Source organism: Oligoflexus sp., from assembly GCF_035638955.1.
Lineage (GTDB): Bacteria > Bdellovibrionota_B > Oligoflexia > Oligoflexales > Oligoflexaceae > Oligoflexus.
Genome location: NZ_DASQYZ010000223.1, coordinates 1 through 47,419, shown reverse-complemented (window position 1 = coordinate 47,419; position 47,419 = coordinate 1). Strand labels below are relative to the sequence as shown.

The window sequence follows — 47,419 nt, the reverse complement described above, 5'->3', positions numbered from 1 at the left end:
ATACCAATTATGATATTTTCCCACAGCTGAGAAGACGTAGCAGCTTCCATTAAGTCACCTTTTTCGTTGGCGAGATGGAAACTTAGTAGAGATATTTGAGAGTTATGGAAATTTATAAAAATTAACCGAATGACATTGCTGCTTGCAGCCCCTTTTTTTCGCAACATTTAATGCCAGGCACCGTCCTTCCTATAGGTTGAAATCCTATAACGCAGGACGTTTCATGAAAATTCTCAGAGTGATCTTGTGCCTGGCCCTGGTTGGCTGCGGCGATTCTTCGGATAAAAAATCCCCTTCTCCTGTGACAACTCCAGCGGTTCAACCGGTTGTACCGGAACCCATTCCAACGCCATCCCCTACTGGCACGCCTCTACCTACGCCACTTCCGACCAACGAGCCCAATCCTCTTCCGACGCCTACGCTCAATCCCCTGCCTCGGAATCCCGAGTATCTGGATATCATAGCCCTTGGGGATGCCGGATATTATATGGCAGTCGACGGCCTGCCTGAAGATCCTATCGTTGTCGTGGATCGGAATGAAAAACCCACCTTCGATCTTAAGATTGCGATCTATGACAAAAATCGCGCTCTTCTGGCGAATGATCTGTTTAAATTCAAGTTGATAAGCAGTGATGCCCAGGCGCAGGGGATGAACTTGACCTTCGGTAAGCTCGACCTTGTCCAGGCCCGGGTTCTTATCCAAACAAGTGACGGGACATCGATCGGGATGATTTCCTTCAAGCTGTTGAAAACCACCACCGATAAAGTGGAAATTGCTCGGGAATTTTATCAGTTCGTCAGTGAAGTCGTTATGAGTTCAAAAGACGCTCATGAGCTTCTGGAACTAGCGAACGCCAAAGGAAAAGGTTGGTTGCTGACGTATAAGAAAGCCTATTCCTATCATTACGGCGTCAGCTTCTCGGCGCAACAGGCTCATGAGTTTGCTCGGAAGGTTGGCGACAAAGCCCAACCTGAAGCTTGGTTAACAAGCTACCAGGCTGCCTATACCTTTTATTACAAGGTCAGCTTTTCAGGTTCGACGTCTCATGAATTTGCCGAAACAACAGCAGATAAAGACAATAGCGCCGCATGGCTCCGGTCTTATGAAAAAGCTTATACGTTTTTTTACAAAACGACATTTTCCCAGCAGGATTCCCACACATTTGCCGAGCTGGCGGCAGGGAAGGCAAATCCGGAAGCCTGGCTTGCTGTCTATGAAAGCGCTCACAGTTTTTTCTATGCGAAGACCTTTTCAAGCCGACCATCGCAGGAGTTTGCCCTTAAAGTTGCCAACAAAAGCCGGGCCGTTGCGTGGTTCGACAGTTACAAAACCGCCTATGAACAGGCGGTAAAGAACGGCTTATCGCATAATAAAGCTGATGAAGCGGCTACGCAAAAGGCTGATGCTGCTGTCCCTGAGTGAGACATCAGGTTCCTTGAGCCGAGCTGGATCGTTGACACGACGAGGACAGGCGGCCAGTCCCTGAGCGGGACTGGACATATCCTGGAGGCTGTTCAAGGTAACTTTGCCTGTGTATCAGCCAGTGCCTGGGTACAAGCTGCGCTGGTGAGTTTGGTTTCGAATTCCTGCTTTTGGTCATCGGTCAGTGGCGCGTGACGGACGGGACCATGACCCGATCCTTGCCCATCGGGACGCTGACCGCCTGGTCCGTGACCCGGCCCGCGATTAGCACCGGCAGCCCCACCCTTCCCGCCTTCAGGCCTTGGCAGCATACAGGCTTCATGAAGAGCCTTGCCAAGGTCCATCCAAATCGCGAGAGCCGATTCATTTTCCGTGTGGCATGTTTCCATGCGTGTGCGATCAGCCGTCAGCTGATATTTATATTGAGCGCGGACGGCTTCGACTGCGGCACGCTTGTCCTGCTCGGACTTGCTTGTATCCTGACGAATGGCGTCGATGGCTGTCTTGATCGTCTCACGCAGGGTTTGGTCAGGCGCACAGATTGCATCCACCTGGGATCGAATGCCGCCATGAAGCGTCTTCGCTTGAGCCAACGCAGCCTGGGCTGCTTCACTCAGGAAGCTGACATCAGGTTCTTTCGAACCCGTTGCCTTGGATCCATCATTGAGACCCGCACTCGCTGCACTGTCCGTGGCAGCGTTCGCCACACCCAGGTTGTTGAGTTGATCCGAGTTCAGATCACTCAAGGATCCGCATGATGTTACCAAAGTCAGGAGGCCAAGCACGACGAGAGAGGTACGGGTTTTCATGAATTTCTCCTTGTGAATCTTGATTCCCAATCTGCGTCAGGAACCTTCACCCTGTTTGACTCCGCTCGGGGTGGAGAAGTTCGATCGCTCCGCTGAATTTTATTTTGTTCCATGTTTTCATCAGTATATTCTGAATCATTGGATTTTTTCAGAGGCATCGATCCTCTTGAGCCTTTGCGGCGTCCAAGTCCTATGAGAACATACAAAGCCGGCCGAGGAGGCTGCCCCTATGAAACGTTATGCCATACTTTTATCTGTTATTACATTGGGTTACATCCTAGGATGGACCGCGAGCGTCCTGCGCTTTGGGCTGCCGCCGCTAGGTTTTGACCGGCGCCCTCCTCGGCATGAAGGTCCCCAGGGAATGTTCGAAGGCATCGGTTTGAAAGATGACCAAAAAGAGGCCATCCGTAAGATTCGTGCTGAGGAAGAGGACGAGAGACAAGTCCTGCGTGAGAGGACAGACAGGGCGCGGCGTGAATTTGAGAAACTGCTGGATTCGTCGCAGGACCGCGAACTTTTGCAGGACGCTTTCAATCGCATGCTTGAACAGAAGAATGCGATGGAGCAGGCTCACTTCAAGAGTATGATGAAAGTTCATCAGGTGCTGACCCTGGAGCAGATTAAAAAATTGGGCGAGCAAAGGCCGAAGCGTGGGCCGGGTGGTCGTGGGCCTGGGCGTGGTCCAGGAGGCCCTGGGCGTGACCATGGGCCGCCGCCTCATCATGATGGTGGCAGGCCTGATGGTCCGCCGCCACCTCGCGGAGAATAAACGCCAGGGGATGACTCATGGGAAAGCTAAATTCATGACAACGCCGCAACTGTCCTTCAAACAAATCCATACCGAGCACGCCGCAGGTGTTCGGCGGCTGCTGCATCGCATGGGCGTCGGCAACGATTTGGATGACCTGGTGCAGGACACGTTTGTTAAAATCTTTCATCATCTGGACGAGTTTGAAGCCAGGAGTTCGCTGAAGACCTGGATTTATTCCGTGGCTATGAATACAGCGCGGGACCATTATCGTAAAAATAAACGCCGGAGCTGGCTGAGTTTCTTTGGCGACGACACCCATGAAGTGAGCAGCCATGAACGCCCGGATCATCAGGTCAGTGATCGGGAACAGATTGAAGGTTTGTTAAAGGCGCTGTCGCCGAAATTGAGGGAGACCGTGGTGCTGCATAGTGTTCAGGAACTCGAGCTGCAGGAGATTGCCGAAATCCTGAAGATTCCGCTCGGCACTGTTAAGTCCAGGCTTCATGAGGCTCGCAGTAAACTTAAAGAATTCCAAGCAAAGGAGGCAGCCCATGGATAAGTGGCAGGAAAATCTGGATCGGGCTTTGGGTGAAGCACCTGCGGCACCGGCGGATGAATTCGCGCAGATCCTTCGCAGGACCAGGATGGAGCAACCGGGAGCATCCTTGCCCGCAAGGGGTCAGTTATGGCCCACACTGCTGTGTGCCGGCTCGCTGGCTTTCGCTGTTTTGGTGAGCGTTTTCATAAAACCTGAAACTGAATCAAGTGAAACAACATCTTCGTCCCTATCCATGCTCTCGATTGAAGCAACCACGCCCTTTGACGAAAGCCTGGAGCGGCTTGAGGATTTGGCCGATCAGATCCAATGATTCGTTGAAACGAGGAGACGTTCCATGCCGATGAAAAGCTACGCTACTTTTGATGAATGGGCTGCTGATCAATCGAAGGCCAACCAGAGTCTCATTCGGACTATGCGCGCCTTCATTCGCAAGGCAGCTCCTGATCTTCAGGAGACTGTTAAGTGGGGCAATGGATGTTTCGTCGGTGAAGTTCAGCCCGTTATCTATCTTTATGCTGACGAGGATCATTTGCAATTCGGCTTCTTTTTCGGTGCAGCTTTGAAAGATCCCGGCCAACGCCTTGAGGGTAAGGGAAAGTTTGTCAGAGCCGTGAAACTGCGGAAGCCGGCTGATATAGATAAAGCCTATTTTACGAAATTAATTCAGGATGCACTGCGCCTTGAATCCAAGGAAGGCCTGGCAAGTCTGAATAAATCCAAGGGCTCGGATGCTTTCCTCGAATCCTTGTCGAAGCCCGCGATTCGAGCGCTCAAGGCAGCAGGAATCACGAGTCTAAAAAAGCTTTCCCGGTACAGTGAAAAAGAGATACTTGCCCTTCATGGTATCGGCCCTGCTGCTATTCCTATATTGCGCGCGGCATTAAAAAAGGATGGCTTGTTGTTTAAATCTATTGAGAAGGCAACCAAAGTCGCTAAGCCTACTCGGGCCAAGAAAATACCAAAGTAGTCGTCGGACAAACATTTGCCTCAACGCACGACGTCTTGTAGATGCAGCTTCATCATGCCCTCTCATAGGCCTCCATAACTTGGGTTCGTGCATGGAACTGCGGTTCAGAAAACTCGCAGCGGATTCCAAAATTATCCTCGTCTTCACTTTGTTCATTTGTGAACAATCCACTAAGCTAGTGATATTCCGATCTACACTTGGCTCAAGGACTTCACTTTGTGAAAAACGCAAGTAGCCAGCTCTTTGCTTTGCTTTTTCTGCAGTTATGGATGCCAACTGCCAAAGGCGAGGTCGCTCTTAACAAGGTTTCAGACGCCACTGTCGATCTCCAAAACTGGAATCTGCAGAAACAACCCATTCTACAACTCGATGGCGATTGGCGATTTATACCCAATAGATTCCTGACGCCAACCGAAACCTTAGTCCTTTCACCAGATGAAGGCTATGCTGCGAAGGTGCCAGGAAATTGGAGCAACACTCAAGGCGGTGACGACATGCTCGGCTTGGGATGGATTTCGTCGTGTCATTAAGGAAAATGCCCAACTCCCGAAACACCAATGGGAAATCTGGGCTTTTTTGAGATCAAAGTGAATTCGGAGACAGTCCTTGCATATATTCATAATCAAAATCCTGCTGATCCCTATACTCGCCGTTTGCTTTGCATGCAAGTCAGCTGCAGCAGATACAGTCGTTGACCTTGCTGCGCTGGAGGAAAGTGCGCTGGATGAACCTGCCGCCACCATTCGATCCGCCGAGCTTTACCTGGCTGACATCGATCCTTCCAAGGATTCCGAAAAATGGATGCGGATCTACTCTATCATGCTGGATGCCAAATACAGCCGTGGCGAGACAGACAGCCTTCAGCCAATGATTGAGCAATTGCTCAATACGGCCCGGCGCGAGGGCAACGCGAAAGAAACAGTCCTGGCACTGGTCCTGAAAGCCAAGTCTCTGCATGAGAACTCTGACCGGAAGACTGTCATGGGCCTCTATGAAGAAAGCCTTTCGCTCTGCAACAGGTCACCAGAACGCGGCCTCTGCGCCATCCCAATGAGTAGTCTCGCCTATTATAATTACTTCATTGAAGACTATCCCAAAGCCTTGGAGAACATTCAAAAATCCCTGGCCATCATTGACAAAAACGATGTCAAGCAAGTCAATCAATGGTATCTGGCTCTTAACGTCATGGCAATCATCCTGGATAACCTCGGCGACTTTGACAAGTCGATCCCCCTCTATGAACAGGTTTATGCCCACGCAGTACAGAGGAAATGGCGTTTTTTTTCGTCGGTGCTGGCCTATAACCTTGGCAAGGCCTACCTCTTGAATGGGACGAAAGCGCCGCTCAAGAAGTCCTTGCAATACTTCGAAGAGTCAGCAGATCTCGCCGTCAGTATCGATGATGAACTTAGCGTTGGCTGGGCTCAAATGGGCATCGGTGAATATTATGGAAAGGCTCAAAAACACGATTTGGCATTACAACCCCTGCAAAAGGCTCAGCAGATATTCGTCAAGTTTGGAATGAAGCGCCAGTCCGGCGAGTGCTGGATATTGATCGCTCACGCCCACTTCCACCTAGGAAACATGACTGCCTCCGAACAAGCCATTGCCCATGGAAATTCGCTGATTCCAGTGGAATTTCAGGCTGAATCAGCCAATCTGAAGAGGCTTTCCTATGACATTGAGAAAAGGAAGGGCAAGCTCCAGACTGCCCTTGTTTTCCTGGAGGAGTATCTGCGCCTCTCCGAGGCACAAAGCCGAACAGAGCGGGAAAACCAGCTCAACAAGCTCAGAGTCCTGCTGGGCCTGGACGCAGCCGAGATGCGATCCGCTCTGCTGAAGCGCGAGGTGGAAATCAAGCAGCGTTTGCTGGTCAACTCCGAGAAGATAAAAATCCTTTTTCAAGCCCTCTTCCTGCTGTCGATCTTTACAGTGGCCAGTGCGGGCTTCGTCGTCTTCCAGATGAAGAAGCACCACAATCGTCGCCTCTGGATGGAACAGGTCATGAATGCTATGGAGGAAGGCATCATTACGATCAACCGCAATCTCACTGTGAAGCATGGGCAATCACGACAGGCGGCAGCGGCTCTCGGCTACACAGATATTCCCATCGAAGGATTGGATATCATTTCGATGGTTTTCGACCGTACACAGGACAGCTCTGATCAAAAAGCCATCTATAGGGAATCGCTGGCGGCGTGCTTCGGCCCCGATGACATCGGCTGGGAGCTGAATCAACACCACTTGCCACGAGAAATCATCCAGACAGATGACGTGCGCAAGGTGCTTTCCATTCATTGGCAACCGCTCCTGTCGGCCCAGGGTTCGCTTGATGAAATCATCCTGGTGATTCGCGATATCACCCAAAGCCGCCACTCAGAATTAGAGCTGGCGAGAAAACGCGCCCAACAGGACAAGGTCCATTCACTTCTCACTGAAATCACCAGCATCAAAGCCGGCAGGGCACTGGCTTTCCTACGCAGTTTCGACTTAAACCTGACAAGGGTTCATGATGCAGCATTGAACACCAAAGATCCCTATCCTTGTCTACGCGAGCTCCACACGATGAAAGGAGAAGCGCGGACCCTCGGGCTTCAGACTCTGGCCGACTCCATTCACAGTGTGGAAACCACAGTCCTTGGAGTGCATAATGAAACGCGGACCCAGACAGAAGGCGAACGTGATTGGGAGGATCTTCTCCTGGTCAGAAGCGAGCTTATGGAAATCGTCAAGGCCTTGCAAACAGACACAGCTACCTATCAATTCAGCAATCTGCTGGAGATCTCCGCGGAACTCAATAAGGAAGCTCAGCGGGAGCTAGGCAAACACGAATTCCCGTTCGATGGGATCGAGGTTCGCGACTCCTTTCAGAATTGGACACCGGGGATACTCAAACTGGTGCATCAGTCCTTGATCCATGCTCTGTCGAACAGCATCGATCACGGGTATATTCGCCCGAGGTCACGAGGACAAACGCCTCGCCATGCGAAATTTGAAATCGTAGCGCAGCGCGAAGGCCATGACCTGATCGTTGCCTTCTCAGATAACGGAGCAGGTTTTGAATTCCAAAAACTCAGAGCTCTCGCGGAAGCAAGACAATTCACTCCGAGCCCGCAAGAAACCATCGCCGATGTGTTGTTCCTTGAAGGCGTGTCAACGGCAGAGGCCGTCAGCCAAACGAGTGGCAGAGGGGTAGGCCTTGCAGCGATTAAAAATCTATGGATTGAAGCCGGAGGCCTGGTCCAATTGCGCGTCAGGGAGAGCGGAGGCACGGCCCTCACGATGAGGCTGCCATGTGATCCAGTTGAAAAACCATTTGCCGCTCCCCAACTCGAGGCCGAGGGAGCCTAAAAAGTCCCAAGCATCGGCTAAGGCGACCAGATGGATTGCTTGTTTAAGTGGAGGTTGTTGGACCTTGAGAACTACGTTGCCGACTTGACGGACATAAGGGAGAAGACGTTGACAACCCAAAACAAGGCAGCCCACCTCGGCGGGCAATGCTATCATGTGACATGACCTTCAAAACGCATCGAAAGACGAAGATGAAGAAAGCTGGAGTAAAGAACCTTTACTACGGTTTGCCCCTCCGATTGATTGCTGCTGCCGCGGTCATTCAGGACGACGAGTACGATATCGTCGAGCTTATCAGCTGGCCTAGGTCGGTCCAGAAAATGGATGCCTCGCGCATCGGCGGTTACAGCTTTTCCATCGGTGGTCGGGCCCTGGCCGCGTCTCGCGACCTGCATCTATCGCCTTTGGCTCTGGCAGGCACACCCAGCACACTCTCCTCTTTGGTCTGCGACGAACATCTGGTCTGGTGTTGGCTGGACGCTCCCCTCGTGCTCGAGACGGCATTAACGAGCCGAAGCAGGCTTTAGTTTTACCTGATCACGCACATGGGAACTTCTATGGCAACGATACCAATCTCTACGCCCAAACATTGCTGGAATTTTTCCAAACCAATTTGCACCTAAACCACCGCCCACAGAAAGGATGTCACTGATGCGAACAAGCAGAAAAGCCCTATTTTCCATGATCTCCCTGCTGGTCGTCGCCATGCCCGCTATGATTTGCAAACGTAAATCGAACAGCAAGGGAGCCGCGGATATGACCAGCGATGCTGGAGCAGATTCGCCCGGCTCGAAGTCGTCCAACCCGTCCAGCCCGTCCGATCCGAATTCCAATACTCCCATTGATCCAGTGGTCGAAAAAAACATGAATCCTGAAGTCGGCGAGGTCGTCACGGATCTCCCGACCAATCCAGGCACACGCATCAATGGAGGTGTCATCGCCCAGACACGTTGGACAGCTGCGGGCTCTCCCTATCATATTCTGGGCGATATCACTTTACCTGACGGAGCAACTCTGGCGATCGATCCGGGCGTCACCGTGATCTTTGACGGAGCTTATAAATTTTCCGTCATTGGCGGCAGTCTGCAACTCGCTGGCACTTTGGAACAACCGATTCGATTCACGGCAGCTCAAAAAAATCCAGGTTGGTATGGAATACTTTTTTGTCCCGACCCGACGTGCACATCTTCGGTGAACAAGGGCAGCATCGACGCTCGTTTTACCATATTCGAATACGCCCGCGCCAACGACAAGGAGGGCGATTTCCGATACTGGCGTCGCGGGGGCGCCCTGCTTCTGCTCCACACCAGCAGCGTCAAAATCAGTTCCAGTGTCTTTCGTTATAACTTTGCCTATGAGGTCGGCGGCGGGCTGGAACTTATTGCGATCGATAATAGTCAAACCGTGCAGCTGGACAATATCCTTTTCCTTGGGAACGAGGCGGGATCGGGCGGCGCCCTGCGGCTCTCGCATATTCACAATCGCAGCTGGTCGGGACTGATCTTTGAATCCAATCGCGTTCGCAACTGGCCTGATTCCTATGGGGGAGCGATTGAAGTCGAAGATGCTAGCAACATCACCATGACCAACACCATCGCCTCGGCCAACCTCGCGGAAGTCGGGGGCCGCAGCACCGGGATCGGTGGCGGGTTCTACTGCTATACACCCGGACTCATTCTTTCGCCACCGTATGAACTCAGCAATAATAGCCCGGAGCACAGCGTGGGCTGCGGGCAGGAAACCGAGTTCAATAATCAGCAAGGTAAAAGCGGTCAGGTGAATCGCATGGTCCCCGCCTATTGAAAAGCGTTGATGAGTCTCTTACCTCTTGGCAAGGTTCCACCCTCCACCCAGCTCCTTCGCTCTATAATAGATTAATTTCATTGAATTATTTATCGGATTCGGGACGCCATCATGAAGTCCCGATTCGAACCCTTCATTTATTTTTGCGTATTACGACAACCTCTTGAAATATCCTGCACTGTTTTCCGGCCGCAGACCGCGTTCAAAAACGGAGACTCTTCTCATGGCATCGAGCGTCAACTACATACCTTATGAAGGTGATCCGTTCAGCGGCGGAGGCGAACTCAGCCACGTCGTTCCCTCGACGGAACCACAGAGGGAAATCTGGGGTGCCCTGCTCTTGAACCCGGAAGCGACTCTCGCTTACAACGAATCCATCACCATGAGCTTAAATGGGCCCATGGATCACGATATCCTGAACCAGGCTGTCGCCAGCCTCTACGTTCGCTACGAAGCCTTGCGCGCGACCTTTACCGCAGATGGTTTGACCATGTGCTTTTATAAGGAACCGCGCATGGATTACCGGAGCCTGGACCTGCGTACTGTGGATCAAAAAGATCAGGTCGCCGCTTCGGAACAATTGCGTGAAACATCGCAGCCGTTTGACCTCCTGAACGGTCCACTCATCCGCTTTCGTTTGCTCATGCTCACGGATACCACGCACCGGCTTATCATCACCGGCCACCATATAATTTTGGATGGCTGGTCGCTCGCCGTCCTGGTGAAGGATATTTTTGATTGCTATCGTCAGCTGGTGCGGAAGCAGCCTTTCACCAAACCGAAAGCTCAGGAATTGAGCCAGTATGCTCTGGAACGCGCCGGCGAATCGCAGGAAGCCGACCTGCAATATTGGGTGCAAAAGTTTCGAAGCGTTCCCACTCTGGATTTACCGACTCGTGGTCAAAGGCCGCCCCAGAGAAGTTTCGGCGCGGGTGTGTATTTCAGGATCTTCGATCTCAATCTCATTCAGGATTTGAAAAAGGACGCACGGCGGCACAAGTCGTCATTTGTAAACTTTATTCTGTCCGCCTTCTCACTCACTTTGAGTCAGATCTCGGGACAGAAGGATCTCGTCATAGGCCTTCCAGCGGCTGGTCAGGCTATTTTCTCACAGCCTGACCTCGTGGGTCACTGCGTGCATCTCCTGCCTTTGCGTTACCAGGTGGATCCAACCCAGACCTGGCCCGAGTACCTGGATCAGTGTCGTCGGCAGTTTCTTCAGGACTGGGAACACAACCGAATCACCTTTGGATCCCTACTGCAAAAACTCAACCTTGGCCGTGACCCCAGTCGTATCCCGCTGGTTCCCGTCGTATTTAATATCGACACGAAAATTCCCAAAAAGGATCTCACCCTGGATCGGCTCGACGTCGACTATACCATCAACCCTCGACAATTCGAGTCCTTCGAACTCTTTATCAACTGCGTGGACAGCGAGGGGGTCTTTGAAGTCTGCTGCCAGTATAATGCCGAACTTTTCGCTCATGAACACATTGATCGCATTTTTTCGGGACTGGAACGAATGCTGCAGCAGATCGCCCGGAATCCATCCAGTCTTTTGAGTGAACTCAGCATCACGGATGAGGCCGCGATCGCCAAGGTCAACCAGTTACCGCAATCCTTTAGCGGACCCAAGACTTTTGTGGACTGCTTTCAGGCTTTGGCGAATCGGCAGCCGGATGCACCGGCTCTGGTGAATGATCAGGAACGCATCAGCTATCAGCAACTGGACCGCCGCAGTCAGTCCGTGGCCGGCCTGCTCCATCGGGAAGGCATAAGGGCTGGGGACCTGGTCGGCGTGTGCCTGCCGCGCGACCATGATTTGCTCATCACGCTCCTGGCCCTGATGAAAATCGGAGCTGCCTATGTACCCCTGGATCCGAGTTTTCCCCCTGTTCGCTTGAAAATGATCACCGAAGACGCGGCCCTTAAATTCGCCGTGATCGATGCCTCCACGCGCGACCTCATTCCGCAGCTTCATCATATGATCGACCGCAGTCAATTCCCTGGTAAAGGTTCTCATGAAGCCTCGACGGACCTGCCCGTTCTGGAGTTCAATCGCGAGCGCTTGGCCTATGTGATGTTCACATCCGGATCCACCGGTCGCCCCAAAGGCGTGATGATCACGCAAGCAGCCATGCTGAATTTTCTGCGAGGCATGGCCGAAACCATAGGCTTTAAGCCTCAGCACCGTATTTTAGCTGTCACCACAGCCAGCTTCGACATTTCGGTTCTGGAATTTTTCATGCCGCTCATGACCGGTGGATCCATCGTGCTGGCTTCGGCTCAGGATGTGAAAGATGGCTATCGCCTGGCGGAATTGATTCAGCGTTTTCAGGTCAACATCATGCAGGCGACACCATCCGGCTGGAAGATCCTCCTGATGGCGGGTTTCAAAGCCCCGTCGGGTTTTGTCGCGATTTGCGGTGGCGAGCCGTTTCCCCGCAGCCTCGCCGAAGATTTACTGCAGCAAAAAATGCTGGTGTGGAATGCCTATGGACCAACCGAAGCTACGGTGTGGGCGACGGTCCAGAACATTACCGATGCCAGGGCCCCTATACTCGTGGGCAGGGTTTTGCCCAACTATGAAGCCTGGGTGGTGGACGAGGAAGGCCGGGCCTTGCCTTTCGGCTGCAAAGGTGAATTGGCCCTCGGCGGCGAAGGTCTTGCTGTGGGTTACCTGTCCCGACCTGATCTAACCGCCGAACGTTTCTTCTTCGATGCGCAGGGACGTCGTCTCTATCGAACCGGTGATGTCGCACGACTGCTTCCGGATGGCAGCCTGGAACTCTATGGCCGCAACGATGCACAGGTGAAAGTCCGGGGATTCCGCATCGAATTGGATGAAATCAAACTGGCTTTGGAATCCCTGAGCGAAGTCCGTGAAGCTGTGGTCCTGGTCAAGGAACAAAACGGCGACAACGTCCTCGTGGCTTATGTGCGAACGCGCTCAGGCGACATTTCGGATCGCGAACTCCTGGAAAAACTGCGGCCACTCCTGCCGCTCTATATGCTACCGCAAACTTTGATTCTCCTGGAAGCCTTTCCGCTCCTGCCCAATGGCAAAATCGATCGCAAGTCTCTGCCCGATCCAATGAGTCAAAAGAAGACCGATCTCAGCATCGTCTTTGTTCCGAAAACCGATGCCGAGCAGCTGCTTCTCAAACATTGGATCGCCATCCTCAAACAGAACGAGCCGAAAGCGGATGATGACTTTTTCATACAGGGTGGCCACTCTCTATTGGCAATGCAATTCCTTGCTCTGCTCAACCAGGATCTGGGAACCGAAATTAGGATCCACCATCTGTTTCAAAAACCAAGTCTGGCTGGTCTCGCTCAGCTGCTGTCAACCATGAGAGTGGAAGGTCAGGGGAAAAGCGCTCCGATTTTGCATCGTGCTGCCCATGATCAAAGACTGTCTTTGTCGCAAAAACGCATGTGGTTTGTGGAAAGAGCCGAGGAAAAGACCAAGGTCCATAACCTACCGGGTTCCTGGAGGATGCGTGGCCGTTATGATCACGATCGTTTCCAGGCGGCCTTCGACCTTCTGATGCAAAGGCATGACGCACTGCGCATGACCATCATTACCGTGGGCAGCGAACCCAAGCAGGAGATACACGACAGCCGCTTTGCGCTCAATTTAATTGATCTCAGCACGGAACAGGATCCCTTCAGCGTGTGTCAGAGCATGATGGCGGTCGCTGCCGATACCCACATGCCGATCGATCAATTCCCTCTGTTCATTGCCCAGATTTATCGGCTTAACGCCGATGACCACGTGCTTTTCTTTATGCCCCATCACATGATCTGGGATGGATGGTGCTTTGATATCTTCCTGGATGAACTAAACAGCTGCTACACTCATCTGCAGGGCAAGGCTGATCTGCTGCCTGGACCGCCGATCACATACGGTGACTACTCCAGTTGGCAGGCTGAACGCCTGCAGTCTGCAGCCATGGCGGAACACTTTCAATACTGGCAAAAAGTTTTCAGCACCATTCCCGATCCTTTGGAATTGCCACAGGATGTGCCGCGTCCCCAAACATTCAACCAACAGGCTGGAGTGGTTTCGGTTTTCCTCGACACCCACTTGGTACAAACGCTGGATCAGTACTGTCTGAAGCATGGTGTGACACCCTATATGGTGATCCTTGCTGTCTATGCTTTGGCCCTGAGGCGTTTCGGTCATCAAGATGATCTCGTCATTGGCAGTCCAGTCCGGGGTCGTCCACGGGCTGAACTGGAACGTCTGCTGGGTGTCTTCATCAATGTCATCCCTTTGCGCATCCAGGTCGATGAAAAGGAAACGTTTACGGATTTTCTGGCCCGTGTTCGCCGCATATGTACCGAGGCCTTCGAACACGAAGAGATGCCTTTCGAAATGCTGGTTTCCAAGCTCTCTGTGAAGAGGGATCAGAGCCGCACCGCTCTTTACAGTGCGATTATTTCCTATCAGGATGTCAGCGCGCGGGTGACGGGTTTTGGTGATCTCCTGCTGCGTCAGGTCCTCGTGCACAGTCCGATAACGCCTACCGACCTTTTCTTCTGGGTGAAAAAAGGTCGGACTGCTTTGGAATTGGGTCTCGATTTTTACAAGGGTCTTTGGCATAAGGCTACCGCCGCTTCCTTTCTGGAAACGATTCGAATCATGCTGGAAGGTGCTTTGCAAAGCGATCGCGCGCCGATGCACAGTCTCTCGTCGGTCAGTCCCTCCGCCTGGAAACAGCATATCGCGGCTCAGGGTCCACTCACAAAGAATTTCCAAGTACCCGGCCTGGTTCACGAACTGCGGGCCGCGCATGCCAAACACGGATCGCGGGTGGCCCTGTCCTTCAAATCCAGGCAGGTAACCTATGATCAAATCTGGCAATCGGCAGCCGCTGTCGCTTCAGAACTGTCCGCGAAAGGTCTCCGCACCGGCGAATTTGTCGGCATTTGCATGGAGCGTTCCGAAAATTTGATTGCGGCGATGCTGGGCAGCCTTCTGGCTGGTGGAGCTTACCTTCCACTCGACCCCCAGTATCCTCTCAGCCGGCTTGCTTACATGATTCAGGATTCAGCCTGTCGTTTTGTGCTGCACGATGACGATTTGCTCGACACTCTACCCGTGCTCGATACTCTCCAATTGCTTGCTTTTGAAGCTATTCCCCAACAGTCGGCGCCTATCAAGCTGCCCCTGCTCAGCCTGGATGATCCCGCTTACATGATCTATACTTCGGGATCGACAGGCAATCCCAAAGGTGTTGTCATCAGCCAACGGGCCGTTCTCAACTTTCTTTGGGCTATCAAAGAAGCGGCTCAGTTCCCACCACATTTTTCGACCCTGGCTGTCACGACAATTTCCTTTGACATTTCCGTGCTCGAAATTTTTTCCACTCTCCTGGACGTTGGTACAATCTATCTGGCCACGAGCCGCGAAGCCATGGATGGACAGAGGCTCAAGCAGATGCTGCAGGAATCAAAAATTGATCTTATGCAAGCGACGCCGGTCACCTGGCGCCTGCTCCTCGACAGCGGCTGGGAAGGCCAGTCCAGTCTCTGTGCGTTGATCGGTGGTGAAGCGCTGCCGCATGATTTGGCGCAAAGACTAGTACCGAAAGTGGCTTCGCTCTACAACGTGTATGGCCCAACCGAAGCTACTGTCTGGGCTACAATCGCAAAAATCGCCGATTTGCAGCAACCCATCACCATTGGTCGCCCCTTGCCCCACTATCATGTCTATCTGCTCGATGAACAGAAAAAAGCCTGTTCACCGGGAATGCCCGGGGATCTTTACATCGCCGGACCTTCCCTGGCAACCGGTTATCACAATCGTCCGGATTTGACGGCTGAAAAATTTATCAAAGCGCCCTGGGATTCCACGCTTCGGCTCTATGATACAGGTGATCGGGCTCGATGGACAGATTCCGGTCAGCTGCAGTATCTGAGGAGGCGGGATACGCAAATCAAACTGCGTGGTTTCCGTATCGAATTGGAAGAGATCGAACGACGGCTGCTGGAAATTTCGGGTGTACAAAGAGCGGTAGTCATTGTTCGCGAGGACCGTCCCAATGATCAAAGACTCGCGGCTTATTTTGTGTCAGCCCGTGAAATCGGCAACGCACAACTCAACCAGGAACTTAGCCGGCATATGCCGCGCTATATGATACCCAACATCTATATGCGACTCGAGGCTTTGCCGCTGACAGCCAATGGCAAAATCGATCGCAAGCAGTTGCCCGCACCGGAGTTCAGTCTGGATTCCACGCGAACCAAAAAAGAACCTGAATCCGGGGAAGAAAAACTGATCGCCCAGATTTGGCAGGAACTTCTGACTCTGGAAAAAGTCTATCGTGAAGATAATTTCTTTGATTTGGGCGGGCACTCTCTGCTGGCTATCGAGGCGATTCAAAGAATTCGCGAAGGACTCGGCGCAGAAATCCTGGTGCGGGATATCCTGCTGCACACACTCGGTGAAATTGCGGCGGAAGCCGCCTTGCGAAAAGTGGTCTAAGCGCATAGGAGCGGAGCGATGGCGGTTGCAATTACATTTCTTTCCACGGGCGAGGGTTCGATCACCCAGTATGAAACGGCGCCCGATACGCAGTCCGTGAAAGACGAGGGTGTTCTCTTCATTAATTCCGGTCCCTGGGACATTATGCGCCTGAGCTGGCTGCAAAAACAAATCACTGCACAATTGAGCGATATGGGCTATCACGTGACTCGCTTTGATCTGTGCGGCACAGGCGATTCGCCAGAAGCCACTGAATCCGCCAGCTGGGAACGCTGGGTCCGCGAATGCTGTGCTGTGCGGGATGCCTTGCGTAAAAAAGTTCGCAAGGTTCATGTCGTGGGTATTCGGCTGGGCGCGGCCCTGGCTTTAAAGGCGAGCGAGAACTATGCCTTTCGCTCATTGCATCTGATTGACCCTATTTTCGATGGAGCCGCTTACTGGGAAAACCTGCAGAAACTGCAGCAGAATTTTCTGGCCATTCAGAATCGCTTTGGAACGCAGATTGAAACCACCCATGAACTGCTGGGATATCCGCTGGGACCCGCTTGGAAATCAGCGATCGAAGCCCTTAATTTCCGGCAGTTTGATGGCAAAGGCCGGCGCGCCTATATCTATGGCAGCCATGCTCTGCCGGCCCAGGAAGCTTTCGTCGAAAACCTGGTGGCCAAAAACTGGGAAATAAAATCCGTTCCGGTTGCTGATGATTTCGCTTGGCTGGACCCAATTAAAATACACCTGCAATGTTTCGCGCGAGCGACCTTGCAATCGATCTATCAAGAATTCGCGGAGCTATAAATCATGCAGCTGAAGGCCGTTCGATTCGGACAGGACCAACACCTCTTAGGCTTCTACCGTGAGGGCCCGGCGCGATCCACCTCGGTGGTATTGTTCTGGAACACCGGTCTTTGGAACCGATCGGGGCCGCATCGCTTGAACACGGAACTGGCCATGAAGCTGAGCGATACCGGGATCTCGAGTTTCTGCTTCGATGTATCGGCACTTGGTGACTCGGGCAACCGACAGGGATCGACCGGACAGGAACGCACGCTGGCCGATCTTGCCGACGCCTGCGACTATCTGACAAAAAATTATGGGTTTGAGTCCTTCATACTCTTCGGCGTCTGTTCGTCGGCGATCGATGCCTATCATTTTGCGCTGCGGGAAAAGCGCGTTGTTCGCCTGATCATGATCGATACGTTCGCCTACCGCATTCCCCAATTTTACGTTCACTACTACGCGCAGCGGGTTTTTTCGCTCAAACGCTGGAAAAATAAGCTGAAGAAAATGCCCGACCCTTCTGAATCCGTAGAAGCCGGCCAGGCCGATCTCTTCGAAGGCGTATATCCCGACCAGGAGGAAGCCGCCAAGGGACTGCAGACTTTGGTGGATCGCGGCGTCTCGCTCTGGGTCGCCTTCACCGGTGGCTTTCGTCACATCTATTCCTATGAAACACAGTTTGCCGACACTTTTCCCAACGTGAACTTCAAGGACAGTCTGCAACTCAATTTTTATAAGGAAGCGGACCATCTCTTTTCCATCCGTTCCCAAAGGCAAAAATTATTTGGGGATCTGAACGGCTGGTTTGGACAGCCCAACGCGGTTGCGGCACCCCAAACCATGTCTCTCAATGCTCTGATCGAACGCTGGGAAAGAACTGCAGATCCTGAAGCCACAGCCATCGTTTTCAATAGCGCACGCATGAAATATGGTCAATTTCGCGAGGATGTCGATCGCTGGGTCAGTGCTTTGGAGAGTCGTGGCATCGGCCCCGGCGATCCGGTGGCAGTCGCCATACCACGCAGTCCTGAACTCATCGTAGGAATAGTCGCTGTTCTGAAAATAGGGGCCTGCTACGTGCCTCTGGATCTGGGTTACCCGGCTGAACGTATTCGCACGGTCCTCAACATAGCCGGGCCCAAACTCGTCCTTTGCCAAGACAGCTATGCAAAGAACCTGCGTGATCATCAGGTCCTGACGATCGAAGACATCCGCGCACGGCCGGGTGCCGGATCTCGCATAGTTGTGCCACGGCAGGCGCATGATCCCGCCTATATCATCTTCACCTCGGGTTCGACCGGAACACCGAAGGGTGTGGTCATGGGTCACGGGGCCCTGGCCCAACTCATCCTCTGGCAAAACAAGACCTATCGCCCTGCTGCCCACACTCTGCAATTTTCACCGATCGCCTTCGATGTTTCCTTCCAGGAGATTTTTTCGACCCTCAGCACAGCGGGGACCCTCGTTCTCATTCGTGAAGAGGAACGCCTTGACCCGCGCCTCCTTTTGGAAAAAATCCAGTCGGAAAAGGTCGAGCGGATATTCCTGCCCTATGTGGCTCTGCAGCTCCTCGCAGAAGCCGCCAGTCGAGATCCATCCGCCGTCATTCCGCTGGTCGATGTTTTCACGGCCGGAGAACAGCTGATCTGCACGCCCGAAATTCGTCAACTCTTTACGCGGACCAGCAACGCCCGACTGCACAATCAATATGGTCCTTCAGAAACGCATGTCGCCACGGCTTATACCTTGCCGGCTGCCGTTCATGAATGGCCCGACCTGCCGTCCATAGGCGCGGCGATCGAAGGTAGCGCCTGCTATATCCTGGACGATCTGGGCCAGCCGATCAAAGATGATCGGGAAGGCGAACTCTATCTGGCTGGTCAGTGCGTCGGTGAAGGCTATTGGGGCGATTCCAAACGCACAGCTGAGCGGTTTATTCAGCTCAATGTCGATGGGCACACGCAGAGGGCCTATAAAACAGGGGATGTGGCGCGCTGGATGCCTGATGGTAATATCGCGTTTCTGGGACGCAGTGATGATCAGGTTAAAATTCGCGGATTTCGCATCGAACTGGGTGAAGTGGAAGCCGCTCTTAAGGAACATCCTCAGGTGTCTCAGGTAGTGGTGCTGGCACTCGGGGATGCGGTCAAGCACCTCGTCGCTGTATTGCAGCTCAAGGATCCCAAAGCCGACTGGCAGGATCTGTCGAAAATAGTCGAACGGAAATTACCCGAGTATATGCGGCCGCAGCGCTATGTGGTGGTCGCGGATATTCCGCGCACGCCCAGTGGCAAGATCGATCGACGCGAACTGACGAAACGCGAAGCCCCGTCCACTCCCCAACCCGCAGCACCGGTGTCTGTTCCCAGAAGTCTGGTCAACAAAATCCGTGCGGCATTTGCCAGCATCCTCGATCGCGAGGATTTGGAGGACGATCCCCATTTCTTTGAATCCGGCGGTTCTTCCATTTTAGCTATCAAACTCGCTTATCGGCTCGAGGAGATCTTCAAGCATCCTGTCAGTGTTGTGCAGATTTTTGAAAATCCGCGCGCCTCTCAGCTGCAGAAATTCCTGGATACCCATATGGTTCAATCATCCAGAGAGGTCCACAGCTCTTCGGTCCTGCCTACGCATGCCCTTGATGAACCTATTGCTATCATCGGCATGGCCGCGCGTATGCCGGGGGCCCCTGATCTTGCAGCCTACTGGCGTCTCCTGATGGATGGCAAGGAGGGCATCGCCACCTTTATGCCAGAGGAACTGGAAGCCGGTTTGGATCCGAACGAGATCTCGAGTCCCAACTATATTCGGCGGCGCGGAATCCTGCAAAGCGCCGATTGCTTTGATGCGGATTTTTTCAACATCAAAAAAGCTGAAGCGGAGTTGATCGATCCCCAGCAGCGGGTCTTTCTAGAAGCTGCCTATCATGCTCTGGAGGACGGTGGTTATGTGCAGCGTGAGAACGAAAGGGTTGGTGTCTTCGCCGGATCCGCTCATAGCACGTATTACATCAAGAATGTGCTGCGCAGCAAAGGGTCCCAGTCCTCGCAGGGAGCATTTGCCGCGATGCTGGCCAATGATAAGGATTATCTTGCGGTTCGCGTCGCCTTTAAGCTCGGTCTTACCGGTCCGGCCTTGGATATTCAGACCGCCTGTTCGAGTTCAGCGGTGGCAATCATTCAAGCGGTGATGTCACTGCGCAGCGGGCAATGCGATGCTGCCCTTGCCGGTGGCGTGGCCATCACCGTTCCGGTGAAAAGCGGCTATATGGCGAATGATGGAGGCATGCTCTCCCCCACCGGACAATGTCGTCCCTTTGGCAAGGATGCCGATGGAACCATATTCTCGGACGGCGTCGGCGTTATTCTGCTCAAACCACTGCGCACGGCGCAACGCGACGGAGACCGAGTGTATGCGGTCATCCGCGGGATTGGGATCAGCAATGATGGATACAATAAAGCGAGCTTTACAGCACCCTCTGCGCGTGGACAAAAAGCGGCGATCGAAGCGGCCTGGAAAAATTCCGGACTGTCACCGACCACCGCGACCTTCCTCGAATGTCATGGCACCGCCACGGCTTTGGGTGATCCGATTGAAGTGGAAGCTCTGAAGGGCGTTTTCGCTGAGAATAAACCCGAATCTGTGGCCCTTGGTTCTGTCAAAGGCAATATCGGGCACACGACTGCCGCTGCTGGTGTCGCCGGCATTATCAAATCAAGTCTTTGCTTGTATCACAGACAGTTGGCACCAACCCTTTATGCGAGCGAACCGAACCCCTTGCTCGGCATTCAAAAGTCGCCGTTCCGCATCGCCAGTACCGCCAGCGGGTTACCCAAGGATCAATCTGTTCTTGCAGCGGGTGTGAGTTCCTTTGGAGTGGGCGGTACCAATGCTCACATTGTCTTAAGTTCGGCGGATCAGGTCGTCACGGTCTTGAGTCCAGCGCGATCTCATGAATTGATTTGCCTCAGCTCTCGCGATGAAGAAAGTCTGATGCGGGCGAAAGATCAGGTGCAAAGCTGGTCGAGTCAACTTCTGCCCGAAGAACATCGCGCCCTTTCCAAAGCCTACCTGCGTTCCAATAGCGGTAAAAAACGCGCCTTTGCCATCCTCGGTCGCGACCGGGAACTGACCTGGAAAGGTCCGGCGCTTTCGGGTCAGGTTCAAATGCTTTGGACATTTCCCGGGCAGGGCACCCAGGCCGCTTTGATGGGTCAGCAGTTGGCTCAACAGCAGCCTATTTTTCAAGGGCATTGGCAGCGTATTGCTGAATGCATCAGAAAGCACGCGGGCTGGAGTCTGAGTGAAATCGTCCAAAATCCAGCTGAATCAGCGAAACTGGATCAAACAGAATTTGCTCAACCGGCGATTTTTTGCACCTCGCTGGCTATGGCTTATACGCTCCACGATTTGCAGATGCAGCCGGATTTCCTGATCGGTCACAGCATCGGCGAGATCGCTGCGGCAACCTATGCAGGTCTTTGGAGCGAGGAATCGGCCTGTGCCATCATAGTGAAACGAGGTCAATTGATGGGTCGATTGCCTGCCGGTGGCATGACTGCAGTGGCCGCAACCGAAGAACAGATCCGTGAGATCCTGCATCCGGAACTGGATATCGCGGCGATCAATGCCGCCAGTTCCTGTGTAGTCGCGGGTCCTCTGGCTGCTCTGGAAGCGATGGAACAGGATCTCAACTCCAAGTCGCTGCGGTTCACGCGCCTTCGCACATCCCATGCTTTCCATTCACGAACCATGAATCCGATCGTTCCCCAGTTTAAAGAATTCGTCGGCCGGTTTTCCTGTCAGGAGCTGTCACTGGAAATTTTTTCCACGCAAACGGGGCTGCTGCTGACGCGGGAGCAGGCGAGAAATCCGCAATTTTGGGCGGATCAGCTGCGCAATCCGGTCTTGTTTCACAAGGCAGTTCAAAGTCTGGGTCGAGCCTCAACATCTCTCCTGGCTCTGGAAGTCGGCAAAGGGTCCGTGACCAGCTCACTCATCAAACGCAGTCTGCCAGGGTGCGAGTTCCGAGGCGTCCCCACCCTTGAACAACCGGATCAGGAATGGCCCAGTTTCCTGCAGGCCATCGGCGAGGTGTGGCTGCACGGATTTCCGGTCAATCCTTCCACTGCGCTGGATTTGAATCAACAGAAGCCGCTCTGGGTGCCTGGTTATCCATTCGCGAGAAAACGCTACTATATCGAACCCGAAGAAAGTGGGCGCTCGCTGCCGCAACAAAACTCGACCACGTCTATACAGGAGAGGACTCACACCATGTCTGCGCAGAAAAATCAACGCTGGGAAGCCATATGCAATGAGGTTGTCACAGCTTTGGAAGAATGTTCCGGGATGGAAACCCTACGGGACGACCTGAACGCTTCATTTTACGATCTGGGTTTGGACTCCTTGTTCCTGACTCAGGCTTCGCTGACCATCGGCGAACGCCTCGGCCTTAAGGTCAGTTTCCGGCAAATGTCCGAGGATTTGACCTCGATCAGAGCCATAGTCGACTATGCGGCTCAACAGTTACCTGCCGATCGTTTCGCAGCACAGGTTGCGGATCCGAAGACGACATCAGCACCAGCGCCTGCCGCACGCGAGTCGTCTTCGTTGGCCTCGACACCGATGACGGCAGCATTCACAGCCCAGCTGGTGCCCCCAACATATGTCGAAGGCACGCGATTGGAGCAATTGTTTCATCAGCAGATGGATATTATGCGGATGCAGATGCAGATGCTTTCCGGACAACCTCAGGTTGCATTGCTGGCAGAAACACGATCCGGATCCCAATCGCGTGAGGCGCCGCGGACCGCTCCGGCCAATATCGTGCCGACTGTCAGCGACGCCAAGGCTCCTGCGGAAACTATGGACGCCCCTCCACCCAAGGCCGCCTTTGGAGCAATCGCACGCATATCCACGGATCGACTGTTCGGTGACGATCGACAGACCGATACGGTGCGAAAATTCACCAAAGTCTATAATTCAAAAACCAGGAAATCCAAAGATTATGCCAGCCAGCATCGCAAATCCATGGCCGACCCTCGGGTCGTAACTGGCTTTCGTCCTACGTTTAAAGAGCTGGTCTATCCGCTCGTGACCAATCGTTCTGAAGGCCCTTATATATGGGATATCGATGGGCATCGTTACATCGATATGCTCAACGGCTTTGGCAGCAATTTCTTTGGCCATGCGCCCGCCTTCATCAAGGAGATCCTGCATAAGCAGATTGATGCCGGCTATGAAATTGGGCCGCAGTTCCATCTGGTCGGAGAAACCAGTGAATTGGCGGCCGAACTCACCGGGCATGATCGGGTGGCCTGGTGCAATACGGGATCGGAAGCAGTTTTAGGCTGCATCCGCATCGCGCGTACCGTAACCGGCAAGAAGAAAATAGTCTCGTTCCTCGGCTCCTATCATGGCATCAACGATGAGGTTATCGTGCGCAGCAATGCTCGACGCAAACCTTATCCCGCAGCACCGGGCATATTGCCCAACAGCGTGGAGAACATGCTGGTCCTTGACTATGGCACCGATGAAAGTCTGGCAATCATTGAAAGTGAAATACAGAATCTGGCGGCAGTCCTGGTTGAACCGGTTCAGAGCCGGCGTCCGGAATTTGTCCCCTTGGAATTCTGGCGGCGTTTGCGCCAGATCACAGAAGCCGCCGGTGTCCCGCTGATTTTCGATGAAGTCATTACCGGCTTTCGTTATCACCCCGGTGGCGTGCAGGGTGCGTTCGGAATCCAGGCCGATCTCACATCCTATGGCAAGGTCGTGGGCGGCGGTTTGCCCATCGGTATGATCGGTGGCAAAAAACGCTTCATGGATTCTCTCGATGGTGGCTCCTGGCGCTTCGGTGATGAGTCCATCCCTGAAGTCGGTGTCACTTATTTTGCTGGTACGTTTGTCCGTCATCCTTTGGCGATCGCCGCTGCCTATGCGACTCTCGCGGAAATCAAACGAACCGCTGGCCAATTGCAGAAGGACACCAATGCGCGCGCGGATCGACTCTGTCGCGAACTCAATGCGCAGTTCGATCGCTTGAAAGTGCCCTATCACTATTGCAACTTTGGTTCACTGATGAAGCTGAAAACCACGGACGAAAAAAATCATTTCGCCGAGCTGCTGCCCTGCTGGCTTCGCAGCAAAGGCCTGCACACCTGGGATACATTTCCCAGCTTCCTTACGGCGAGTCATAAAGATGAGCACATCGATCAAATCGTCAAAACTTTTGAAGAAGCCTTGCAGGAGATGATTGCCGGCGGACTCTTTCCAGCGGCCGAAACCGCAGCGCCGTCCAATGTCATCCCTCACGATTTTTCGCCGCCGCAAGAAGGGGCTCGATTGGGCAAAACCAAGACCGGGCAAGTGGCCTGGTTTATCGAAGATCCGGATCGCCCCGGTCGCTATCTGCAAATTGCTCTGGCCAATTGAATGGATCAGGGAGCCGCGCAAAACGCCTGAACGGCTGGGGATGCAGCATTGGTCGGACAGTTTTCCGGGGTTCTCCCGCGTTCGACTGGAGTATCCCGGGCATCCAATGCGGTCAGGAGGCTGAGTGTGGCGATGGGTGCCAGAGAAACGACTGGCACCGAGACGATATGCAGTACGACCAGATCATTCAGACCAGCCAGTGGCGATAAATCACTGATAGCGTTGCTACTCAAATGCAGTTCCCGCAGTTTATTCAAACTGGAAATCGAGCCAACGTCCTGGACCAGGTTGCCACTGAGGAGCAGCTGCTGCAATGCGGTCAAACCCTGAAGTGGGCTTATGTCCACGATCTGATTAAAGTCGAGATCAAGGATCGCCAGAGTCTTGATCATCGAGAGTGGACCGAGGTCCGAAATCTTATTGTTGCTCAGGTTCAACGACCTCAGTTTCGGCAAGGCGGCCAGAGGACGAAGGTCATTGATTTTATTATCATCGAGATGCAAGGTTTCCAGGTTCACCAGGGTCGCTAGGGGTGATATATCCTGCAAATCATTGGCCGCAAAGTGAAGAAGCGTGATATTCGTGAGCTTGGAAAGCAAAGAAATGTCACCGATGCTCAAGCTTTCCGTGACCCAGAATTCCCGCATATAGATCAATTTATCATGGGCCCGCACGCAGTCGGTTTCACCAGTTATGGCCTTAAGAGCTTCGACCAAAGGTCCGTTGCTGTCTGTTGGATTCCGACAACTCTTCAGGAAGTCGGAACCGTCTCCCGGTTCGCGGCTGATTTTCTGAATGCCATCCAATATTTTGGGATCACCCGACAAAAGTTTATCAATGACGACCACTTCACCTTCAATTTCCCGGGTCACGACCATATCCGTCGATTGCTTGTCGGGATCGTTGGCCACCACCGTGGTGTTCGTATCATCCACTTGATCAGCGCCGTGGTTGCGTGATTTTTTTCGTATTGAACAGCTCGTGAGCGCAACGACCAGGATCAGTAGGTACTGGTGAACTCGACTGCCGTGTTTCATTTGCCCCTCACATGATCTCTAGGTTTTCGAGAGCTCTGCAATAAGCGTGCTCAGCTTGAAAGGAAAGGTTCCTGAGAAATCGGCAGATCTCTATTCGCCCAGTTAAAACAAAAATATCTTCGGCTTGCTAGTTCCAATCGTGATTTTTTTGGAATTTATGACCCAACGCAAAAACCCTGGACAGCACCTGTCCAAGTATTCTCCATTCTTCATTTCATCAAAAGCCGCGAGCGAAGCCTTTAATCATTCTGATAAGCAGCCGTCGACAAAGACTTATTGAGAAGCCATTCCGCAGGCATCGTCAGCCCTGCCCGAGAAGTTTTCCGCCGGTTTTGCTTTCGGACGTAAACCCGTGAAATGCCGAACACACCTCAACGACGCTGTGTCTTCGATCCTGACAGCTGAGGACAGGGCAGAACGAAAAATGAATTCAAGTTTAAGGCTGCCATGATGGGAGTTTTTAGCTTTAAAAAACTTTTTGCAACGTTTGGTGGGCCTCTTGCATTCACCGACCCTATCTTTCACAAACGAAATCAATTTTGGATACGGCGGGAGAAACTCCGTGGCTCAATCCACGAACGATCTGTCTTTAAGCAACGCAGAAGTCTTTCATCCTGTATTCGTCGACGCCGAAATGTCGGAACGTCGCCGCTCCTCGCGCCCAACGGAAGAGGAAGCCATCACCGGGCAGATTGGTCCCGGTGGATTGCCACAAAAGAAGTATTCATACTTATCGAATTCCATCAAACGGTTTATAGATTTGTCGGCCGCCGTCGTAGGTCTGATTCTCTTGACGCCGATCCTGGCTGTCATCGCCTTACTTATCAAGACCACATCCAAAGGCCCGGTTTTTTTCATTCAGAAACGCGTTGGCATGGGCGGCACGACTTTCAAGATGTATAAATTCCGCACGATGGTCCTCAATGCGGAAGAACTGAAAAGTCAGCTGATGGCTCAAAACGAAGTGTCGGGCCCGGTCTTCAAAATCAAAAGAGACCCACGCGTGACAGCAATCGGCCGCTTCCTGCGGAAAACCAGTTTGGACGAACTGCCTCAGCTGCTCAACGTTGTCTTGAATGACATGAGCCTTGTCGGACCACGCCCGCCTTTGATGGATGAGGTTGTGAAGTATCGCCAATGGCAAACCCGTCGTCTGTCGGTCAAGCCAGGCATTACTTGTATCTGGCAGGTCAGCGGCCGCAATCAGGTTACGTTTGATGAATGGGTTCGCATGGACCTGCGCTATATCGAGAAGCGTTCATTGTTTCTGGACCTCGTACTCCTGGTCAAAACTTTGAAAGTTGTGTTTATACGTCCTGATGGAGCATAATAGACAGCACCTACTGCCTATTCCAAGGGATGCACATGCCTTTTCGTATCCTGGCGATTTTCTCTTTATTTTCTCTGCTTTTTGTAGCGCAAACCGGGCTGGCTGATCGGATCGATCTCTCGAATTTATTTCGGCTTACCGCCGGTAAAAATTTCGATTCGATCGAAGCCGAGCGCGGCCCTGAAACCAGCGAAATTGTCCGCCAGGAAACGGCCTTCTATTCCCTGAATCTCGGCTTCGCCCTGTCTTCGAAGGCCGCTGTCTCCGACTGGACCAATGCCCTCCAGGTCGAGGCCGGCAACTCCGTCGAGGGGGGCGCCGCATTTCAACAGGCCAGTGCCAGCAGTGCCTATAGCGTGCGCGGCGCGCAGGACAATTTTAGCCTGACCCTAACCGGCTCGGGAACGCATGGGGATCTGAACTATCGGCGCCCACTGATATCGCAAACCGACCTCCTGGACACCTTGGCTGAAGCCGAGGATAGCGAGGAGGTCGCGAGCGACGAACCCCTGACGCCGGACGCCCGCTTCTATTCAGCCCAGATCGGCTACGGTTACAGCTTGAGTGCCTTTACCCGCTTGTCAATGGAAGCCCAATCGTCGGTCTATACACAGGACACTGTCGAAGTCATCACCCATCGCCTGAGTCCTCGCTACACCCAACTTCTAAGTTCTTTCTGGGACACTAGTCTGTTTGTAGCCGGCACCCACCAAAGAGCCAAGGGCAGTCTCGAACCCACGGAAGCGATAGAAGCCGGATGGTCCAATACCTTCCGTCTGTCGGTGCAGGACGTACTCACCCAGAGCGTGGGTGCTATACAAACCATCAGAAGCGACAAGCGGAGTTCGAACCACACCCTCGGCCTTGCGTACTCACATCTTTTTGACAACAACAAGCTTTTTCAGACTGATAGCTTGCAAGGAACCAAGGAGCCGGGCAAAGATGGTGAGCTGACCGGTACTCGACCCGCGCATTCCTTCGACTCGGCCGAATCCGAAAAAATGATGATAGAAAAACTGCGCGAGGCCAAGCTTAAGAACCTGGCCAGCATCTACTGGACGCGCAGCCTGTCGGCGGCGGAGGAAGGCAGGGAGCAGTATATTACCGAAGCCTACGGCCTCATCTATGACTACAGTCATTCACATGGTCACGACGTTCAAGTGAGTGGCTCCGAATCCTATCAACTCGACCCCTTGGATCAGACCCGGATTCAGCGCATCGATCAGACCGTACGGGCAGCTTATATCCGGTCCATGCGACTCTTCAATCGCGATGTGGCAGGGGGCTTGGATCGATTCACTATCGAGGGGCAGTATCAGCAGACGAAAGAGAGAAACCTGCTCCTCAAGGGCGTGCACTGGTTGGCTCTCATATCGTGGGCATCAGGCTTCTGAACTTCAGCGCGGATCGATCAGAACGGGAAAGATTCGCAGGATAACACCGGCGAGGAAATAAAGGCAAAAGTACCCCACGAAGAGTGCCAGCACCAACCGTCGATCCACTTTGAGCGATGCGAAGTTGCCGAAGAAAATCGCTGGCCCCAAAAAACACCCGATTATGGCCAATGAGATAAGACTCTGCATAGGATCCTCTTATTGCACCAGGATCACATCGCCCCGTTCGACCACAAAGGCACTGAGATTGTCCGCACCGCGCAGAATGTCCTTATGCCTCACAAAATACTTTTCAATGTTGCCACTGGCATCCGTGCGATGGATCAGGATATTGCCGGCCGCAAAATCGGTGAGTCCCCCGGCAGCTGACAGGACCTGGAGCAGAGTGGTCTTCTCTTTCAATTGATAAACTCCGGCTGCTTTGACCCCACCAGAGATGAAGACCCGATAGCTGTCATAGCCTGTGACTGTCACAATCACATCCGGGTTGCGGATAAACTTTTCCAGCGATTGTACGAGCGCACGTGTAAGCTGTGCCTCTGTGAAATCTTTGGCTTTCTGCAAACCAACCAGGGGCAGGTTGATGTAACCCGAGAGAGAAACCACATAGGAACCACCCAGCTCCGCCTGATTCCCAACCCGGACGAAGACCGTATCGTTGGCTCCAATGATGTATTCATTGTTCGGGGTAAAGGTCAGGTTCTTTGGCGCCTGCCTAATATTACGCCCATCCGGAACCGTGGAACAAGCCACCAAAAGAGACAGTAGGATTGGAATGAGAAGAGTTTGCATCACGCCTTCCTGAAGGTATGAGAGTCCTTGTACGTATCGAAGAGACTGAGAGCAGCGCCGATAAATAAACCAAACAGGCCCTGTGCCCGCGAATCCAAAAGTCCCATATCAAAATTGGCAAAACAAAACCAACCTATCACAACAGTATAAGCTACCAGCGCCAGAATTTGGACCCGTACGTCTTCGGCTGTCTTCATAAGCTTGATACAGGCTATCAATGGCACCACCAAAGTAACCCCGAGGGCAGCCATTCCCAAGGGACCGGCAAAAGCCCAGATGTACAGGACCGAGTTGTGCGGGATGAGGTCAAAGCCTTTGAAAACAAAAGAGATATCGGGCATGGGAAGTATGATAGGAAAGGGTCGCCCAAACCCCAGGCCGAGGAGAGGGTTATTGATCACGCTAAAATACAAATTGAAGTTTTCGATCTCACGATAATCAATCCGTCCGGACTTGCCAGCAAAGACATGTGCGACTATACCCAAGAGACTCGCCTGATCCTTACCGCCAGCCGCTTTAAACAGAGCGAGAGCACCAACCAGGGGGACGGAAAAGACCAGCGGCCAGAAAATCTTCTTAAACTTCTGCCGGGAGATCACCAGCGGGAGGAGGCCCATGGCAATCATTACACCTAAAAACGAGGCGCGACGATCGTTGATGAGGTAAGGAATCGTGATGATAAAGGCTGCCAAGAGCCAAGGTATAAGGCTGACAGTCGACAACTTCCGGAAGAACAGGTTGCCAAAAATAAAGAAAAGGCCCGTCGCCATCAAAAAAGAACTGAGATGATCGATCAGATACTCACGTTTGATGAGGGCACCACCAAAGATAAAGAAAAAGACAGCCAAGCCATACAGAGATTTTAAGAGGGTAGCCATGAGGATCGCCTGCATGCCCCGCCACATATCATGCAAATTCTTAGCGAGATAGAAGCCGATAAAACTCCAGGCTGCCATCAGTCCGATAAAGCGAATCTGTGTATAGGCGACCGCGAGCGAGTTACCACGCGGCACACCCAAAATGGCAGAAAACCAGGCCGCCGCGGGGATGGCGCAACCGACGAGCAGAAGCACCTGAAATTGTGAGGACCCCCGAAACCTGCCTTTGAAAATAATCCACAGCACCAGATAGTAGGAAAAAAATTCAAAGAAAGTAAAAGGCAAGGGGATACCGATGACCCTTTTGATGGGATCGAAGAGAAAAGCACCCAGAATTTCTGTCAAAGCAAGGTGCTCATAGTATGGCCGTGCCGAAGGTATATCCAGCAAAGTCATCATGAAGATCAGGACGACTATCCATTTTTCTGTGCTGACATGAAAAGTCAATGGAGCCACGATAAAAGCCGTGTAACCGAGCAGCACTATCATGCCAGGCACAAGATTGCCGTCAGTCAGCAGCGGACTTGCCAGGCATAGGCAAAGAACCATCAACGATGCATAGGGAGCACTTCTGAATGATTGAACCCAGCGTTTGAACATCTTAGCTACCTATGACAACGAGCCCTCGAAGCTTCTCGGAATCCATGTGCATCACTGTCCGACGCAACTCAGCGAATTGCGTTCGACTGGCGTCAACACAGAGGATGCAATCATCAGCCGCTTCCAGAAGGCAGGTATTCTCTATGAAATGATATTCAGGAAGGCCCCGTACGAAGACCAAATCGTAGCCTTGGCCAGCGTTGGCGAAAAATGCCTGCAGGCTTTTTTTCCGAAAGATACGGGTACGTTCACCAGAAAGCTCAGCTGGAGGAGGTATGAAATCAAAACCCAAGCCGAATTGTTTCCCCAGACAGATGGCATCCTGGATCGAACTTTGCCCCAGCACCGCTTCGACGAAACCAGTTTTGGGTTTCGGCTGCCCGGCCACAACAGGATCCTTATGATCCAGATCCACCAGGAGGCATTTTTTTCCGGTATCAGTAGTGAAGATATTGAAAAAGTTATAGATCACCGACCCGATTTCATCGGTCGATCCCGAGCCCAGAAGGAGCAAGACCGAACCTTTGCAGTGTTTTTCAACAGCCAGCTCCCACCGTCGATAGGATAGGAAATTTTTCGCACGGGTATCCTGAGCGCTGTCCTTGAACAGTTTTTCACGAAGACTATCGGCGGTCTGGGCCGAAACCTGCTCGCCTGCTTCCAGATTGGTTTTGGAGATCTGAGTGATAATGGGTTGACCTGAAGCCCGTTGAATGCGCCAATCGTCACGGGCCAAGGGACAACGAATTTCCTGCACCAGGGTGAAGCCAAAGACAAAAGCCAAACCCAGGACGAATATGGCGATGAAAAGGTCCCGCTTCTTATTGGCAAAGGGCACGGCATCGAAGGACGCAGGAAACAAGATCCGCAGACGTGTTCTCAAGTTGGGGTCCGATTTCTGCCTCTGCAGATTCTTGATCTCCAGATCGAGATCCTTGATACGATCATTCAACGCGACGTAAAAAGCGCCTTGATAACCGACACTGGTTGCAGCCGTGTCCACGGTTTCCCGGGTCGGGCCGGTTTTGGTGGCGCGAATGGACCACAGTGCCTGCTTCCATTGTTCCAATTCTTTTTGCGCTGCATCTCCTGCCGCGTTCAACACATTCATCTTCGAGTCCAGCTCGCGCTTCTTGCTGATGAGCATGGGATGATTGGGTTGCAAGTTAGTCAGCAGTTTCGCAATCTCGGACCCGAGCGTGTTGTTGGCCGAACTGCGTTCCGCTTTGATTCGCGAGACCTCATCGTTAGCCAAGCGAATCTTATCAAGAATTTCCGACTCTTTCTCATTGATCTTCATCATGTTCAGTCGGTTGGGCTGACTGTCAGCGGCGCTGGCCTTCTTGTCCCCGTTCTTATCCACGGATTCTTTATTCGAGCTCGCAATGGGGACGGTATCGTTCCGATAGAATTCCAGTTTCAGTTCCAGATTCTTGATCTGATCTTCCAGCTCCCGCGTAATGAACAACTCCATAGCCTGACTGGCCAACTCGGTCGAGATCTCTGGTGACTGGGAATAGACAGTCAGAGTCAGGATACCGGATTCCGGCTCCGGATAGACGTCGAGCATCTTGGTCAAATTGCGGGAAAATCGCGCATCCGGCGAAGCATCTGGATCGGCTTTTTTCGGCTTTACATTCAACACAAGGGCTTTCACCTTGTCTTTTGCAGCCTGCACGCCCTCATCGATGAAATTAAACTTGCCGGGAGGGAAGAGAGCCTCACCGCCACCCATTTTTTGCACCAGCTCGGCGAGAAATTCCTGTGAGCGGAAACGGGCTCTGAAGAGACGGGCTACCGTGTTGTAACTCACCTGAGGATTGATGCTTACGCCCGTACCTGCCATGTCTGTTTGGTCAAAAATAGCATGAATATTAGCGGTATACACGTTCTGCACAAAGATGGAGACGGAGAGCGCCACAGCAAAGATCAGAGCACTGCCCAGCAGCCAGAAACGATAGTGCCGCTTGAAAAGCTTTATGAAGTAGAGCTTGTCCGGCACAGGGCCGGCGATATCCTCTATGTCGGCGCGAAAGGAATAGTTCCGGGTCGGTTTTTCTTGCTGATCCATGGCTCTTTGTTCCGTTGTTCCAGAGTCGATACGCGCAATGGCCTGCTTTGAATTTATCATGTTAGTTCTGCGAAGCCAGGGAACGCTTTGCCTACCAAACCCTGAAAATTACCAAGGTCGCCTTAAGCAAATTATCGTTACATTTCCATCATTTCTCCGCCAAAGTCGGGTTTAACTCAAGAAATCACTGAGAAATTCCGATAGAGTTGCAACTTTTAAAAATACATTCTGTTTTTTTTGCATGACTTTCGGAAGGGCATCTCCCTAAAAAAATTAGGGAATTTTTACAATTTCGGCTGGTTTGCAACAGAATCTCAAGCCCCTCAAACCATCGTAAGAGAGGTTAGATCCCTATGTTTGGATTCCAGGAATCCCCCCTTGGGGTCCATCACAACGTGACAAACATCAATTGGTCGAAAGGCACGAGTCTGGCTTGTCAGGGTGTGCTTCTCACTCTTGGTGATTACTACGGAACCCTGGCCGCTGCACGTTACTTCGGCAAGCTGGGTATCCCTGTTTATCTCGCTGAATGGCGGCGTTTCGTGCCGTCGGCGCTATCGAAATATGTGACCAAAGTCATTCGCTGTCCTAACGTTAGTGACTGGCAGGCCTTCAGTGATTGGCTTTTGGATTTCGGACAGCGCCAGCCAGGACTGTTCCTTTATCCTACCAGTGATGACACGGCATGGATCTACGCAAGTCGCAAGAAGAACCTATCTCAGTATTACTACATGCTACAACCAGGCTCGGAAACGATTTACTCGCTCCTGAATAAGGTGAAGTTGCATGAACTTTGTGAGAAGGCTGGCCTCAAGGCTCCCAAAACTCACCTGGTTCATTCCGAATTTGACTTGCAGAAGGTGGCTGAGGGACTGGAATATCCGGTTCTGATCAAACCCCGCACCCAGATCGGCTCCATCACTCGCGCCAAAGGCCACATCTGCCAGACCAAGGCCGAGTTACTCGAAGCCTATCCGAAATTCATGAAAAAGAATAGCTACGTGCCCGAGATCAAGGCAATCGATCCTTTTATCGAGTGGCCCATGATCCAGAGTTTCCATAAGGATGCGATGGGCAATACCCTAAGCATTGCCGGTGTGACCCTGGAATCCGGTGAAATCTTTCTGGTTCGCGGTTCCAAAAAAGTCATACAAAGGCCACGGAAACTCGGAATTGGGCTATGTTTTCAAGGTTGCGATATTCCCCCTGAAATCGCCGAAGCCTGTCGCCTTTTCTGTAAGGAAGCCAAGTACTTTGGAGCCTTCGAACTGGAGATGATCTATGTTGAGGAAACCGAGACCTATCTGCTGATCGACTTCAATCCTCGCTACTATAGCCAAATGGCCTTTGAAATTGCGCGCGACCTGCCGATTCCCGGTCTCGTCTATATGGCTGCTGCAGGAAAATCTGCTGAATTGAATCAACTCGTGACGACGGCCAAAGCGTGGAAAAGTCACAGCAAGGATATCTACAGCATTAAATGGCTCTTTTACCTCTTCCTGAGCACAGCTCTGATGGGACGCAATATTTCCTGGAAAGAATACACGGGTTGGCTGAAGTGGCTCTATGAGGATCAAACTCACTATGTGGATGCCGTGATGGATCGCAGTGATCGACGTCCCTTCTTTGGTGATGTCCTGACTCAGATGTTCCACTACGTGAGACATCCCTTCTCGACCTATAGGCGGTTCTTTCGCGATAACTGAACCTCAGGCCGCCTTGTTCTGATCAGGTCCTGGTCCGTTCCAAAATGTTTTGAGATCAGCCCGCAGTGGGGTTAACCAGGTACGGAAGGCGCGGGTACCGCTGTCATGAAACACGAAGAAGTGATTCATACAGGCAAACAGATAAATCCTGCCGACGATTCGATAGCCCAAGCGATGAGTGGACTTGAGCGACGCAATATTTTCCCCGCCGACTATGGACATCAATCCCTTGTAATTTCTATCTGTGAAATGCTGCAGCGCATGCGCCATGCCATAAGCATGAAGCCTTTGGCCACGAAAATCGGGATTGGTGTAGCCGTGATGCATATATACGTACTCAGGGGGAAAATGAATCTTGAAGTCAGATGTGACGGGAGTTGCCTTTGTAGAATACCAGCCGTAACTTGCCAATTCCTGCCCTTGTCTTATGCCGTAGCAATGATCGCCGTTTTGCAGGGCGCAATTCAAAAAATCCTGATGCAGATGATATTTCGTGTTTTGGGCAAAATGTTTGATAAGTTCTTCACTCATAAAGCCGCTTTCAAATTGCGGCAGGGCTTGGATGAAGCTGGGGTCCGTGTCCACCAGGGACAGAGTCATGAGGTAGAGGTGATCGAAATAGAAAATGCGATTGATCAGGACAGAGCACATGGCGGTCGCCACACCCATCCAACCAAACATTTCATAGCGCTCTTTGAAATCGGCCCATTTCATACTGCTTGCTCCTGCCTAACCCGCTGACTTCAGGGCGTCAGTTGGTGGATCGTAAGCGGGCCGCTCCGCAACCTGACCAGTGACCCAGGCATACACATCCAGCATTTGTTGGGCCTTGTGATCCCAGGAGTAGTATTCGAGTATACGCTGTCGAGCCTTCGTACCGAGTGTTTGTATCTGGACAGGATTATTCAAGAGTTGATCGATCACAGCCTGCATGGCCTGGACCATGCCGTCTCTATTACTCAAGGCAATATGGAAGCCACAATCAGGACGCACGACCTCCGCAATGCCACCATAGTTGGCGACTATGGGCACAAGGCCAAGGCCCATGGCTTCGATGACAGCGCCGCCCCCGAATTCTTTGATACTGGGAAAAGCAAACACCTGATTTCTAACCAGCTCGCTACGGACCTGACTATGCGGAACCCAGCCGTGAAAGACAATACCCTGGCCTTGGGTCAACTCACGAGCCAGGTTCTCAAGGGACTCTCGCTCGGGACCATCGCCGATAATGTGCACTTCAGTTTTGCCGAGTCTTATCGAGGGAGCGCAGGCCTCGAGTATGATGTCAACACACTTCAGAGGCACGAGCCGCCCGACGAAAGCCACCCGCATCGGACCTTGGCGTGAATAGGAAGCGCTATCCTTATAGTCCTGTGGAAGGATACCGTTCTCGGGTATATAGAAGCACTTGCTTCGCAGATCAGGATGAACGTCTTCAAATGCAGCGTTTGAACCGACCAGTATCGCCCGGGTGTGTTTCATCATGGAACGCATGTAGGGCAGGAAATTTTTCAGTTTACGGAAAGGAGTGAGCCACTCGCGTTCCTGATGCTGGATGTGCTTGAAGCCTTCGGGCCACTTGAGGCCCCCATTGATAGGTCCCAGTACAAAGGGGATGTTGATTGCTCGCAAACGATTGACAATCAAGCTGGGCACAGCGGGGCTCAATGGCGTGATGCGATGGACCACATCGTATTCGCCGGCGGCCAGGGCCTTTTTAAACAACTTCCATGTCCGCAGCTCGAAGGCATAGTACATAGGCAATTTAAGGACATTCTTCGTCGTCCAACCACCCTTCTGGCTAACAAAAGACGAGGCCCAATTGAGAAAGCTTTGAGTGAGGCCGGGCTCGATGTAAGTGATTCGCTCCCGTGGGAAGGATGTCCGATCTATGGCTTCTTTGTTACGGATATGCGTAACAAGGTGGACGTCACACACTCGTTCCAAAGCGCAGGTTTGCATCCAACCGACCAAAGGAACACTCACCCACTCTGGATTGGCTTGCTCAGCGATGACAAGAACTCGATACCTTCGCAACATCCGGAGAAAACCTCGTTCTTTGCTGCGCGTTAAGTCATGAGACACGATTGTTTATCGGTTGCTAACCGCATATTCCTTAGACCTGGCTCATACTTGTAAGCAAGGTTTATTGCTATAATAAATCTTTGACCAATGAGCTCCGCATGCGACGACTCATCAATTTATTCGCGACAGTACTGGCAGCTTTCTGTCCGCCTGGGGTTATTGCCAGAATCTATCGCTTATCCCTGGGAACCCGACACCTTACGATGTGCCTCCATCGGGTTTGTGATGTGCGCCGCCCGACCGATCCCTACCCTGCCAACACCATTGAAAGAGACAAGCTGATCCGGATTCTGGCTCTGGTCGGTGATTTTCATCAGAAAGGCCCATCCCGCCTCACCCTCTCCTTTGACGATGGCTATACGGATGCCATTGACTTCGTGAAGACCCATGCACCTCGGCATCCCTATCTAGGCTGGATAGTATTTATCTGTCCTATCAAACTCGAAAAAAGGCTTGGTTTCCGCTGGGATCGCTTTGAGATAGCTCAGCATGGGGAAACCGATCCTGCGATGATGATTCTCAAAAAGCAGCTTGATGCCCGCACGTTTCCCCAGCTGGCTCCCGGAGAAAACCTCTACCTGCATATCAATATGAATCCTGATCCAGAACTTGACGCCAGGGATCCGAGTCTGCGAATTTTTCCAGATTGTGAACCTTTCCGTTTGACAACTCTAGCGGATCTTGGGGAATTAGCAGGCATACCTGGAGTTCGTCTGGGGAATCACAGCAACTCGCATATGCGATTCAGCCATATGTCTCCGGAGCGTGCACTGGCAGAGATAAAAACCTCGCTCGAGGATATGCAAAGGCTTCTAGGGCCATTCGAGGACTTTGCCATCCCATTCGGAACACCCGCACGGGACTATCAAATCGAGCATATCGAGCTCCTGAGGAGAAGCGGAATACGCCGCATCTGGACCACCTATTCGGCTCCCTATGAGGCTCAGGAACTTGTGGAGGGCGCGGTATTGCCGCGCTTTGTCATCATCGGGACCTGGTCCTATCAACGCATCCTCTTGTATATGGCCCTGACGTCCCTTTACTATCGCTTGCGTCGTTCCACTCCTGTTACAAAATACCTCGCTCTTTCAAAGACCTCTTGAGCTTCTGCAGACCACGATAAAGACCGGCCTGCCGTCGTACAATCTGCATAGTCGCACGGCGCAGAGGGGCATAGACCTTGTCCTTGACGAAACGATAGCCCAAAGGACCCACAATGCGAACCCGGTTCGCGTAATAAAATTTGTAGGGTTCATCTCCAAGCAGAAAATCGAATTCTCTATGGCCGGCGTGAAAACTGGATTCGAGCATGGACTCCAGCAGGAGCTGTCCAGACTTATACTGCTGATACTCGATATCGTAGGCCGGCAGAACGAAATAAAATCGTCCTTCCCGCACAAAACCAGCATGGAGGGCCAAGGGTTTATCACCGGCAAAAACTCCAGATAGCTGCAGGAGATCGGCCTGGAGGAGGAGTTCAAAAAACTTGCGGGTGCGTGGTCTCGCAAAGGTATCCATAAGGCCTGTGCGCTGATACTGTTTGGTTTTCCAGTCCATCAATAAGGCCAATAGCGGCTCCGCGCTAGCCTTCGTAATCCGGTATTCATAACGCAAGGAACCCTGAAGCTCGCCCGGTATTCTTCCCCATTTTTTTTTCTGTCGCTTGCTAAAGGCCTGGCTATTGTTTTCCTGAGCATACTGCACAAAGCTGGAAAATTCCCGCCAGTCTTCCCATAGAATTGTCGGTGAGGCTTCCATTCCGTGGGGAAATCCGCCCTTTCGCCACTCGTCCACCACAACCAGCTTGTGACTTACCCGCGGCAGCCAGGCTCCTTTTCTCGGCATCGGATGTTCGGGTGCAGGCAAGGCTTCCAAAAAATCCATAAAGGGAACGCTACCAATCACCTGCTTGCCATCGATCACCAGCACACGAAAAAATTGTCCGCGAACCTGCACGAACTCAATCGCCCAGCTCTGACCGGAAAAAAAAGCTTCTACGACAATATGCAGGAACTCATCACTGGAGTAGATGTTCATGCCATTTTTCTCGCAAAAGGAGCCACGGTTTTAAAAGGTGGAGATACTGAATCATCACTGCCGTTTGTATCCAGGACCTATCCCGCGCCGTACGCTTAAGCTCCCCTATCAGGATGGGCCAGTTCGCGCGATTCCATACCGCCTGAATGATCGTGATCGACAGTTCATTCGTCTGCGTGGTATGCCACCAACCATTTGGATTGTAGACCGTATCACCGGGTTTCATGATCAGCTTAATTGGATTCGCGTTCCCGAAGAGAGGAAAGCGTTCCCGATCCGGTTCCAGAACATGATTGATGTCGCTGAGGAGCGGATTTTTTTGGTTCTGATAAAGATAGGGGGATTGGTCCGGACCGAAGAGTATCAGTTCCTTTTCGCCGTAAATCTGCGAAAGAAAAGCATCCATGCCCCAGTAGTCCACATGCAGGACTGGAAATTTCGTACCCTTCCCGCCTATGAAGAGCTCCTGCAATCCCGGTCTGACCAACCAATGATGAGGCAAAAGCCGGGTTGAACGCCAATCGGTGCGAGCATAGTTGAGGTTAGGCGTAACATCCGGAATCAGTTGCGGCAGGTCCCGGCTCAAATCGATATTGCGCAGATAAAGGCCGGGTTCCTGGCCCGACAAAACCCGCTCGATCAAAGGACCGCAGAGGCCTTCAATATTCCCCTGCTCGCTGCGAAACCGGATGGGAGTTTGATAGAGCCTTTCCGCAAGGTTTTCTGGTGTCCACTGGCGAGCCTGCCAATGATCGATAGCGCCTTCGATCAACACAGGTTTGCGAGGCAAAACATAGAGCCTCAAAAAATCCTGATAAGGGATACCCCGCACCCGATCGATCAGCATATGAGTTCCTTCCAACGCCCTCAGTAATTCAGCTCGACAAGATGCATACTCAAGGGACTCAGACTCAATGTGGTCTGCTTGCCAGGCGGCAGAGTCCGCTGTTTGCGCACGATCACACCATCCAATTTCTCTGATACAAAACTATAAAGCTCCAGCTTCTTCGGTACCGGCAACCCTGCCAAATCCAGCTGCAGGCTTTGCTCTTTATCGACACTTTTATTCAGGAGTACAATGGTAATACGTTTGTCCTTGGCTTGACGTGCTGCATAGACAGAGAGTTCTTCCTGACTTTGGACCGAGTTTTCAATCCATTCATCACCAAATCCCCGGCCCTTCCCATCATAATTGCGGAAAAGTATGAAAGCCCAGCGGTGGCTGTTGCCGCGTTTAGGAAAGTCCCAATATTGAGCGGAATCCAAGCCGGTCTGTGCAAAAATGCCAAGTATCTCGGCTTGAGCCACAGCGCCTGACACGTCGCGCTCGGCGCGATAGTTGTATTCACCTATCGCGACTTTGGTGCCTTTCTTGAAATTCTCGGCCATTTCCTTGAGACGGGGAATCAAGTAGATCTTTTCATTGATCCAACTCTGATCCCGATAATCACGGTCCCAGAGCGATCTTGTGGATTGGAGCAAAGCCTTGCGACGCGCTGGGGCTTCATCACCCCCAGGTGGCCAGCTATCCTTCTCGGGATAATTATGAACATCCAGTTGATCAAGCAGCGAAACTTTCAGCTCCTGCTCTTTCTTTTTCAGCTCATCCAGGAACCACTGGAGAAAGGGCTTGTCACCATGAGCCAGGCGATCGGTTCGCTTGCGCCCCTTGCTATGAGGGCCCTCGATATCCCAGGCGGAGAGCTGCATCTCCAGCCAGCCCCAAGCCGCTGGACCAATGATGACGGCTTCAGGATCGGCTTTGCGGACAGCCTGGGCAAAGCTAACATAACGCGCGAAGTAATCATCGTATCGCAAGGGAAGTGGGTGAACATCCCTGTGGGTGCTGTTCCAGAGCATGGGCTCATTGTCCATGATATAAAAATGCGGATGATTGCCAAACTGTCCTTTAAGTGTGCGAACCCATTCAGCCACAAACTCAGGGCTGTTGGGAATACTTGTGGTCGTCGGGTCTGCAAGCAACGGCTTGCCGTCGGGCGCACGCCCATTACCGGCGTCTCCATCAAAATGCTGCTGCTGGGGAAACTTGCTACGCGGATAGCTGGCCGTAGCCCCGTCTTTGGCTATCCATGGGAGCATTGGAAGAGTGATGGCCGAGGCTGCCCCATTGCGCCGATTTTCTTCCATGAACCGGCCGATCATGTTTGGCCTCTGGGCCTTGAAATTTCGAAAAAACCAATCGCCTGCTGCGTTCCAGGCGTCCAGTTTATAGTTAAAGCGGCTGCTGGTATTTCCGCCCCAGCGATAGAGTGTCGGGCGCAGCTCCCATACGCCTTCCTGATCACGATCTTCATGCAGATAGGTGCCAAGCCCATAAATATAGGGACTGATTTTTCGCGGTTCTTTCGGGATCTGAAAGCGAACCGTATCGGCGCAAACGGCACGAGTTAATCCGAACAAAAATAGACAGAAGACAAGCAATGATGTTTTGTGCATGGACGTCCCTTGAGAATTTGCTGGCAGCCCCTCCATTATAGCAGCGAAAGGCAGCCTTTGTCAGCGAACAGCTTAGGGAGCAGTTCAGGCAAAAGTGATTCAAAGTCGTCCAGGGAAGCAGCCTTAGGAAGCGCTGCAAAAATGTGGGTGAGGTACTCGTAAGGTTCAAGGTCATTGGCGCGAGCGGTTATCATAAGGCTATAAAGAGAAGCGCTTGCATGGGATCATTACACGATATCGGAATTTCGGGCAGCTTTCCAGGAACACCGAAAACTGTGATCATCTCCGCATCAAACATCGCGATTTCATTTTTTCCGTAGCGCTTGACCCCTCCGCCAGCTGTCTCGGGGGTATCGGGAAAAAACTCATTGTCGCCATAGCCTACCAACACCACAGCAACCTGGACTTTGGGTTTTCTATCGATGAGCCGGCTCACAGCAGGCGCTGTTGCCAAAGGAAGGTTGACAACAGCCAGATCGTAGAGGTCGACCGATTTCTTATCACTTTTTGGATGCACCACGGCTGTCAGAGCCTGATGATCATTCTAAAAGGTGGCGGTACAGGTGCCCGTCAGTACAGTGAGTTGTTTTCACAGGAACAATCGCGTATTTTTAGCTCATGAGGAACAAGCCAGGCATTTTCTCTTCTGGACGAAGATATGATCAAAAAAACAGATTCGCTGCTTGAATCACGACAAACAGATCATGCTTTTCATTGACCATGTCAGCAAAATTTCTTTTATTCATCCATGAGTAGAGTAGTATAGCGGTCATGATATGGTCGCCAGGTTGGAAGCTATGTTAGTTGTAAATCATCTTTCTCTAGATCTGACAAATAGCGCACAGCAGTGGTCTGTCGATCGTTTTGGTGATGATAGCCGCTTGATCAACATGCGAAACAATAAATGCCTCGACGTTAGCGAAGGTGGAGATGCAGGCATAGGTCTCCAAGTACCGGCTGCGCTTTTGGATTGACAGCATAGCAATTGGCAGCTTTAAATCTCAACCATCAGGGCCAGCCGAGCCTCATTGCAATGAACTTTCATGCTCGACAGAGCCTTATTGCCCTGACCTTAATGGTCAAGCAAGTCCTGAGGTCTGAGGTCAACACGATTCGTTTGCTACAATGAGTCGAGATCGGATGATAGGCAGCTTTTCAGATCTATTGCGATGATAAAGGGTTGAAGTATATGATCCCCTTGAATTATAGGGGAATTATGTTCATTTTCGATGGAACTCTTGCCATGGCACGCTTTTCTATATTCGTCTTCATCACCGCGGTATTAGCAATTCTCATCATATGTTCTCTGACGCATTGGTCAACCCAGTTTAGAATGCTGCAGATCAAAGCTTTGAAGTGCTTGAGCGAAAATGCCAATCGCCTTCGCCAGGGTTTGGAACGGCGTGAGTTGAATAGCAGCGATTCGAGCGGAAATCGAGAGGATGAGGCAGGGCGGCAGCGCTTCGATCACCGTCAGCTTGCCGAACTGGAAGCGATCTATCAGATAGCCCCCGTCGGTCTTGCTTTCCTAAACCATGAGTTGCGCCTCGTCCGCATGAATGAACAAATGGCGGTCATCCTGGGCGAATCTGGTGGCATGCAGCTGGGACGTCCGCTGGAGGAATGCTTTCCCAGGCTTGCCGCAACGCTGGGGGAAAAGATGAAATACCAGCTCGAGACCGGCGAAGCGATGCGCAACTTCGAGATTGCTGTTTCTGACCCATGCAATCCCGGCAAAACTATTTATGTGCTTGCAAGTCTGAATCCCGTTGCGGACGCACAGGGGCATATTCTGGGAATCAATGCGGTTCTTCAGGACATTACCAGCCGTAAACTCATCGAGGAAAACGCCCGGGCGATGGCCGAACGCTTCCGCTGTGCCGGCGAGATCGCAGCGTTTCTCATCTACGATTGGAACACTGTGACCAATACCGTGATCCGACTGAGTGGGCTGGCCGATATTCTTGGCGAGGACGCTGATGTTGGAGTGGGTAAACTGGAAGACTGGGCAAAAAAAATTCATCCGGACGACTTTGAGTACACTGTTGCGGAGACCACTAAGGCTTTTGAATCCGGAGCAGCAAACTACGACGTAGAATATCGAGTCCGCGACGTGCACGACAACTATACCTATATTTGGGACCGTGGAGTCATCTTTCGTGACGACACCGGCCGGGTGGTCTCGGTCATCGGTGTCAGTGTCGACATCGAGGTGCTTAAGAGACTTGAACTTGAGTTGCGGCAACAGGCGGAACGTCTGGCGGAAGTCGATAGGCGCAAAGATGACTTCATCGCCATGCTTTCCCATGAGCTTAGAAACCCTCTGACTCCGATTCGGGTGGCAGTAGAAATTCTTGAAAGCCTGGAGAACGAAGATGAGATCCATGCTCAATCACTCGCCATGATTTCCCGTCAAGTGGCCCACATGTCCCGGCTCGTCGATGACCTTTTGGACGTGTCGAGGATTTCTCAAGGCAAGATCACCATCCTGAAGGAGAAAATCGACCTAACGAAGATTGTGAGAGATGCCAGCGCCGATTACAGGAATATCGCCCAGACGGCCGGGCTTAGCTTCAAGGCTGCGCTGCCGCAGGGTCCTCTTTGGATCGAGGGAGACGAGATTCGACTGGCTCAAGTCATTTCCAATATTCTGCACAATTCCATCAAGTTTACCCAGCCAGGGGGAACTATAACCTTGACCTTGGAAACCATTGCGGCTTCGAAAAAGGCGGCTATCACCGTCCGGGATACTGGATTGGGCATTAGTGCGGACCTTCTGCCGCACATTTTTGAAATGTTTTCCCAGGGTGATCAGACAATCGATCGATCGTACGGGGGTCTTGGGCTTGGGCTTGCGCTCGTCAAGGCTCTCGTCGATAAACACGATGGTAGCGTCCAGGCCATGAGTGGCGGTTTGGGTCAGGGAACAGAGATCCGCATCCTCCTCCCGCTCGGACGCTTCGCAACGGCTGAGGCTCCAAGAATCAAGGCTCCAGGATGGGCAAAAAATCTTGGCCTTCGCATCCTCGTGATCGAGGATAGTCCCGATATTGCGGAATCCTTGCGAGTCTTTTTTTCCCATGTTTTGGATCATGAGGTTCAGGTGGCTATAGATGGCGTCAGCGGTCTGGAAATGGCCCGGCGCTGTCCGCCAGATATCATGCTGTGCGATATAGGTTTGCCTGGAGAGTTCAACGGCTATGAGGTCGCCAAGCGCTTCCGAGCTTTGTCCGACACGGGAGGCACAATACTCGTTGCCTTGACGGGCTATGGTACGCTTGATGATCAGCAGAAGACTCGGCAGGCAGGATTTGATGTTCACTTGACCAAGCCACCAAATTTCAAGGAACTGCGCCGGATCCTGGACAAGGCTCAATCCCGCAAGCCTCGCTACCCGACCGATTCAATTCCAATCGAACTTGAACTTTAGGAAAGGTCGCCCTCAATAATCTCCCAATTTAAAGCCGCCGCAATTCATCTATTGAGCAGGTGTGGGACAGGGTTCCTGGCGCTGAATCATAAAGTTCCTATCCGCCCGCGACCGACTTTCCGGGAGCGGGAATCCTTAGCTAGACACAGGGTAAACTGCGATATCAGACGCTTCAGCCGGAACCAAGGTCAACCCACATCGAGTCTCGCATTCCTTTCTCGCACCCGCACTATGTTGATGAGCTGTGACGATCGTTCCATTGATCAATGTCCATTCGTGATCAGAGTCTTAAACAATGGCTTTGAAAATAACAAATTTGACTTTGGCAGACAGACCATTCATTGAGCCGTTGGAAAACGAATTTCATCGAGCAAACTCTTCAAGCAGGTCACGTCGGGGACATCCTACTCTCAGTTTATTGAGCACGCCTTCAACTGTAGTGCACAAATTCGATTTGTCGCAGATGTCTGATCCCAGCATAATCGCCTTCAGCTTCGTCCAAGGCTCGTCCGTGAGCAGCTATCGTTGCATGGTAGACAGCGTTTAAGTTTTTCACAACACCAAACGCGAGTTACCTCCATATTTCAAGCACCTATCTCACGTCGACAGCCCCTATTGTGCCGGGACTAGAACTTCATAATCGCTCAGGTGTGCGAGCCCTTCAAGACCCCAACCAACAATCGAATTGACATTGCTCAAAAAAGGCGTGAGCTCGGACTACAAGGACTGCTGAAAGGCCGGCATCTGAGCCTTTAACTTCGCAAGAATCTTCTGGCGAGGATCGACGAGGCCTTGTCCGGGGGCGAGACGTTGACGGCTATCGCCGCGACCCTTGAAGTCAATCCCAGGGCAGTCTATCGCTGGCGTCGAGCCGTCTCCGTTCCTCCCAAACCCCACGGCGGCGCTGGAGGCCTCAACAAACGTCGTCCGTTGGAAATCAAACGTGTGATCGACTACGCACAGAAAAATCCCGAGCACAGATGCCGAAGGATTGCCTACGGCTTGGAGAACAAAGGAACATGGGTCGGAAAAACCAAGGTCGCAGAGATCCTGAAAGAGAATGGGCTCAATCACGCCTGGGACCTATCATCACGTAAGCCCGATATTCCACCCGAGGACATGCTCCGTCATGAGCCCCGAGCTAAGAATCTCCTTTGGGGTCTTGACTGGACCTGGGTTCGCGTGGCAGGCAAGCACATGTATCTCACGGTTCTTCTCGACTGGCACTCGCGCAAGATCCTCTCATGGACGTTGTCGCATCAAATTACGAGCCACGAAGTGGCTGCGGTTGTAACAGATGCTGTAGCCATCGAAAGAATCGATTCGCTGCGGGAATCAGCGCTCAAGCCTTTGCTCATGGCCGATCATGGGGCCCCAATGTGTCCAAGTGGACCCGACAGAATATCGAAGTTCAAGGACTCAAACTCTGGCTCTCCGGGATCGGAAGACCGACGGGAAACGCAAGGACCGAGCGCGTGATTGGAACGCTCAAAACTGAGGAAATCAAGCTGCAGGATTACTACGTGGATGAGGCGGAAGCACAGAGGAGAATCGCCGCGGTAATCCACGACTACTGTTTCAACCGACCCAACATGGGGGTGGGCGGGTTTGCACCGAATGCCGTCCACCACATGGGGCGCAAGGCACTGATGGAACGCAGGAAGTCGGGAAGAGAATCGACTCGGAGTTCAAGGCATGTATACTGGAAATCGCAGGAAGCCATGACGACGAAGGGGATGTTGACGTAATTTCAGATGGGTTTTGCGTCATCTACGCTCGGACAGGACAAAACACCATCCGGTCCTGCCTTTATGGCAAAGACACTGATCTGGAATACCTCTTCTCAAAAATCTAAAATCAAAGAGATAACGATCCATACAAGGGAGCGCCATCTCTCACGGTACTGCTGCGGCCATGAAATAAACTTCTTGCTAAAAAGAGGAAAGGATTAAACCCTGGCGCTTCTTTCCAGCCGGAATTGCAACGGTATCGCGATCCAGTGAACCAGACTCACTCAGGGCCTGGATTAATCTCCAAGCATTCTTTCGGGGACCCTGATTTCCTCGCTGAAGTTCATCACGAACACTGGTGCCATTTTTCATTCCCTCGTATCGTGTGGCCAGGACAGGAGGATTGTATTGTGACGAGAAGGTTTGCTTTAACACTTAAGCTAGTGACCCTTACCGCGCGTGGCGTTAACTATGAGTGTGAGACCAAAGTCGCAAGGAGGCGCGTACCATTGACGTTTGCCACAAATTACTCGAGCATACCAAATCGAGGCTCACCAGGATTTGCTTGCTAATCGAAAAGGGTCATGGCAGAGTCCGCCTCAAGTTGCCGACGGGGACAGACTTTGGTCAAGAGGCTACGACTTTCCCATCTTAAAAAGGCAGCCTTCAAACATTAGAACTTAATTTTAAACTCCGGATGCCAGGTGTCATCCTGTGTGGGAATCGCAGCGTCCGACGGCGCAGCATGTGTGACTTAAAAAAGAGTTTAAGATTGCAAAAGCAGATTTCCCCTGATCTGAGGAGGCCATGTCTATGCAAGGATTGCAGGTAAACGCTGAGGCTTTCCGATTGAATTCTCTCTTCACCGATCCTGACTTTCTCGCTTTCATGAGGGATCGATTTCGAAAGGATGGGTTTGTCTACCTTGGATCACTACTCAGCTTACGCAGCTACATGCGGTTGCTGGCCGAGTTTGAAAAGCTGGCTGAAGACCTGAGGTACAAGAACTTTCTCATGCCCCCGTATAATACGCCTCGGCATATGGAAGTATTAGGCGGCCAGAAGATTGCTGATCTCTCGCCCGTTATTAACGATCTCTACCGTGATCCCCAGGTCCTGCAGCTGATCCGGACCATCACCTCCGATGACATCTATTTTTGCAAGCATCCCGAGGAGTTCATCGTCCGGCTCTGTTGCAAAAAATCCCTAGCATCCTGACACGGGAATCATCATACTTGCCAGTTCACCGTACCCAGGGAGTGGTTATGGCGCTGAGTTTCAAAGGACGGCACTTTCAAAAGTCGATTGTCCTGACCTCCATCCGCTGGTACCTGAGCTATAAACTCTCCACGAGGGACCTCGAGGAAATGATGTCTGAACGCGGTGTTCAGGTGGATCACTCGACCATTCATCGGTGGGTCCTCCATTATACCCCGGAGCTCGAGGCCGCGGTCAGAAAAAGGAAAAAGCCGGTATCAGGCAGCTGGCACTGGGATGAGCTG

General features: G+C 52.2%; 32 protein-coding genes and 4 pseudogenes. 22 read left to right on the top strand and 14 right to left on the bottom strand.

What is annotated here, in order from left to right:
* Window positions 1–223 precede the first annotated feature (223 nt).
* Window positions 224–1,423 (top strand): hypothetical protein, encoded by a 1,200-nt coding sequence (locus tag VE954_RS21240; protein WP_324956499.1) that lies wholly within the window; start codon window positions 224–226, stop codon window positions 1,421–1,423.
* A 92-nt stretch (window positions 1,424–1,515) separates the two neighbouring features.
* Here the strand turns inward: VE954_RS21240 and VE954_RS21235 are convergent, their stop codons facing one another.
* Complete coding sequence (locus VE954_RS21235) at window positions 1,516–2,232, bottom strand: hypothetical protein (protein ID WP_324956497.1); 717 nt, start codon at window positions 2,230–2,232, stop codon at window positions 1,516–1,518.
* Window positions 2,233–2,461: 229 nt separating this feature from the next.
* On the opposite strand from VE954_RS21235, the gene VE954_RS21230 reads away from it, so the two are divergent.
* From VE954_RS21230 to VE954_RS21180, 12 genes and pseudogenes are all read left to right on the top strand, one after another.
* On the top strand, window positions 2,462–3,004 hold the full coding sequence (locus tag VE954_RS21230) for a Spy/CpxP family protein refolding chaperone (RefSeq protein ID WP_324956495.1): 543 nt from the start codon (window positions 2,462–2,464) through the stop codon (window positions 3,002–3,004).
* The gene (locus VE954_RS21225; protein WP_324956500.1) at window positions 2,940–3,545 is read left to right on the top strand and encodes an RNA polymerase sigma factor; all 606 of its coding nucleotides are present in this window, start codon (window positions 2,940–2,942) and stop codon (window positions 3,543–3,545) included. The genes VE954_RS21230 and VE954_RS21225 overlap by 65 nt, the downstream gene beginning before the upstream one ends.
* The gene (locus VE954_RS21220; RefSeq protein WP_324956493.1) at window positions 3,538–3,855 is read left to right on the top strand and encodes a hypothetical protein; all 318 of its coding nucleotides are present in this window, start codon (window positions 3,538–3,540) and stop codon (window positions 3,853–3,855) included. The genes VE954_RS21225 and VE954_RS21220 overlap by 8 nt, the downstream gene beginning before the upstream one ends.
* A 24-nt stretch (window positions 3,856–3,879) precedes the next feature.
* Window positions 3,880–4,209, top strand: a pseudogene (locus VE954_RS43850) (DUF1801 domain-containing protein); the annotation flags it as partial.
* 54 nt (window positions 4,210–4,263) lie between these two features.
* Window positions 4,264–4,512 (top strand): annotated as a pseudogene (locus tag VE954_RS43845) (hypothetical protein); the annotation flags it as partial.
* A 218-nt stretch (window positions 4,513–4,730) separates the two neighbouring features.
* Window positions 4,731–5,042, top strand: coding sequence for a hypothetical protein (locus VE954_RS21210; RefSeq protein WP_324956489.1), 312 nt, complete (start codon window positions 4,731–4,733; stop codon window positions 5,040–5,042).
* Between the two features lie 76 nt (window positions 5,043–5,118).
* On the top strand, window positions 5,119–7,863 hold the full coding sequence (locus VE954_RS21205) for an ATP-binding protein (protein WP_324956487.1): 2,745 nt from the start codon (window positions 5,119–5,121) through the stop codon (window positions 7,861–7,863).
* Window positions 7,864–8,054: 191 nt separating this feature from the next.
* The gene (locus tag VE954_RS21200) at window positions 8,055–8,390 is read left to right on the top strand and encodes a hypothetical protein (protein ID WP_324956486.1); all 336 of its coding nucleotides are present in this window, start codon (window positions 8,055–8,057) and stop codon (window positions 8,388–8,390) included.
* 124 nt (window positions 8,391–8,514) lie between these two features.
* Window positions 8,515–9,666, top strand: coding sequence for a hypothetical protein (locus tag VE954_RS21195; RefSeq protein WP_324956484.1), 1,152 nt, complete (start codon window positions 8,515–8,517; stop codon window positions 9,664–9,666).
* A gap of 223 nt (window positions 9,667–9,889) precedes the next feature.
* Window positions 9,890–16,159 carry a non-ribosomal peptide synthetase gene (locus VE954_RS21190; protein WP_324956482.1) on the top strand — a complete coding sequence of 2,090 codons (6,270 nt, stop codon included), beginning with the start codon at window positions 9,890–9,892 and terminating at the stop codon, window positions 16,157–16,159.
* 18 nt (window positions 16,160–16,177) lie between these two features.
* Window positions 16,178–16,954 (top strand): serine aminopeptidase domain-containing protein, encoded by a 777-nt coding sequence (locus tag VE954_RS21185; protein ID WP_324956480.1) that lies wholly within the window; start codon window positions 16,178–16,180, stop codon window positions 16,952–16,954.
* Between the two features lie 3 nt (window positions 16,955–16,957).
* Window positions 16,958–24,370 (top strand): polyketide synthase, encoded by a 7,413-nt coding sequence (locus tag VE954_RS21180; RefSeq protein WP_324956478.1) that lies wholly within the window; start codon window positions 16,958–16,960, stop codon window positions 24,368–24,370.
* Window positions 24,371–24,375: 5 nt separating this feature from the next.
* Here VE954_RS21180 and VE954_RS21175 read toward each other — a convergent pair whose 3' ends face one another.
* Entirely contained in the window at window positions 24,376–25,407 is a 1,032-nt protein-coding gene (locus VE954_RS21175; RefSeq protein WP_324956476.1) for a leucine-rich repeat domain-containing protein, read from the bottom strand.
* A gap of 562 nt (window positions 25,408–25,969) precedes the next feature.
* On the opposite strand from VE954_RS21175, the gene VE954_RS21170 reads away from it, so the two are divergent.
* Window positions 25,970–26,737, top strand: coding sequence for a sugar transferase (locus VE954_RS21170; protein WP_324956474.1), 768 nt, complete (start codon window positions 25,970–25,972; stop codon window positions 26,735–26,737).
* A 35-nt stretch (window positions 26,738–26,772) separates the two neighbouring features.
* Window positions 26,773–28,131, top strand: coding sequence for a hypothetical protein (locus tag VE954_RS21165; RefSeq protein WP_324956472.1), 1,359 nt, complete (start codon window positions 26,773–26,775; stop codon window positions 28,129–28,131).
* Between the two features lie 3 nt (window positions 28,132–28,134).
* Here the strand turns inward: VE954_RS21165 and VE954_RS21160 are convergent, their stop codons facing one another.
* The 4 genes from VE954_RS21160 to VE954_RS21145 are packed head-to-tail and all read right to left on the bottom strand — an operon-like array spanning window position 28,135 to window position 32,532.
* A complete protein-coding gene (locus VE954_RS21160) occupies window positions 28,135–28,320 on the bottom strand; it encodes a hypothetical protein (RefSeq protein ID WP_324956470.1) in 186 nt (61 codons plus the stop codon).
* 9 nt (window positions 28,321–28,329) lie between these two features.
* Complete coding sequence (locus tag VE954_RS21155) at window positions 28,330–28,923, bottom strand: polysaccharide biosynthesis/export family protein (RefSeq protein WP_324956468.1); 594 nt, start codon at window positions 28,921–28,923, stop codon at window positions 28,330–28,332.
* Window positions 28,923–30,401: an O-antigen ligase family protein gene (locus VE954_RS21150; RefSeq protein ID WP_324956467.1), complete on the bottom strand. Its 1,479-nt coding sequence runs from the start codon at window positions 30,399–30,401 to the stop codon at window positions 28,923–28,925. Before VE954_RS21150 ends, VE954_RS21155 begins: the two co-directional genes overlap by 1 nt.
* 1 nt (window position 30,402) lies before the next feature.
* Entirely contained in the window at window positions 30,403–32,532 is a 2,130-nt protein-coding gene (locus VE954_RS21145; protein WP_324956465.1) for a hypothetical protein, read from the bottom strand.
* Between the two features lie 335 nt (window positions 32,533–32,867).
* Here VE954_RS21145 and VE954_RS21140 point away from each other — a divergent pair, with 335 nt between their 5' ends.
* Window positions 32,868–34,178: a hypothetical protein gene (locus tag VE954_RS21140; RefSeq protein ID WP_324956463.1), complete on the top strand. Its 1,311-nt coding sequence runs from the start codon at window positions 32,868–32,870 to the stop codon at window positions 34,176–34,178.
* Window positions 34,179–34,181: 3 nt separating this feature from the next.
* Here the strand turns inward: VE954_RS21140 and VE954_RS21135 are convergent, their stop codons facing one another.
* A complete protein-coding gene (locus tag VE954_RS21135) occupies window positions 34,182–34,892 on the bottom strand; it encodes a GNAT family N-acetyltransferase (protein ID WP_324956461.1) in 711 nt (236 codons plus the stop codon).
* A gap of 15 nt (window positions 34,893–34,907) precedes the next feature.
* Window positions 34,908–36,218 carry a glycosyltransferase family 4 protein gene (locus VE954_RS21130; RefSeq protein WP_324956458.1) on the bottom strand — a complete coding sequence of 437 codons (1,311 nt, stop codon included), beginning with the start codon at window positions 36,216–36,218 and terminating at the stop codon, window positions 34,908–34,910.
* Window positions 36,219–36,361: 143 nt separating this feature from the next.
* Between VE954_RS21130 and VE954_RS21125 the strand changes: the two genes are divergently transcribed.
* Window positions 36,362–37,366: a hypothetical protein gene (locus VE954_RS21125; RefSeq protein ID WP_324956456.1), complete on the top strand. Its 1,005-nt coding sequence runs from the start codon at window positions 36,362–36,364 to the stop codon at window positions 37,364–37,366.
* On the opposite strand, the gene VE954_RS21120 is transcribed toward VE954_RS21125, so the two are convergent.
* Genes VE954_RS21120 through VE954_RS21100 form a run of 5 tightly spaced genes read right to left on the bottom strand, consistent with a single transcriptional unit; the run spans window position 37,332 to window position 41,277 of the window.
* Window positions 37,332–38,300: a GNAT family N-acetyltransferase gene (locus tag VE954_RS21120; RefSeq protein WP_324956454.1), complete on the bottom strand. Its 969-nt coding sequence runs from the start codon at window positions 38,298–38,300 to the stop codon at window positions 37,332–37,334. The genes VE954_RS21125 and VE954_RS21120 overlap by 35 nt on opposite strands.
* Window positions 38,281–39,147, bottom strand: coding sequence for a cupin-like domain-containing protein (locus tag VE954_RS21115; protein ID WP_324956453.1), 867 nt, complete (start codon window positions 39,145–39,147; stop codon window positions 38,281–38,283). Before VE954_RS21115 ends, VE954_RS21120 begins: the two co-directional genes overlap by 20 nt.
* 20 nt (window positions 39,148–39,167) lie before the next feature.
* Window positions 39,168–40,757, bottom strand: coding sequence for a glycoside hydrolase family 44 protein (locus VE954_RS21110; RefSeq protein ID WP_324956451.1), 1,590 nt, complete (start codon window positions 40,755–40,757; stop codon window positions 39,168–39,170).
* A gap of 35 nt (window positions 40,758–40,792) precedes the next feature.
* A complete protein-coding gene (locus tag VE954_RS21105; RefSeq protein WP_414699023.1) occupies window positions 40,793–40,951 on the bottom strand; it encodes a transposase domain-containing protein in 159 nt (52 codons plus the stop codon).
* Window positions 40,948–41,277: a hypothetical protein gene (locus tag VE954_RS21100; RefSeq protein ID WP_324956449.1), complete on the bottom strand. Its 330-nt coding sequence runs from the start codon at window positions 41,275–41,277 to the stop codon at window positions 40,948–40,950. Before VE954_RS21100 ends, VE954_RS21105 begins: the two co-directional genes overlap by 4 nt.
* Before the next feature lie 723 nt (window positions 41,278–42,000).
* On the opposite strand from VE954_RS21100, the gene VE954_RS21095 reads away from it, so the two are divergent.
* On the top strand, window positions 42,001–44,187 hold the full coding sequence (locus VE954_RS21095) for a PAS domain-containing hybrid sensor histidine kinase/response regulator (RefSeq protein ID WP_324956447.1): 2,187 nt from the start codon (window positions 42,001–42,003) through the stop codon (window positions 44,185–44,187).
* Window positions 44,188–44,558: 371 nt separating this feature from the next.
* On the opposite strand, the pseudogene VE954_RS44355 reads toward VE954_RS21095, so the two are convergent.
* Window positions 44,559–44,667 (bottom strand): annotated as a pseudogene (locus VE954_RS44355) (IS5/IS1182 family transposase); the annotation flags it as partial.
* 330 nt (window positions 44,668–44,997) lie between these two features.
* Between VE954_RS44355 and VE954_RS21090 the strand changes: the two are divergent.
* The 4 genes and pseudogenes from VE954_RS21090 to VE954_RS21075 form a co-directional block, all read left to right on the top strand.
* A complete protein-coding gene (locus tag VE954_RS21090) occupies window positions 44,998–45,666 on the top strand; it encodes a DDE-type integrase/transposase/recombinase (RefSeq protein WP_324956445.1) in 669 nt (222 codons plus the stop codon).
* Window positions 45,663–45,935, top strand: coding sequence for a hypothetical protein (locus VE954_RS21085; protein WP_324956443.1), 273 nt, complete (start codon window positions 45,663–45,665; stop codon window positions 45,933–45,935). Before VE954_RS21090 ends, VE954_RS21085 begins: the two co-directional genes overlap by 4 nt.
* A gap of 795 nt (window positions 45,936–46,730) precedes the next feature.
* Entirely contained in the window at window positions 46,731–47,135 is a 405-nt protein-coding gene (locus tag VE954_RS21080; protein ID WP_324956441.1) for a HalD/BesD family halogenase, read from the top strand.
* 47 nt (window positions 47,136–47,182) lie between these two features.
* Window positions 47,183–47,419, top strand: a pseudogene (locus tag VE954_RS21075) (IS6 family transposase); the annotation flags it as partial.

Coding starts and splice junctions, on each gene's coding strand:
- VE954_RS21120 (WP_324956454.1), bottom strand. CDS start 38,300: ATGAACATCTACTCCAGTGATGAGTTCCTGCATATTGTCGTAGAAGCT.
- VE954_RS21220 (WP_324956493.1), top strand. CDS start 3,538: ATGGATAAGTGGCAGGAAAATCTGGATCGGGCTTTGGGTGAAGCACCT.
- VE954_RS21185 (WP_324956480.1), top strand. CDS start 16,178: ATGGCGGTTGCAATTACATTTCTTTCCACGGGCGAGGGTTCGATCACC.
- VE954_RS21155 (WP_324956468.1), bottom strand. CDS start 28,923: ATGCAAACTCTTCTCATTCCAATCCTACTGTCTCTTTTGGTGGCTTGT.
- VE954_RS21195 (WP_324956484.1), top strand. CDS start 8,515: ATGCGAACAAGCAGAAAAGCCCTATTTTCCATGATCTCCCTGCTGGTC.
- VE954_RS21080 (WP_324956441.1), top strand. CDS start 46,731: ATGCAAGGATTGCAGGTAAACGCTGAGGCTTTCCGATTGAATTCTCTC.
- VE954_RS21150 (WP_324956467.1), bottom strand. CDS start 30,401: ATGTTCAAACGCTGGGTTCAATCATTCAGAAGTGCTCCCTATGCATCG.
- VE954_RS21190 (WP_324956482.1), top strand. CDS start 9,890: ATGGCATCGAGCGTCAACTACATACCTTATGAAGGTGATCCGTTCAGC.
- VE954_RS21110 (WP_324956451.1), bottom strand. CDS start 40,757: ATGCACAAAACATCATTGCTTGTCTTCTGTCTATTTTTGTTCGGATTA.
- VE954_RS21200 (WP_324956486.1), top strand. CDS start 8,055: ATGAAGAAAGCTGGAGTAAAGAACCTTTACTACGGTTTGCCCCTCCGA.
- VE954_RS21125 (WP_324956456.1), top strand. CDS start 36,362: ATGCGACGACTCATCAATTTATTCGCGACAGTACTGGCAGCTTTCTGT.
- VE954_RS21225 (WP_324956500.1), top strand. CDS start 2,940: ATGGGCCGCCGCCTCATCATGATGGTGGCAGGCCTGATGGTCCGCCGC.
- VE954_RS21105 (WP_414699023.1), bottom strand. CDS start 40,951: ATGATAACCGCTCGCGCCAATGACCTTGAACCTTACGAGTACCTCACC.
- VE954_RS21240 (WP_324956499.1), top strand. CDS start 224: ATGAAAATTCTCAGAGTGATCTTGTGCCTGGCCCTGGTTGGCTGCGGC.
- VE954_RS21175 (WP_324956476.1), bottom strand. CDS start 25,407: ATGAAACACGGCAGTCGAGTTCACCAGTACCTACTGATCCTGGTCGTT.
- VE954_RS21135 (WP_324956461.1), bottom strand. CDS start 34,892: ATGAAATGGGCCGATTTCAAAGAGCGCTATGAAATGTTTGGTTGGATG.
- VE954_RS21160 (WP_324956470.1), bottom strand. CDS start 28,320: ATGCAGAGTCTTATCTCATTGGCCATAATCGGGTGTTTTTTGGGGCCA.
- VE954_RS21095 (WP_324956447.1), top strand. CDS start 42,001: ATGGCACGCTTTTCTATATTCGTCTTCATCACCGCGGTATTAGCAATT.
- VE954_RS21145 (WP_324956465.1), bottom strand. CDS start 32,532: ATGATAAATTCAAAGCAGGCCATTGCGCGTATCGACTCTGGAACAACG.
- VE954_RS21235 (WP_324956497.1), bottom strand. CDS start 2,232: ATGAAAACCCGTACCTCTCTCGTCGTGCTTGGCCTCCTGACTTTGGTA.
- VE954_RS21180 (WP_324956478.1), top strand. CDS start 16,958: ATGCAGCTGAAGGCCGTTCGATTCGGACAGGACCAACACCTCTTAGGC.
- VE954_RS21230 (WP_324956495.1), top strand. CDS start 2,462: ATGAAACGTTATGCCATACTTTTATCTGTTATTACATTGGGTTACATC.
- VE954_RS21115 (WP_324956453.1), bottom strand. CDS start 39,147: ATGCTGATCGATCGGGTGCGGGGTATCCCTTATCAGGATTTTTTGAGG.
- VE954_RS21165 (WP_324956472.1), top strand. CDS start 26,773: ATGCCTTTTCGTATCCTGGCGATTTTCTCTTTATTTTCTCTGCTTTTT.
- VE954_RS21130 (WP_324956458.1), bottom strand. CDS start 36,218: ATGTTGCGAAGGTATCGAGTTCTTGTCATCGCTGAGCAAGCCAATCCA.